Origin of the sequence: Pseudomonas sp. W22_MBD1_FP4 (assembly GCF_052113765.1) — a bacterium.
Lineage (GTDB): Bacteria > Pseudomonadota > Gammaproteobacteria > Pseudomonadales > Pseudomonadaceae > Aquipseudomonas > Aquipseudomonas sivasensis.
This window is the reverse complement of record NZ_JBGQOI010000020.1, coordinates 57672-115342: the sequence shown is the minus strand read 5'-3', so window position 1 is coordinate 115342 and position 57671 is coordinate 57672. Positions and strand designations below refer to the sequence as shown.

Annotated in this window: 42 protein-coding genes, 1 other RNA gene and 2 pseudogenes (2 of these 45 cut by a window edge); 16 read left to right on the top strand and 29 right to left on the bottom strand. The window is 57.4% G+C overall.

Annotation, left to right across the window (positions count from 1 at the left end; all coding sequences use genetic code 11):
- On the bottom strand, positions 1-1449 hold the 5' portion of the coding sequence (locus ACEN2T_RS23060; protein WP_442117594.1) for a sensor domain-containing protein. 2403 nt of this gene lie to the left of the window's left edge; the window shows 1449 of its 3852 coding nt (coding positions 1-1449); its start codon is at positions 1447-1449; its stop codon lies off the left edge, out of view.
- Between the two features lie 285 nt (positions 1450-1734).
- Here ACEN2T_RS23060 and ettA point away from each other — a divergent pair, with 285 nt between their 5' ends.
- Positions 1735-3399: an energy-dependent translational throttle protein EttA gene (gene ettA / locus ACEN2T_RS23055; RefSeq protein WP_442117593.1), complete on the top strand. Its 1665-nt coding sequence runs from the start codon at positions 1735-1737 to the stop codon at positions 3397-3399.
- A gap of 348 nt (positions 3400-3747) precedes the next feature.
- Positions 3748-5085, top strand: a complete 1338-nt coding sequence (gdhA, locus tag ACEN2T_RS23050) for an NADP-specific glutamate dehydrogenase (RefSeq protein ID WP_122681726.1) — start codon at positions 3748-3750, stop codon at positions 5083-5085.
- Here the strand turns inward: gdhA and ACEN2T_RS23045 are convergent.
- The 5 genes from ACEN2T_RS23045 to ACEN2T_RS23025 all read right to left on the bottom strand — a co-directional run bounded on the left by ACEN2T_RS23045 (position 5082) and on the right by ACEN2T_RS23025 (position 9055).
- Complete coding sequence (locus ACEN2T_RS23045) at positions 5082-5579, bottom strand: GreA/GreB family elongation factor (RefSeq protein ID WP_442117592.1); 498 nt, start codon at positions 5577-5579, stop codon at positions 5082-5084. The genes gdhA and ACEN2T_RS23045 overlap by 4 nt on opposite strands.
- Positions 5580-5649: 70 nt before the next feature.
- Positions 5650-6006, bottom strand: a complete 357-nt coding sequence (locus ACEN2T_RS23040) for a hypothetical protein (RefSeq protein ID WP_032884679.1) — start codon at positions 6004-6006, stop codon at positions 5650-5652.
- 159 nt (positions 6007-6165) lie between these two features.
- Positions 6166-6471: a chorismate mutase gene (locus ACEN2T_RS23035; RefSeq protein WP_401383336.1), complete on the bottom strand. Its 306-nt coding sequence runs from the start codon at positions 6469-6471 to the stop codon at positions 6166-6168.
- A 149-nt stretch (positions 6472-6620) separates the two neighbouring features.
- The gene (locus ACEN2T_RS23030) at positions 6621-8474 is read right to left on the bottom strand and encodes an Lnb N-terminal periplasmic domain-containing protein (RefSeq protein ID WP_095186245.1); all 1854 of its coding nucleotides are present in this window, start codon (positions 8472-8474) and stop codon (positions 6621-6623) included.
- Positions 8475-8566: 92 nt separating this feature from the next.
- Positions 8567-9055 carry a DUF3015 domain-containing protein gene (locus ACEN2T_RS23025; RefSeq protein WP_027605327.1) on the bottom strand — a complete coding sequence of 163 codons (489 nt, stop codon included), beginning with the start codon at positions 9053-9055 and terminating at the stop codon, positions 8567-8569.
- Positions 9056-9322: 267 nt separating this feature from the next.
- Here ACEN2T_RS23025 and ACEN2T_RS23020 point away from each other — a divergent pair, with 267 nt between their 5' ends.
- Positions 9323-11761: a Lon protease family protein gene (locus ACEN2T_RS23020; protein ID WP_032884683.1), complete on the top strand. Its 2439-nt coding sequence runs from the start codon at positions 9323-9325 to the stop codon at positions 11759-11761.
- Positions 11762-12059: 298 nt separating this feature from the next.
- On the top strand, positions 12060-12377 hold the full coding sequence (locus ACEN2T_RS23015; protein WP_032884774.1) for a PA4575 family protein: 318 nt from the start codon (positions 12060-12062) through the stop codon (positions 12375-12377).
- Between the two features lie 6 nt (positions 12378-12383).
- Here the strand turns inward: ACEN2T_RS23015 and ACEN2T_RS23010 are convergent, their stop codons facing one another.
- Positions 12384-14207 carry a hypothetical protein gene (locus ACEN2T_RS23010; RefSeq protein WP_442117591.1) on the bottom strand — a complete coding sequence of 608 codons (1824 nt, stop codon included), beginning with the start codon at positions 14205-14207 and terminating at the stop codon, positions 12384-12386.
- Between the two features lie 165 nt (positions 14208-14372).
- Between ACEN2T_RS23010 and ACEN2T_RS23005 the strand changes: the two genes are divergently transcribed.
- Positions 14373-14861 (top strand): TIGR00645 family protein, encoded by a 489-nt coding sequence (locus ACEN2T_RS23005; protein WP_005791582.1) that lies wholly within the window; start codon positions 14373-14375, stop codon positions 14859-14861.
- 19 nt (positions 14862-14880) lie between these two features.
- Here the strand turns inward: ACEN2T_RS23005 and ACEN2T_RS23000 are convergent, their stop codons facing one another.
- From ACEN2T_RS23000 to ACEN2T_RS22945, 12 genes and pseudogenes are all read right to left on the bottom strand, one after another.
- Positions 14881-16314, bottom strand: a complete 1434-nt coding sequence (locus tag ACEN2T_RS23000) for an ArnT family glycosyltransferase (RefSeq protein ID WP_442117590.1) — start codon at positions 16312-16314, stop codon at positions 14881-14883.
- A gap of 149 nt (positions 16315-16463) precedes the next feature.
- The gene (locus ACEN2T_RS22995) at positions 16464-17252 is read right to left on the bottom strand and encodes a methyl-accepting chemotaxis protein (protein ID WP_375803696.1); all 789 of its coding nucleotides are present in this window, start codon (positions 17250-17252) and stop codon (positions 16464-16466) included.
- A 111-nt stretch (positions 17253-17363) separates the two neighbouring features.
- A pseudogene (locus ACEN2T_RS22990) lies at positions 17364-18314 on the bottom strand (PDC sensor domain-containing protein); the annotation flags it as partial.
- A gap of 444 nt (positions 18315-18758) precedes the next feature.
- Positions 18759-19874, bottom strand: coding sequence for an HD-GYP domain-containing protein (locus tag ACEN2T_RS22985; RefSeq protein WP_260367953.1), 1116 nt, complete (start codon positions 19872-19874; stop codon positions 18759-18761).
- 75 nt (positions 19875-19949) lie between these two features.
- Complete coding sequence (locus tag ACEN2T_RS22980) at positions 19950-20882, bottom strand: chemotaxis protein CheV (RefSeq protein ID WP_032884688.1); 933 nt, start codon at positions 20880-20882, stop codon at positions 19950-19952.
- A gap of 1579 nt (positions 20883-22461) precedes the next feature.
- Complete coding sequence (locus ACEN2T_RS22975) at positions 22462-23397, bottom strand: restriction endonuclease (RefSeq protein WP_003400125.1); 936 nt, start codon at positions 23395-23397, stop codon at positions 22462-22464.
- A 26-nt stretch (positions 23398-23423) separates the two neighbouring features.
- Positions 23424-24722, bottom strand: coding sequence for a restriction endonuclease subunit S (locus ACEN2T_RS22970; protein WP_003400127.1), 1299 nt, complete (start codon positions 24720-24722; stop codon positions 23424-23426).
- On the bottom strand, positions 24719-26260 hold the full coding sequence (locus tag ACEN2T_RS22965) for an N-6 DNA methylase (protein WP_442117589.1): 1542 nt from the start codon (positions 26258-26260) through the stop codon (positions 24719-24721). Before ACEN2T_RS22965 ends, ACEN2T_RS22970 begins: the two co-directional genes overlap by 4 nt.
- Before the next feature lie 66 nt (positions 26261-26326).
- Positions 26327-27838: an RNA-binding domain-containing protein gene (locus ACEN2T_RS22960; protein WP_003400129.1), complete on the bottom strand. Its 1512-nt coding sequence runs from the start codon at positions 27836-27838 to the stop codon at positions 26327-26329.
- Positions 27839-27936: 98 nt separating this feature from the next.
- The gene (gene hsdR / locus ACEN2T_RS22955) at positions 27937-31401 is read right to left on the bottom strand and encodes a type I restriction-modification system endonuclease (protein WP_442117599.1); all 3465 of its coding nucleotides are present in this window, start codon (positions 31399-31401) and stop codon (positions 27937-27939) included.
- Between the two features lie 460 nt (positions 31402-31861).
- Entirely contained in the window at positions 31862-33325 is a 1464-nt protein-coding gene (locus tag ACEN2T_RS22950; RefSeq protein WP_003400131.1) for a hypothetical protein, read from the bottom strand.
- Positions 33322-34302: a nucleoid-associated protein gene (locus tag ACEN2T_RS22945; protein ID WP_442117588.1), complete on the bottom strand. Its 981-nt coding sequence runs from the start codon at positions 34300-34302 to the stop codon at positions 33322-33324. The genes ACEN2T_RS22950 and ACEN2T_RS22945 overlap by 4 nt, the downstream gene beginning before the upstream one ends.
- Positions 34303-35133: 831 nt before the next feature.
- Between ACEN2T_RS22945 and ACEN2T_RS22940 the strand changes: the two genes are divergently transcribed.
- Entirely contained in the window at positions 35134-35655 is a 522-nt protein-coding gene (locus ACEN2T_RS22940) for a hypothetical protein (protein WP_003400133.1), read from the top strand.
- Between the two features lie 108 nt (positions 35656-35763).
- On the opposite strand, the gene ACEN2T_RS22935 is transcribed toward ACEN2T_RS22940, so the two are convergent.
- The 7 genes and pseudogenes from ACEN2T_RS22935 to ACEN2T_RS22905 form a co-directional block, all read right to left on the bottom strand.
- Positions 35764-36039, bottom strand: coding sequence for a hypothetical protein (locus ACEN2T_RS22935; protein ID WP_079997921.1), 276 nt, complete (start codon positions 36037-36039; stop codon positions 35764-35766).
- A gap of 6 nt (positions 36040-36045) precedes the next feature.
- Positions 36046-37017 (bottom strand): annotated as a pseudogene (locus ACEN2T_RS22930) (integrase domain-containing protein); the annotation flags it as partial.
- Positions 37018-37964: 947 nt separating this feature from the next.
- Positions 37965-39218 carry an integrase domain-containing protein gene (locus tag ACEN2T_RS22925; protein WP_003400138.1) on the bottom strand — a complete coding sequence of 418 codons (1254 nt, stop codon included), beginning with the start codon at positions 39216-39218 and terminating at the stop codon, positions 37965-37967.
- A 185-nt stretch (positions 39219-39403) separates the two neighbouring features.
- Positions 39404-39800: a transfer-messenger RNA gene (ssrA, locus tag ACEN2T_RS22920) on the bottom strand.
- A 94-nt stretch (positions 39801-39894) separates the two neighbouring features.
- Positions 39895-40176, bottom strand: coding sequence for a hypothetical protein (locus ACEN2T_RS22915; RefSeq protein WP_032884699.1), 282 nt, complete (start codon positions 40174-40176; stop codon positions 39895-39897).
- Between the two features lie 136 nt (positions 40177-40312).
- A complete protein-coding gene (locus ACEN2T_RS22910; RefSeq protein WP_095186250.1) occupies positions 40313-43123 on the bottom strand; it encodes an FAD-binding and (Fe-S)-binding domain-containing protein in 2811 nt (936 codons plus the stop codon).
- 106 nt (positions 43124-43229) lie between these two features.
- A complete protein-coding gene (locus ACEN2T_RS22905; RefSeq protein ID WP_032884701.1) occupies positions 43230-44924 on the bottom strand; it encodes a lactate permease LctP family transporter in 1695 nt (564 codons plus the stop codon).
- A gap of 261 nt (positions 44925-45185) precedes the next feature.
- Between ACEN2T_RS22905 and ACEN2T_RS22900 the strand changes: the two genes are divergently transcribed.
- Positions 45186-45953 (top strand): FCD domain-containing protein, encoded by a 768-nt coding sequence (locus ACEN2T_RS22900; RefSeq protein WP_032884703.1) that lies wholly within the window; start codon positions 45186-45188, stop codon positions 45951-45953.
- Between the two features lie 37 nt (positions 45954-45990).
- Here ACEN2T_RS22900 and smpB read toward each other — a convergent pair whose 3' ends face one another.
- On the bottom strand, positions 45991-46473 hold the full coding sequence (smpB, locus tag ACEN2T_RS22895; RefSeq protein WP_003176160.1) for an SsrA-binding protein SmpB: 483 nt from the start codon (positions 46471-46473) through the stop codon (positions 45991-45993).
- Between the two features lie 168 nt (positions 46474-46641).
- Between smpB and ACEN2T_RS22890 the strand changes: the two genes are divergently transcribed.
- Together ACEN2T_RS22890 and ACEN2T_RS22885 are read left to right on the top strand one after the other, a co-directional pair.
- Positions 46642-47076 (top strand): type II toxin-antitoxin system RatA family toxin, encoded by a 435-nt coding sequence (locus tag ACEN2T_RS22890; protein WP_032884705.1) that lies wholly within the window; start codon positions 46642-46644, stop codon positions 47074-47076.
- Positions 47069-47371, top strand: a complete 303-nt coding sequence (locus tag ACEN2T_RS22885; RefSeq protein ID WP_442117587.1) for an RnfH family protein — start codon at positions 47069-47071, stop codon at positions 47369-47371. Before ACEN2T_RS22890 ends, ACEN2T_RS22885 begins: the two co-directional genes overlap by 8 nt.
- 63 nt (positions 47372-47434) lie before the next feature.
- Here the strand turns inward: ACEN2T_RS22885 and ACEN2T_RS22880 are convergent, their stop codons facing one another.
- Positions 47435-47962: an outer membrane protein assembly factor BamE gene (locus ACEN2T_RS22880; protein WP_017528805.1), complete on the bottom strand. Its 528-nt coding sequence runs from the start codon at positions 47960-47962 to the stop codon at positions 47435-47437.
- 98 nt (positions 47963-48060) lie between these two features.
- On the opposite strand from ACEN2T_RS22880, the gene fur reads away from it, so the two are divergent.
- Complete coding sequence (fur, locus tag ACEN2T_RS22875) at positions 48061-48465, top strand: ferric iron uptake transcriptional regulator (RefSeq protein WP_003194220.1); 405 nt, start codon at positions 48061-48063, stop codon at positions 48463-48465.
- 84 nt (positions 48466-48549) lie between these two features.
- Here fur and recN read toward each other — a convergent pair whose 3' ends face one another.
- Positions 48550-50223, bottom strand: coding sequence for a DNA repair protein RecN (gene recN, locus ACEN2T_RS22870; RefSeq protein ID WP_442117586.1), 1674 nt, complete (start codon positions 50221-50223; stop codon positions 48550-48552).
- Positions 50224-50477: 254 nt separating this feature from the next.
- Here recN and grpE point away from each other — a divergent pair, with 254 nt between their 5' ends.
- From grpE to carB, 6 genes are all read left to right on the top strand, one after another.
- The gene (grpE, locus tag ACEN2T_RS22865; protein ID WP_017139264.1) at positions 50478-51038 is read left to right on the top strand and encodes a nucleotide exchange factor GrpE; all 561 of its coding nucleotides are present in this window, start codon (positions 50478-50480) and stop codon (positions 51036-51038) included.
- A gap of 102 nt (positions 51039-51140) precedes the next feature.
- Positions 51141-53057, top strand: coding sequence for a molecular chaperone DnaK (dnaK, locus tag ACEN2T_RS22860; RefSeq protein WP_032884708.1), 1917 nt, complete (start codon positions 51141-51143; stop codon positions 53055-53057).
- 318 nt (positions 53058-53375) lie between these two features.
- Entirely contained in the window at positions 53376-54500 is a 1125-nt protein-coding gene (gene dnaJ / locus ACEN2T_RS22855; RefSeq protein ID WP_181640508.1) for a molecular chaperone DnaJ, read from the top strand.
- Positions 54501-54510: 10 nt separating this feature from the next.
- Positions 54511-55317, top strand: coding sequence for a 4-hydroxy-tetrahydrodipicolinate reductase (gene dapB, locus ACEN2T_RS22850; RefSeq protein ID WP_032884711.1), 807 nt, complete (start codon positions 54511-54513; stop codon positions 55315-55317).
- A gap of 259 nt (positions 55318-55576) precedes the next feature.
- Positions 55577-56713 carry a glutamine-hydrolyzing carbamoyl-phosphate synthase small subunit gene (carA, locus tag ACEN2T_RS22845; protein ID WP_032884712.1) on the top strand — a complete coding sequence of 379 codons (1137 nt, stop codon included), beginning with the start codon at positions 55577-55579 and terminating at the stop codon, positions 56711-56713.
- 105 nt (positions 56714-56818) lie between these two features.
- Positions 56819-57671, top strand: the beginning of a protein-coding gene (gene carB, locus ACEN2T_RS22840) for a carbamoyl-phosphate synthase large subunit (RefSeq protein ID WP_032884713.1). Its footprint extends 2369 nt past the window's final position; only the first 853 of its 3222 coding nucleotides appear in the window; the start codon lies at positions 56819-56821; the stop codon falls past the right edge of the window.

Below are 57671 nucleotides of genomic sequence, written 5' to 3'. Positions count from 1 at the left end.
ATGGTGGTTGCTGAAAATCATGCGCTGGCTGACCACGTCCTGCACATACAGGTGATCAGGCACGGTGCGCACCACGTCCGACCAGAAACTCTCACGCTCCACCAGCGACAGTTCGATCAGCTTGCGGCTGGTGATGTCGCTGATGCTGAGGATCACCGCCTTGAAATCGTCCTGCTGCTCCGGCAGGCGCATCACCAGCCACAGGTATTGCTCGTTGCCGAGCACATCCTTGAGCTGGATCTCCAGTTCAAGCTGGCTCTGCTGGGTCAGGACCGCTTCGAGTATTTGATGGCCGATGGACGTGCTGTTGTGTGGGCAATCATCGATCAGCCGCTCCCAAGCCTTCTCGCACGAGTCCACGTTGAGCAGGCGCACCGCCACTTGGTTGATCTCGGTGATGCGCAGCTCGGCGAGCAGTTGCCTGCATTCTTCAGGTTTGTTTTGCAGCCAGGCGTGAAGGTGTTCGCGGGTCTGCAAGTGCGTCTTGGCAAAAAACGCATTCAGGCCTGACAGGTCCAGGACGCACAGGGCGACGCCGGTACCTTCGAAAATATCCTGATAACGCCGCCGGCCTTCATGCACCTGGCGCTGGCGGCGACGCATATTCAGCAGCACGATTACGGGGATCAGCGAGAAGGCCAGGCCCAACAGGCATTTGCCGATAAACGCCGGCAGCAGTTGTTCCAGCACGGCTGCGCGGTCAAACATCCCGCGCAACTGCCAGTCGCTTTTGCTCAGGGGGGTGACCAGCACGCTTTTATTCAAGTCATCCGGGGTCAGGGCACTGGACCATTGCGCCGGCATGCCACTGTCACGGCTGACGACGCGGTGGTTCAGGCTGTTCTCGATGGCCCACATGGGGCGCTGGCCCTGACTGTCCTGGCGGGTCAGGTTGACCAAGTAGTTAGGTGCCAGGCGCAGCGCCCAGTACATTCTTGAGCCGCCGCTGGGCTGGTGCAGCAGCAGATAGATGATGGTGCCGTCTTCGTTATTGCTCAGGTAATACGGTTGGCCGTGGCTGCGCTGCACCAGTTCTTCCAGCCAGGCGCTGTCCTGGCTGTCGTTGGCGCTGTCACTGATCATCGCGCCGCTGGGCGCGAGCAGGGCGATACTGCGCAGCTCCGGCAGCGAGCGCTGCAGCGTGCGCGTCAGGGCCTGTTGCTGTTCAATGTCGCGCGGCGGCTCGACCATCGGTAGCAGGTTCAAGGCGATTTTTGCGCTCAGGGCCATGTTCAGGCTGATCTGCTCAGCCAGGTCGGCGCTGTAGTCGATGGTGTATTGCTGCTGGTTTTTCTGGTTTTGCTGCAGTTGGTCCAGCAGTTGCCAGAACAATAAGGCGAGCAGCATGAGGACGAGCGTCGCCAATGCGCCTTTGAGGGTGCCGTGCAGGGGCGCTCCCGGCGCTATATGAGCGGCGCGCAAGGGAGTTGGCGGCGTGACTTTGGACAAGCTGTGATCCTGCGGTTTGGCTGGACTGGCGCGCGACGTGCACTATAAGCCGGACGCCCGGAGGGCGGCTAGCATGCCTTGACTTGTGGCAAAGTGCCAGCCCTGCTTGGCTGGACTGACCAAGCGCATTGAGGTAGCTTTGCCGGTTACGCGGGGGCGTTCCAGCCCCAGATACTCAGGCTTTTTTCGCTCGCTGGCATTGATGATAGTCAACGGCCCGCGCGGCGCATGGCTTGGCACGGGCTTCGCCCGCTTAATTCATCAGTCACTGACGCTAGGTTCACCATGGCTCAATACGTCTTCACCATGCATCGGCTGGGAAAAGTTGTTCCGCCGAAGCGGGAAATCCTGAAAAATATTTCGCTGTCCTTCTTCCCCGGCGCCAAAATCGGCGTGCTCGGCCTCAACGGTTCGGGTAAGTCCACGCTGCTGAAAATCATGGCCGGCGTCGACACCGAGTTCGAGGGCGAAGCCCGCCCGATGCCGGAACTGAACATCGGTTACCTGCCGCAGGAACCAATCCTGGACCCAACCAAGACTGTGCGTGAAGTGGTCGAGGAAGCGGTCAGCGTGATCAAAAACGCCCAGGCGCGCCTGGACGAAGTCTACGCCGCCTACGCCGAGCCGGATGCCGACTTCGACAAGCTGGCCGCCGAACAGGCCAAGCTCGAAGCCATTCTGCAGGCCAGTGACGGTCATAACCTGGAACGCCAACTGGAAGTCGCCGCCGATGCGCTGCGCTTGCCAGCGTGGGATGCCAAGGTCGAATTCCTGTCCGGTGGTGAAAAACGTCGTGTGGCCCTGTGCCGTCTGCTGCTGTCGGCCCCCGACATGCTGCTGCTCGACGAACCAACCAACCACTTGGACGCCGACTCCGTCGCCTGGCTGGAACATTTCCTTCACGATTTCCCGGGCACCGTGGTTGCGATCACGCACGACCGGTACTTCCTGGACAACGTGGCCGGCTGGATTCTTGAGCTCGACCGTGGCGCCGGTATCCCGTACGAGGGCAACTACTCCGGTTGGCTGGAAGCCAAGTCCGATCGTCTGGCCGCCGAATCCAAGCAGCAATCGGCCCATGAAAAAGCCATGAAGGAAGAACTGGAGTGGGTGCGCAAAGGCGCCAAGGCCCGCCAGTCCAAATCCAAGGCACGTCTGCAACGCTTCGAAGAAATGCAGTCCCAGGAATTCCAAAAGCGCAGCGAAACCAACGAGATCTATATCCCGGCCGGTCCGCGCCTGGGTGACAAGGTCATCGAATTCAATAACGTTTCCAAAGGCTATGGCGACCGCGTGTTGATCGACAACCTGTCGTTCTCCATGCCAAAAGGCGCGATCGTCGGCGTTATCGGCGGTAACGGTGCGGGTAAATCCACCCTTTTCCGCATGCTGATGGGCAAGGAAACGCCGGACTCGGGCAGCATCGAGATCGGCGAAACCGTGCAACTGGCTTGTGTGGACCAGAGCCGTGATGACCTTGACGGCAGCAAGACCGTGTTCCAGCAAATCTCCGACGGCTCTGACCAGATTCGCATCGGCAACTATGAAATTCCGTCGCGCACCTATGTTGGCCGCTTCAACTTCAAAGGCGGCGATCAGCAGAAGTTCGTCAAGGACCTGTCCGGTGGTGAGCGCGGCCGCTTGCACCTGGCCCTGACCCTGAAAGAGGGCGGCAACGTGCTGCTGCTCGACGAACCGTCCAACGACCTCGACGTTGAAACCCTGCGTTCCCTGGAAGAAGCCCTGCTGGACTTCCCGGGCGCCGCCATTGTGATCTCTCACGATCGGTGGTTCCTTGACCGCGTCGCGACCCACATCCTGGCTTACGAAGACGACTCACAAGCGGTGTTCTTCGAAGGTAACTACACCGAGTACGAAGCGGACCGTAAAAAGCGTTTGGGCGAAGCTGCTGCCCAGCCGCACCGTGTACGGCACAAAAAACTGGCCTGATCCGGCTGGTTGAAAAAAGCGGGGCCTTCGGGCTCCGCTTTTTTTTGCGCTGGGTTTTGCAGTGTTTTTGATGGCCCTATCGGGAGCAAGCCCCCTCCCACATTTGATTTGTGAACACATCCAAAATGTGGGAGGGGGCTTGCTCCCGATAGCTATTTCCCGACTGGTGCACAACCTGGTTTTGAGATCCCCTTTTAGGTGCGAAAAATCCCTGTTTCCTGTGTTTATTTATATCCAATGCACCATTTAAATTCACAAAAGCGACATTTTGCCCTGTCGCGGTGCGACATGAATTGATAAAGTCCGGCTCAATCTCCCTTAAAAACAATCAATTTGCCGAGACTTTTCATGATCGAATCCGTCGAATCCTTCCTTGCCCGCCTCAAAAAACGCGACCCAGACCAGCCAGAATTCCATCAGGCTGTAGAAGAAGTCCTACGCAGTCTGTGGCCGTTTCTTGAAGCCAATCCCCATTACCTGACCTCGGGTATTTTGGAGCGCATCTGCGAGCCGGAACGAGCGATAACGTTCCGGGTTTCGTGGGTCGATGATCACGGCAAGGTCCAGGTCAATCGCGGTTTCCGTATCCAGATGAACAGCGCCATCGGCCCCTACAAAGGTGGCCTGCGTTTCCACCCGTCGGTGAACCTGGGCGTGCTGAAATTCCTCGCCTTCGAACAGACCTTCAAGAATTCCCTGACTTCGTTGCCAATGGGCGGCGGCAAAGGCGGCTCGGACTTTGATCCAAAAGGTAAGAGCGACGCCGAAGTCATGCGTTTTTGCCAGGCATTCATGAGCGAGTTGTACCGCCATATCGGTGCGGATGTGGATGTGCCGGCTGGCGATATCGGCGTGGGTGCACGTGAGATCGGCTTCCTGTTTGGCCAGTACAAGCGCCTGAGCAACCAGTTCACCTCCGTGTTGACCGGCAAGGGCATGACCTACGGCGGCAGTCTGATCCGTCCGGAAGCGACCGGATTTGGTTGTGTGTACTTCGCCGAAGCGATGCTCAAGCGCGACGGTAAACGGGTCGAGGGCAAGCGTGTGGCGGTCTCCGGCTCAGGCAACGTCGCCCAATACGCGGCGCGCAAGGTTATGGACCTGGGCGGCAAGGTGATTTCCCTGTCTGACTCCGAAGGCACCCTGTACGCCGAAAGTGGTTTGACCGAGGAACAATGGTCGGCGCTGCTGGAGCTTAAAAACGTTCAGCGTGGGCGCATCAGCGAACTGGCCGAGCGTTTCGGCCTGGAGTTCCGCAAGGGGCAAACGCCGTGGGACCTGGCCTGCGATATCGCCCTGCCATGCGCCACCCAGAATGAACTCGGCGCCGACGCCGCCCGCACCTTGCTGCGCAACGGCTGTATCTGTGTGGCCGAAGGCGCCAACATGCCTACAACGCTTGAGGCTGTGGATATCTTTATCGAGGCGGGCATTCTGTTCGCACCGGGCAAGGCATCCAATGCCGGCGGCGTTGCGGTGAGTGGCCTGGAAATGTCGCAGAACGCCATGCGCTTGCTGTGGACTGCTGGTGAAGTGGACAGCAAGCTGCACAACATCATGCAGTCGATCCACCACGCTTGCGTGCACTACGGCGAAGAAAACGGCCGCATCAACTACGTGAAGGGCGCGAACATCGCAGGCTTCGTGAAAGTCGCCGACGCGATGCTGGCCCAAGGCATCGTCTAGGTCTCGGCTTCGATACGCAGCACCTCGATCAGCTGATCGCCAACGGGGCGCTTCCACAGCACCTCATCACCCACCTGGGCGCCCAGCAACGCGCGGCCCAGGGGTGAACCCCAGTTGATCAGGCCTGTGCTGGCGTCGGCCTGGTCTTCACCGACCAACTGGATGCGCTGTTGCTCGTCATGCTCATTGGCGAAGGTCACCCAGCTGCCGATCTGCACCTTGTCGGTGCCGGTGGCCAGCGCCACGACTTGGGCGCTCTGGACGCGTTGGTTGAAGTAGCGTAAATCCCGCTCAAGATCGGCCTGGCGCTGCTTATCGGCCTGCTCACCCTTGGCAGATTCGGCACTGTGCTCAGCCTTCAACTGCGCAACCTTGGCCTGTAACTGCGCCAGCCCTTGCGCGGTCAAGTGATTGGGTTGCTCACTGACCTGACGCTCCACTGGCTGATCAGCCTGGGCGGAGGCGTTATCCTCATTTACAAAAGCTCGGCTCATGACGTTCTCCCTCTATGGAGCTTGGGCCATGTTCGCTGCGCTTTAGTTTCGATGGATGTCTGAAAGCGACCTATTGCGAGCGATAGGCCCGAGCGGCATCGCGATCCTTCTCGTGCTGCCAGGCGCGCTCACGGTCGTCCCAGTGATTGTCCTTGTAGTCGCGCAGTTCTTCGTTTTCACGCATGGCCTTGCACTGGCGAAAGCCGTCCTCCCAGCCTTCGGCGTATGTTCGGTCTTTCAGGTAGCGCGGGACATTTTTGCGAAACTCCCCGGAAATCACTCCGGCGGCCTGGCGACCGCTGCTGCAGCCATCGTCAAATCCATCGGCGAAGGCCGGTGGATAACCTCTGGCCAGCAATTCCTGATGAGTCGATTGACAACCCGCCAGCCACACCATCGCACACAGTATTACTGCATACCGCCACATTGCTTGCTCCCTGGCCGTTTAACGGCTGATAGGGGAAGTCTAGATAGGGATTTGTCGGGGAGGTGTGAAAGGGGTGTGAGAAAGGTGTGGAGCACGATGAGATCGGTCGGTGAGTGCCGAACCGGTGATGAGGAAGCTGGGCTCCCTCACCACAAAAGACTATGTGGCCTGGCTGTTCGCCAAAGCCCTGTGTTCCGCCAATTCCTGCTCAATGAATGCCGCAATCATTGCGCGATAGACCTGCTCGGTTACCTCGGGGTTTGCGCCCACGGTCTCCGATAATTCCCGCACCTTGGCAATCACCTGCTCAACCCGCTGTGGGGCCTTGACGCCATCGGTGTCTTTTTTGAAGCGTGCTGCCTGTGATACGTAGCGGCCTCGTTCGGCCAGCAGGGTGACGATTTGCTGGTCGAGGCGGTCGATGTTGTTTCGAACGTCTTCAAGGGTGGTGCAGGTAACGGCCATGTCGAGTGAACTCCTGATTGTGCGGGCAATGCTAACAAAATATGGGAGGTGGCTTGCTCCCGATAGCAGAGTGTCAGTCAATGCTTAACTGAAAGACCGCCATTGGGGGCAAGCCCGCTCCCACATTTTTGATTTTCACCAGGCTTTGGTCAGTAGTGATACCACTTCACTTCAAGCATCACTTCATTCACTGGCGTCGACAGGTGGCTGTACTCGCGCTGCGCGCTCAGGCGCAGGCCCAGGTTACGGGACAGTTCCCACTGTTGGTTGAGGCTGATGCTGCGCCGCACCTCACCATTGGTGAAGAAATCGCCCTTGGCTTCCAGGCTCAAGTTGCCCAGCGGGTTTTTCCACAGCACGCCGGTGTTGAAGCCGGCTGCGGGGGAGATGGCTTCGTTGAAGTCGTTGTTGTGTTCCACGCGCACGGTACCGAGGGCGAAGCCGAGCATGTCGTCGCGTAGTTGCCAGGTGCCGCCGGCACCGCCGTTGACGTGGGCGACCAGGGTTTCGTCGTCGTGTTTGCCCGGCACGCGTTCCAGGCCGCCCGTGACTTGCCAGGACCAGGGTTGCAGCAGGGCGTTGCGTGGGGTCAGGGAGCGGATGGTAGCCAGGTCCAGTTGCTGCAATTGCCAGTGGTTACCTTCGTACTGGCGCAGTTTCATTTGCAGGATTTCAATCTGGGCGCCGAGGGGGAAGCCTTCGGCGTTGTCGTTGAGGTCGTGGTAGGCCATGCGCAGGCCGTATTCACCGAAGGCTTTGTCGCCCCGGGTGCCGATGCCAGCTTGCCAGGTACGCGACTCATGGCCGTTTTCCGGCAGGCCGGGAGGCGTGATCTTTAGATCGGGCGCGGGGTTCTGGTTGATCGCGCGCAGCAGTTCGAAGCTGCGTTGGGAGCGTGCGGTGTCCCGTTCAAGGCCATTGGCACGGTAGCGGCCCAGGCGATAGGCGGCGTCGATGATCAGGGCCTGACGTTCGCGGGGTAAGGCTTTAAAAGCAGGCTCTTGTAGTTGCTGCTGGTCATCGCTGACCTTGAGCACCCATTGCTGCTCGTCGCTGTCCAGCGGCTTTGCGCGCTCCAGCAACTCTCGCTCGCGGGACGGTCGGTAGTCGATCTTCTCGACCAGGCCCGCGTCCTTCACCGCCTTGACGGTGTCGGTGGGAATGGCGGTCAGCGGGAATTGCTCGGTCAGGCGCAGGCCGGGGCGGGCCACTTGCAGCAGTTCCAGCAGGCGATAGGAGCAGTTTTCGTCGAAGAAGAAATAGTCGAACTGGATCTGCTTGAGCTCCCACACGTGCTCGACCATGCGCTCGGTCTCGACCTGGGTGAGGTTAAGGCGATATTCCCACAGGTCGCGGTTTTCGAGGCTGCGGTACTCGGAGAGTTTTTCTTGGTAAGGCACCAGCGCGAACAGACCGGGGTAGCCGCCCATCAGGCCTTTCCAGGCGTAGAGAATGCTGTTGTCCGAGCCTTCTATATAGGCGCCGAAGTTGATCGCGTAGCTGAGCAGCGCGGTCTTGTTGCTCTGCACGTCGGCCTGGTCGATACGCAGCAGGGTGTGGCCGAACATCGAGGACGGGCTGTTGAGGTAGGCCGCCGGGAAGATCATCACCGCGCTATGGGGCGAGACGTCCTTGAACCATTGCTTGAATTCGGTGCAGTCCACGGCGGGCAGGTCAGTCAGGTGCAACTGATCCTTTAACCAGCGGGTACGTGCGGGGTAGACGCATTGGGCGTGTTTTTCACCCAGGCTGGCCGGAGCATAGAGTGCTTCAACGGTGGCCTTGAGTTCGGCATCCGGGTGATGGGCACCGTCGGGGGCGAGGAAAAATTTCTGCTCGCTGACATAACTGCGCCAGCCACTGATTTTGCCGGCTTCGTAATGGCCCAGCGAAAGCCAGAACGGATCGTTGGCCAATTGCTGCAAACGTTGATCATCAAGGTGCGGTGCCGCGTACAGCGGGGCGCAGGCGAGGAGTGCCATCCAGGCAAAGCGTTTGAGCATAGGGGCAACTTAAGTCGGAAATTAGAGAGACCCAAAGGGGAAGCGGGTCCAAAAATAAAACCCGCGCCTGGGGAGGCGCGGGCAGGTCGAGCTTAAGCCTGGGTAGCGTATTTCGCCAGACGGGCATCGCCTTTCAGTACAGCCAGAGTGTTGTTGTGTACGTCTTCAGCGGTAACATCGGCCTTGCTGAAGATTTGCTGGAAGTGTTCGTGAGCCACTGCAGCGAAGTGTTCGCGATCTTCCGGAGCAACGCCCAGTACCACCGCGTAAGTGGTCAGTGCTTCGCCATTACCCTTGGCCATGTCTTCGGACAGCTCGTTCATCATGCCATTCATGGCAATCCAGGACTTGCCGCCGTAGGTCAGCGCGCTGTTGGTGCTGCAACCGTTGGTGCCCGAGGTCATGCCGAAGGTGGCGTTACCCGAAGTACCGTTGGTGGTGGAAGCCAGGAAGTGAGCCGGAGTGCCGCGCTGGCCTTCGAACAACATGTTGCCCCAACCGCAGTTCGGGCCACCTGGTGCTTCAGCCATTGCATTGAGGGAGACGACGGTGAAGAGAGTACCGAGAAGGATCCGTTTCATAGCTTTGTTCTCTTTGTGTGCAAACCAATGGACAAGGGTTCAGGCACTTCATAGCGCCCTAGGGATCGGTTATTAGTCCAACCCGCGCAGTTTGGAGTTTAGGCACGTTCCAAGGGTTCCGTGTGTTTTTATAAAACAATCAGAGATGTCGCGATTTTTTTGTAGGACTCATTCGGTGTCTACGCTTTCACAAAGGCTCGCCTTGCCAGAGCGCGCAACGGGGAGCCAGAATGCCGTCATCTGCCCCGCCTGATGTAAGGAAGCCCGATGCCTGATCCTGTTGCTGCCAGCCTGCGTCTAGCGCCCGAAGCGCTGACTCGTCCTTTTTCCGCTGAACAGTTCAGCTTCTCGACCACCAATGATTTGGAGCCCTTTCGCGGTGTGCTTGGCCAGGAACGCGCAGTTGAAGCGTTGCAGTTCGGTGTGGCCATGCCACGCCCCGGTTACAACGTGTTTGTCATGGGCGAGCCGGGCACCGGTCGCTTCTCGTTCGTCAAACGCTACCTGAAGGCCGAAGGCAAGCGCCTGCAGACCCCGGCGGACTGGGTCTATGTGAATAATTTCGATGAACCCCGCGAACCACGCGCCCTGGAATTGCCAGGCGGTGCAGCGGCGGCGTTCATTGCCGATATCAACGGCTTGGTCGACAACCTGGTGGCCACCTTCCCGGCGGTCTTTGAGCACCCGACTTATCAACAGCGCAAAAGCGCCATCGACCGCGCGTTCAACCAGCGTTACGACAAGGCCCTCGATGTGATCGAGCGCCTTGCTTTGGAAAAGGACGTGGCGCTGTACCGCGACAGTTCCAACATCGCGTTCACGCCGATGCTCGACGGTAAGGCGCTGGACGAAGCCGAGTTTTCGCAACTGCCGGAAGTAGATCGCGAGCGTTTCCACACAGATATTTCCGAGCTGGAAGAGCGCCTCAACGAGGAGTTGGCCAGCCTGCCGCAGTGGAAGCGTGAGTCCAACAACCAACTGCGCCAGTTCAACGAAGAAACCATCACCTTGGCCCTGCAACCTTTGCTCGCGCCACTGTCGGAAAAATACGCCGAGAACGCAGCTGTCTGCGGTTACTTGCAGGCGATGCAGGTGTACCTGCTGAAAACTGTGGTCGAGCAATTGGTCGACGACGCCAAGACCGACGCCCAGGCCCGCAAGCTGCTCGAAGAGCAATACTGCCCGAGCCTGGTGGTTGGGCACCCGGTCAACGGCGGCGCCCCAGTGGTGTTTGAACCGCACCCGACGTACGACAACCTGTTTGGCCGTATCGAATACAGTACCGACCAGGGCGCGCTCTACACCACCTATCGCCAACTGCGACCGGGTGCCTTGCACCGTGCCAATGGCGGGTTCCTGATCCTCGAAGCCGAAAAAATGCTCAGCGAGCCGTTCGTGTGGGACGCCCTCAAGCGCTCCCTGCAATCGCGCAAGTTGAAGATGGAATCGCCTCTGGGCGAGCTGGGCCGTCTGGCTACCGTGACCCTCAACCCGCAAATGATTCCGTTGCAGGTCAAGGTGATCATTATCGGTTCGCGCCAGCTTTACTACGCGCTGCAGGACGCCGATCCGGACTTCCAGGAGATGTTCCGGGTGCTGGTGGATTTCGACGAAGACATCCCGATGGTCGACGAAAGCCTGGAGCAGTTCGCCCAGTTGCTCAAAACCCGGACCTCGGAAGAGGGCATGGCGCCGTTGACCTCGGACGCGGTGGCGCGGCTGGCGACTTACAGCGCGCGGCTGGCGGAGCATCAGGGCCGTTTGTCGGCGCGTATTGGTGACTTGTTTCAACTGGTGAGCGAGGCGGACTTTATCCGCCACCTGGCCGGCGATGAAATGACCGATGCCGGCCATATCGAGCGCGCCCTCAAAGCCAAGGCCACCCGTACCGGCCGCGTGTCGGCACGGATCCTCGACGACATGCTCGCCGGGGTGATCCTGATCGACACCGCCGGTGCGGCCGTGGGCAAGTGCAACGGGCTGACGGTGCTGGAAGTCGGTGACTCGGCATTCGGCGTACCGGCGCGGATTTCCGCCACGGTGTACCCGGGCGGCAGCGGCATTGTCGACATCGAACGTGAGGTTAACCTCGGTCAGCCGATTCACTCCAAGGGCGTGATGATCCTCACGGGTTACCTGGGCAGCCGTTATGCCCAGGAATTCCCACTGGCGATTTCGGCGAGCATCGCGCTGGAGCAGTCCTACGGTTATGTGGATGGCGACAGTGCGTCCCTGGGCGAGGCGTGCACCTTGATCTCGGCCCTGTCGAAAACCCCGCTCAAGCAATGTTTTGCCATCACCGGTTCGATCAACCAGTTTGGTGAAGTGCAGGCGGTAGGTGGGGTCAACGAGAAGATCGAGGGCTTCTTCCGTCTCTGTGAAGCGCGCGGTTTGACCGGTGAGCAAGGGGCGATCATTCCTCAGGCCAACGTTGCTACGTTGATGCTTGATGAGAAGGTCTTGCAGGCTGTGCGCGCCGGGCAGTTCCATATCTACGCGGTGCGCCAGGCCGATGAGGCGTTGAGCCTGTTGGTGGGTGAAGACGCGGGTGAGCCGGACGCCGAGGGGCAGTTCCCGGAAGGGACCGTCAATGCGCGAGTGGTCGAGCGTTTGCGTGCGATTGCCGAGATGATCAGCGAGGAAGACTTGAAAGAGGCGGAGAAGGAGTTGGCGCAGCAGGCGCTGGCCGAAGCCAAGCCCACCTGAGTTCTGAGGCCAGGCCGGGGCAAACATGTGGGAGGGGGCTTGCTCCCGATTGCTATAGGTCAGTCATGTAAATGTCGACTGACACACTGCATCGGGAGCAAGCCCTCTTCCACATTTGGAACTGGTTGCGTCACTAAATTGACTTTCTTCTGAGGGGCTAATGTCCGTTGGTCCCTACGGCCTTGGTTTGTCGGGTTTTTCTTCTATTCTCTGCTTTAGGGATATTCACAGGAGTCGCTGGATAGAAACAGCCTTGCCCCAGGCCGGGCTGAACACCGATCTGCCGAGGGTCGCCGCCATGCCGCGCAACCTTTGTCTTACCCGCCAGTGCTTTGGCCTGGTCACCCGTATCGAATGCTCCATTCGCCCTCTCGCGGGGGATAACGGGATGTGGACCTTGTTATTTGCCGCCGGAATGTCCGGTGAACAGCCGTCCACCATCAAGTCCCAAGGCCCGTTTCATGGGCCTTTTGCGGCGCAAACCATCCTGGAATCGATTGTGGATAGCTTGACTATGCACGGATATGAAGTGGCGGGCGACCCACAGATCTGGTGCCTGCATATGCAAGCCCATCTGCGGCAGCTCAATGGCAACCATGAGCCGCTTGCGCTGTAGTGGCAGTCACTTGCTGTCGGGCTTGTCCAGCTTGACCTCGAAGCCGTACTGCACGGTGTTCAGGTCGGTGCGCTGGTAGCTTTCCAGTGCGGTCGGTCGGCCGTAAAAATAATGCACGTCAAACATCGCCGTGCCGTATTCCTCGGCGCGGTGGCTCACCCCAAGGATTTCCTTGAGGTACTGGCCACTGGCGTCCTTGGCATAGAAGCGCCAGCTGTCGGCCGGGAATTCTTTCTGATCGACGATCAGCGCATTGTCCTTGAGCGACAAGCCCTTGGGCAGCTTGGCCACGTCTAACTCACCTTTCTCGATAGTCGCCAAAAACAGCGGGATTGAGCCCACCACAAACGCCGGGTTTTCCGGGAACAGGGTGAGGTCGTAGGTGAGAGTGCCACGGGCCGGATTCAGCTCGAACGCTTCGGTCGGCAGCTCGATGGGGTCGCCGCGCTCACCTTTTTCGTCCGCCGTAAAAAAGGTAATCGGCGATTCGCTGCTGTTGCGCTCTGCACCGACCAGGTCGTCATTAAAGGTGAACGGGTGGTCGAACACGATATGCGCGGCACTGGCGTCTTCGACAGACTGGCTGATGCTGACGCTGTTTTTCAGTTGTTCTTCGGTCATTGCCGAGTCTTTGAGCCAGTTGGCAGCGCTGTCGTCGTACACGGTGACCGGCATCGGCAAGGCTTGTACGGTCTTTTCCAGGCTGTTCTTGTCGAAGCGCAACACCGGCAAGTCGAGGTCCTTGCGGGTAACGGACGCAGTGGAAAAGTCCATCACGTTGACCTGCAGGGTATCGATCAGGCCGTTGAAATACACCTTGGCGTAATGACTGCCCTGCTTATGCTCGAAAGCTTTCTGTTCATCCGTCAGTTGTTTTTCGAACCCCTCCGACCAGGCCTTCTGCTTTTGCATCTCGGCCAACTGTTTCTCGTAGAACGCCACTTGCGCGGCACTTTCGTTGATCGAACCTGAGCGTGTGAGGAATTGCCCGGTAGTGTCGCGCGCCTGCACCAGCAGAGGGTTTGGCGACTCGTCGCCGACTTGCGGGGCCAGTGGCTCGCTGTTGGTCAGCTCGATTTCGGCGTAGTTCTTCTCCAGCAGCAGCAAATTGAGGGTGATATTGCCCTCAGTGCGTTTGTGACCCACGTCCTTTTTCGACAGGTCGAACGTCACCACCTTGCCCGGCGCGATGACTTCGACCGCGCCTTTTAGGGTGACAGGCTGGGGTTGGCTCTTGTTTTCCGTCTCGATGCCGTCGATGAAGGGGTAGGTCACCGTCAGGTCATCGGGATTGGTCAGGTTGGAGCTGCTGGGGCTTAACTGAATGCCGGGGTCTGTCTCCGACCATTCCGGCTGGAAGGGGATGACTTTGTTGTTGCTCAGGGTGACCGACTGCCATTCCAGGCCATGGGGGAAGGGGAATTGGTCGGGCATGTTGAAACTGAACGGGAAGACCGGCTGCAAATCCGTCAGGTAGTCGGAGTGTGAAGTCTTGCGCAGTACGAACAGGCCATTGATATAGGTATCCACCAGCGCCTGGGGCGTGGGGTAGTGCTTGAGCAGGGCCAGGTTGTCTTCGCCGTACTCGGCCTCGATGGGCTTGGTGGCCAGCTTGACCCGCGCCCGTTCCAGCAATAGCAGCGAACCGCCGAGGTCGGCGACGGCGTCACGCAGTTTGGGGTCTTGGATGCTGTCGAGGGACTGTTCGAATTTGGCGGTTTTCTCTTCGAGGGTCGTCTGCTTCTGCTCGTCGCTGGGGGAGCAGCCGCTGGCCAGCAGCAATGCCGCGCACAGGCCAATGCTGGCCAAAGGGGATCGCACATCCATCATCTGAGTTTTTCCTGTCCGACGTCATCGAGCCGAGTTGAGATGGGCTCGACACTAGCAGAAAAATTCTCTTACAGATGCCGCCTGGGTCAGTTTTCTCGCGCTTACAGGTGTCTTGTAGCGGCTGGTATACTCGCCGCCATTTTTAGCCAAGCTGTGTGAGACCCCATGGAACGCTTTATCGAAAACACTATGTACGCTTCACGCTGGCTGCTGGCGCCGATCTACCTGGGGTTATCCCTGGGTTTATTGATCCTGGCGCTGAAATTCTTCCAGGAAATCATTCACGTGATTCCCAACATTTTCACCATGCTGGAAGCAGAAGTGATCCTGCTGCTGCTGTCGTTGATCGACATGGCGCTGGTGGGTGGCTTGCTGGTGATGGTGATGATTTCCGGCTACGAGAACTTCGTGTCGCAGCTGGATATCGATGAAAACAAGGAAAAGCTCAACTGGCTGGGCACCATGGACTCTTCGTCGCTGAAGATGAAAGTGGCGGCGTCCATCGTGGCGATTTCCTCGATCCACCTGCTGCGCATCTTCATGGACGCCAAGAACGTCGATCCCCAGCACCTGATGTGGTACGTGATCATCCACATGACCTTCGTGGTCTCGGCCTTTGCCATGGGCTACTTGGACAAGCTCACCAAGCACTGATGCCCTGCGTTCGCTGGCCTTACTGCTCGATGAAGTAGTAAGGCTGGCGACCGATCTTCATCTCCTTGATCACGGTGATCTTCCCGCTCAGTTGGCGTGTGTTGTCCAGCAATGCAACGTTGCCGGGCTTGGCCGTGAGAAAACTGTGTAATTCAGCTTCGGTCTGCAAGATCGGCAAGTAGGCCTGCAGATAGAACACGCTCGCCCCGGCGATGCGCTCATTGGGCTGGAACATCACCACATTCTTACCTTCAGTTTGAAACGCCCTGGCCTGACTGATCACGGGTACGAAAGACTCGCGCTTGTCTGCTTTGGGTGCGAACCAGAACGCAGCCGTCAGGTAGCTGACCATTGCCAGGCTGAACACGCCGATGATCACCCCCCGGTGGTAGCGGTACAGCGCCGGCTTGCGCACCTTGAGCCATTCCAACAGCACACCTGCATATTCTGCTGCGAGCACGGCGGCGGCTGGCGTGAGTGCCATCAGGTAAACGGTGCGCTTGCTGGACGCCAGAGTCAGCAGAGTGAACTGCGCCACCAGCCAGACACTGAAAAACAGGCGGTAGCGATCGCGCACCAGGCTTTTTCGAAAGTGCCACAGGCCCAGGTACACGAGGATATTCCAGGGCAGGAACGCTTGCGGCAGCTTCGCGAAGTAGTAGTAAAACGGCTCGTAATGCCCAGCCTCGACGAACGACCCGCTGAACCGCCCGACGCTGTTGGTCCACAGCACTTCGCCCACGGCCTGCATCCCGCCGCGCTGGAACAGGAAGCCCAGCCAGATCATTAACGGCACCAACGCCAGCACGGTGAACACGCCCGGTTTGAGCCACTCGCCGATACGCAGGCGCTTGTCCATCAGGCTGATGCTGGTCAGGTACACAAAGATCACGATGCCCGGCAACGCGAGGCCCAGCACGCCTTTGCTCAGGGTGGCGATCACCATGCCGGCGGTAAACAGCATCCATGCCCACGCGCTGGAACCCTCACGTCCGGGTCGCACGGCTTGGTAGAACGCCAGCAGCGCGGTGGTTACGCCCAGGCTGAGCAGTGAATCTTCACCCACGCCGCGCACATTGCCCCAGTAACTGGCCATGGTCGCGAGGATCAGCGCTGCGCAAAACGCCAGTGTCTTTGGGCGTCCGAACCTGCGCAGCATTCCATAGAGCAGCATCACGCTGAACAGACCGGCAAATGCCGAAGCCAGCCGTACCGCCCCAGGTGTGCCGCCAAACAGGCGAATCGCTCCGGCGTCCAGCCACAGGCTCAAGGGCGGCTTTTCCAGGAAGGGCTCACGAAACAGTTGCGGTACGACCCAGTCATTGTCCAAGTGCATGGCCATGGCAATGCCCGAGACACGGGCCTCGGTGGAGCCTTGCAGTTCATGGTTACCCAGGGCCAAGAAGAACAGCAGACCAGCAAGCAGGAGCAGCAGAGGAGCGGGACGCGTCATGGAGTCTGGCTACCGAGAGAAGGGGGATCGTTTGAGGGAACGGCTCACAATCGATGAGTATAGGGAGGTGATTCTTAATATTTCATGAATGGGCGTGGGTTATCTCGCTGGGCCAGGAGGTTGACGACCCCCTGGCTTCGCGTGAGGCATTACGAGGCTTTGACTTTGAAGCGACTCAGGCCCTGTTGCATGGAGTTGGCCCGTTCCGACAGGTTCTTGGCTGCCACTGCACATTGCTGGGAGTTTGCCTGGTTCTGCTGAGTGACTTCGTCGATCTGCTCCAGGCCGATGCTCGCCTGTTGCAGGCCGGAAGCCTGTTCGCTGGAGGCTTGGTAGATCAACGACACCAGGCTGGAAACCGTGCTGGTGCCAGTGACGATATTTCTCAACGAGTCGGCGGTGCGGCCGGCGATGATCATGCCGCGTTGCGTTTTGGTCGAGGAGTCGGCAATCAGCGCGGCGGTTTGCTGGGCGGCTTCGGCGCTGCGGGCGGCGAGGCTCCTGACTTCGTCGGCGACCACCGCAAAACCACGCCCCAGTTCGCCGGCACGTGCGGCCTCGATAGCTGCGTTCAACGCCAGCAGGTTGGTTTGAGCGGCGATGTTGTCGATGGTGGTGATAATCGCGGTGATGTCTTTGCCCGAATTGTCGATTTCCGCCATGGCCGCGATCAATTCACTCATCAACTTGTCACTTTCCCCGGCGTCGGCGCGCGAGGCCTGGGATTGCTCGTCCGCCTTCTTCGCATTGGCGGCGTTGTCGGTAGTCTGCGCTGCCATCTGGGTCATAACGGCACTGATTTCGGTGATGGACGATGCAGAATTGGACGCGCCGTCGGACAGCGACTGGCTCAACTCGGTGACCTGCGCGGAACTGCCGGTGATTTGCGTGGCGCTGGCCTGCACTTGGGAAATGAGGGTGTTCAGGTTACCGACCATTTTTTCCAACGATTTGCCGAGGGTGTCGTTGGGCGAGGACAGGCGTACTTCCAAATCCAGGTCCCCTTCGGAAATACGCTCGGCCACACGCACCTGGCGTTGCAGGCTTTCCGACATATCGTTCAAGGCAAAGGACAATTGGCCGACTTCGTCATCAGATTTCTGCACCAGCCGGCGAGAGAAATCACCCAGGCTGATATTCGCGGCCAGAGCGGCAGCTTCACGAATCGGGCCGACGATTTTCGCTGTGGCAAACCACAGCGCCAGCAATGCCAGCAAGGAGACACCTACGCCGACCGAGACCTGCCAGATGCTGCTCTTGACGCCGCGTGACTGCAGTTCCTGCTCCAGGGCCAAGGCCTGGCTCATGACCACCGCCTTGGGCAGGTGGATCAAGATCGCCCACGGCTTGCCGGTGCGCCCCAGGTTGATCGGCATCTGTACTTCGATTTCCTGGGAGTCCTGGTTGAGCCGGCTGTCTCCCTGGCCTTTTTGCACATTCGCCAACACCTTTTCCCAAGTGCCTGGCAACAAGCCTTTCAGTGACTGGCCAATGAATTCCGGGCGTTTACTGTCAGCCACCACGAGCCCTTGATTGCTCAGGATCGACACGGAGCCTTTGCCGCCATACAGGTCTGCGGACATTTGCTCGCTGAGTTTCTGGATAAATGAGATATCGAAGTCAGCCCCGACCACGCCGTAGAACTTGCCATTGGCAGTGATAGGTACCGATAGCGTGGTCAGCCACACATTTTTGCCTTGCACCACGTAGGGAAGTGGGTCCAGCACGCTTTCTTTCTGGGTGTCCCGTGGGCCTGAGTACCAGCCGCCCTTCAACACGCCATTGGGGTGGCGGGCATCGGAGTCGTACTCAACAAGCGGTTGCACGGCGATATGGCCATCTGAACTGCGTGTCCAATAGGGGGTGAAGCGACCCGTCAACGGGTTGTTACCGCCCTCATTGATACGAAAGGCTTGGTCCTGGCCGTCCAGCGCATCCGGTTCCCAGCATGAATACGTGCCGTTGAAGTCGGGGTTGTCCTTGAGCACGCTGAGCAGCATCGTATTGATCTGCTCACGGCTGAGGGTCAGTGGGCTCTGCGCACTTTTACTCGCTCCCAGCGTATTGGCCATTGTGCGTGCTGAATCCAAGGCGTTCTGCAGTTTTGCCTGGATGGCATTGGCACGCGACTCAGCCAGGTTTTGCACTTCGCGGATAGTGGCGCTTTCAATTAGGGTTGAAACTTCAGTGCCGACATACGCTTGATTGGCGCTTGAAGAATAAAGGCCATAAGAGACCAGACTCGCACACGAGATAAACAGGCAGAGTCCGGCGGTGAAGCAAATTCGAGTCTGCAATGAGTTGAATTTCATGATATTTCCTGCCCATGCTAATAGTCGTCAACATCATCGAATGTCGACATTTCGGTACTTCTTTTGCACAAGGCACGGTGTTTTATCATTGGCTGCTTAGGCATGGAAATGCTGTACAGCGCTTTGAGTTACTTAATGCTCTTTGGGCATCTCTTCGTCGAGCCATAAACGTTCGGTGTTTTTAAAGCCGTAACGCTGGGGCGGTACCCGCGCGACAATTCGGTCGGGTTGTTCGGGATCACTCAGGTCTATTATTTTCGGCGTTACATAAATATTTAGAACGGGCAGAAAGAACACTTTGATTTTTGGTGTCAGTAACGACTCGGGATGTTGTTCTATCACTACACCGATACTGCCACTTTTCAATTGAACGATAGAACCGACCGGGTAAATACCCACGGACTTTAAAAACGCGCGGAATACCTCGTCATCAAAATGCCCTTCCCATGTGGACATTTGCTGGATGGCGACGGCGGGGTCCCAGCCTTGGTTGTAGGAGCGGTCCGAGGTGATTGCGTCGTAGACATCGCACACCGCAGCCATCCGAGCCACCAGACTGATCTGGTCCCCTACCAACTGATGGGGGTAGCCGGTGCCGTCGACTTTTTCGTGGTGATGCAGGCATACATCCACGACCATTTCGCACATCTGCGAGGTCGCTTGCAGGGTTTTTTCCCCTTCCAGTGGATGGGTACGCACCAACTGCAATTCGTCAGTGCTCAACCGGCCAGGCTTGTTGAGAATGGCGCCCGGTATGGCCATTTTGCCGATGTCGTGCAACAGCCCGGCCATACCGACGCGACGAATCAGTGCGGTAGAGAGGCCCAATTGATTGCCGAGGGCAATCATCAACGCACACACGGCGACTGAATGCATGTAGGTGTAGTCGTCGATGCTTTTCAGGCGTGCCAAGCTGATAAAGGCATTAGGGTGGCGGGCGATAGAGCTCGAAATGTCGTCCACCAATGCACTGATGTGCTCAAGCTCCAGTGCCCGGCCCATGCGGGCATGGCCGAACATCTCGACAACGGCGGTTTTAGCGCGACTACAGATTTCCTGTGCGGCGACTAATTCGTTTTGCATGGATGTGGGGATGGCTGGGACGGCTGGCGCAGCCGCTTGGGCCGTAGCGGCCGGTTGAGCGCCGCAGCCCAAGGCGCACGGCGCCTGCGACGGCTCACCGCCCCGCCAGAATGGCTTTGCCTCGCCATCAGGCGCCTGAAGATCGAGTTCATTGCACTTCAACATGGTATGCCCTCTGTTGATGGTCTTTTTATACGTTGTTCATCAGCCTCCTTGGCTTGAGCAGTGTCGTTTTGCCTTTCAGGTAGGGCTCACGGCCTTGATACGTGCGACTACACGACCTGCCAGGTCATCCGGGCGAAACTTCGCGAGGAAGTCATCGGCCCCGACTTTCTTGACCATGGCCTGGTTGAAACCGCCCGATAGGGACGTGTGCAGCACGATATGCAACTTGGCCATGCGTGGGTCGCTGCGGATTTCGGCGGTCAGCGTATAACCGTCCATTTCCGGCATTTCGATATCTGAAATCATCATCAGAAACTCCTCATCCGGGTTGCGCCCCTCGTCAAGCATGGCCCGAAGGTAATCCAGCGCCTGGCGACCATCGTTCAAGGCGACGACCTCAACACCCACTGTCTCCAGGCAGCGGGTCACCTGTTTACGCGCAACCATCGAGTCATCCACGGTCAGCACTCGCAGGTGTCGAGCCTGTTGATTGACCGCGTCATCCACCACGCCAATGGAAATTTCCTCGGACGAGGGCGAGATTTCCGTCAGCACCTTTTCTACATCGATGATTTCAACCAGACGATCATCGGTACGGGTAACCGCCGTCAGGTAATTGTTGTCACCGCTGCCCTTGGGAGGCGGATGAATGTCTTCCCAGTTCAAGTTAACGATGTGTTCAACTGCATACACCAAGAAACCTTGAACTCGGTTGTTGTACTCCGTAAGTATGATAAAAGCGCTTTCTTTATCTGTGATGCCGGGCAGCCCGGTAGCCATTGCAAGGTCTAGAATGGGGATGCAAGCACCACGGATATTCGCAACGCCACAAATGTTGTTATTAGACTTTGGTAGTAGAGATAGCTTGGGGCAGCGAATAACTTCTCTGACTTTAAAGACGTTAATGCCATACAGCTGTTGGTCGTTAAAGCGGAATAGCAACAATTCCAGTCTGTTCTGACCGACCAGTTGTGTACGGCTGTTAACGGATGCCATTACACCTGCCATACACACCCCTTTGATTCTGGTTGGAACAGCGTTGATGTCGTAATGACATTATCATATGTAGGGGAATGTAAAATATATGTGAAAGCGAAATACTTTTTAGGTTAATCGTTAAAGCGATAGCCAAGCGGATGATGAGCTATTCAAGTGGATGTTTGAATTAGTTAGTTGGCTAACTTGCTAGTTTAAGTGTTGAGAATGATTAAGATTAGAAGCCAGGATTCAGCAAAGTTACAGCGCCTTATGTGTTCCACGTCCAGCTTCCGGCTGGCGGCGTGTGGTGGTGAGTACCGTCGAGTTCGAAGGGCTGGCTGGTGGTCATGGTGTTTAGTGAGGGGAGGGGGGAATGGGGATTAAGGGGATAGGGGAGATTTTTTCATGGCGCAACCTCCTTGATTGATGGAGTCGCCATGCATCGCTCCTAAACGAAAGAAGTGGCGACCGTACGCGGGTTGCCAGACCAATAATCAACGAGTCCGGCGAATCCGAAAATGCCCCATGCACAGCGGCCACAAGGCGTATTTTCCAACACCTCCATTGCGTGGAAAGGTCTACCGGCCAGCCCTTTCTTCCCTTAGACAGTCACCCGGTGGTGACTCGGCCCCAGTGCATAGGCAGCGCGTAAATATTGTCAGGGGGCATCACTTGTTGGCTCGGGTTGACGGAAGTGACATCACGGATGGTTCGTCCGCCTATGTCCAAAACGGCTGCGATGCAGTAAGTCGGAGCGGGAGGTAACTGACGGGTGAGATTTAGACCGGGATCCATTAAGAAGGCCGCGCAGCCCTCACTCTCATACCAACTGCAAGGCGTTTGTCCGGTTAGGTATGGATGATGAGCGAACCGGTCGCTTTCTATTTGGTTGGGGGGCTAAACGACGGCATGTTGTCTGACGTTCTTATCTGTCAGGTCGCCGGGGATGTCTTCCGAGGCGTCGAACTACAACGCCGGAACCACGTCACCGTTGGCGCTTCATACGAAATCCTATTCACGGGGCCAATTGAAGGTGATTTGGGGCGCTGGCACCATTGTGTATGGGCCAAAGAGCCAGTTCAGAGAGAACGTTGCTTTGGGACGGGTATGGCACCGTCTGATAGGCGTAAAAGATCTACGGGTTTGTGGAATTGTTGTGGAGGGTTAACGGGGGAAAGGCGTAGCTGTGTTCACCGGTACCCGTATGGATCGAATGATCTGTGGGAAATTGAACGCTGCAGCTTGCGGAGTGGGTATTGGGCGGGTGTCGCAAGTGCTGTAATGCTTGAACTCAGTGGATTTCAGGCACAAAAAAAAGACGTCCGTGGACGTCTGTTAGTTGATCAAATGGTGGGCCGGGGTAATCTGAAATGGGCCTGTAGAAAGCTGATTTTATTGACTAATAGTTGATGAGTCCAATTGCTTGGAATACCACTTGGAATGCTGCGTAATCTGGCTTCCCATGGATGATGCTCGTTGAGCTCAGCCTCTATGAGAATTCTAGGCCGAAGTATAGCTAACGGCGTTTGATAACTACGTTCATCCCTGAATTTAAGGCACTTAGGAGCGACACCCAGTTGCGCTTAGGTATTTGGGCTGCGACTTCGGCTCAGCCGAGTGATTCGTCAAAGTAATCGCTGTCGAGCCTGGGGACCTTGTAAATTTGCGAGCTGACGCCCACCTCGTGGTCGAGCATCAGATTGACCAGGCGTCTGCCGTCGACCAGCACCAGCCCCTCGACCGAGCGCGCGAAGTCAACGGCCTGGGCGGTGAAGCCGGAAGTGGTGAGGAATACACCGCGTTTGGCTTTCTGCCCGGCCAGGGCGCCATAAAACGCTTGCAGGTCGGGGCGGCCGACGGTGCTCTGCCAGCGTTTGGCCTGCACGTAGACTTTTTCCAGCCCCAGCGCGTCCAGCGAGATCACGCCGTCAATGCCGCCGTCGCCACTGCCGCCGACTTGTTGCAGCGCCTGACGATTCGCGCCGTAGCCCAGGCTGTGCAGCACATCGAGTACGATGTGCTCGAAGCGCGTCGGGCTCGCTTGCAGCAGGCTGTCCAGCAGGTCGCCCGCGACGCTGGTACGCAACTCGAGGATGGCTTGGTTCAAGCGCTCCTGCGGGCTGCTAGTGGCGAGGTCGGTCTGGGCAATCGGCGTTGACGTGTCGTTGCTTTCATCAAGCGAGGCGGCGTCCGGCGCTGTTTTCAGCTTCACGCTCATGAAGTTCACAGCTAGATGCTCGACCTGTTCTGCGCTCAACGGGGCAGGGTTGGCCTGAGCGAATGCGCGGCCGGTTTCGGTCAACTGCCAGTAGCCACGCTTTGCGCTGCTGGAATAGCCGGCGCGCTTCAGCCGATCATGCGCCCAGCCTGAGCGGTTTTTATAGGTGGCCTGGCCGCTGGCGATGGTCTCCTGCCGCTGCGCTTCGCTTAGGCCAAGCGTCAGGGCGGATGCTTCGTGAGCCTCGCCCGCAGTAGCACCCTCCGGATGAATGGCGAGAAATCGCAGGACGGGCTCGATGAACTGATCGTAGGTCGGGACGGACATGGTTCGTTTTTACCCTAATCTAAGGCTTAGTCCGTCGTGGCGGATTGACGACTACGCTTGGCTTTGGGGGCGGCGGTGCGTTGGGCTTTGATGCGCTCTAGCAGCACGTCCGCAGGTTCGTCGTTCGGGTCTTGCGGCACAAGATCACCTTTGAACGCTTTGGCGAGGATGCTTTGGGCCAGATGATCAATTCGTTTTTTGGCCTCACTGACCTTGGTTTCCAGCTGTTCGGCATAGGCGAACAGTTGCTCGACACGGTGGACGATTTCGTTTTGTTCATCGATGGAAGGTGCCGGTAGACCAATTTCCTTTAAAACTGAAGCTTTGATCCCTTTCACTGTTGTTCCGGTTGAGCGGCGAGCCAATTCCTCTTGTAAGAGTGACGATTGCAAAGTTATAGCTGCAAAGCTAGACGAGTAGCCTTCGTGAAATTGAAGACAGATTGCTCGCTGTGCTAGCGCAAATTTTTCCGTTATATCGATAACTGCCACGTTACCGAGAGGTGCCTCGGTTGTAATCAGTACATCACCAACTTTTGGGATTCCACGCGTCATCCAGCTTTCATATGCTTCTGGGCGGATAAACTCCCGAGGAACTCTCGAAATATACCCTGACTTGATATTTTTAGCGGTGATCAGTGGAATTCCAGAATCGACCTTTTCTGGCGTCTTCCCTCTATAGTCGATGAAACGTGCAATTACGCCGAGCCGTCTGACTGGGTACGAGAAACCCTGGCCGTCAGAGTTTTCACGTACAGCACCACGCCACTCATCCGTCAACCGCCCGGAAACGGCGGCGGCGAGAACGGATTGCCGGAAGCGCTTGAGCAGCGAGGGGATGCCGTCGATGCATGCTTTCAGTGTATCGACCTGTGCTAGCAGTTCGTCGAGCTTGGCGGCGATGCGGGTTTGTTCCGCGAGCGGTGGAACCAGATACGCTGCATCTTTCACGATTTTGAAATGTCTTGCGTACCCTCTACTTTCAATCGGAAGGTTGCGAAGAAAGTAATACAAGAAGCGTGTATCCATTTCAGGGTGCGGCTTTAGAATCTGCACGCCATCTGCGCCCGGAATAAATGGAAAATCTATCCATTTAATTTCGCGAGTGTGATCGCCAAAAATTATCAGTGGCTTATTTTCAGATACTACAAGATTGGCATCATCCAAGTAGCCGGAAATGAAACTCCGTCCTTGATCTACGACGGGGAACCTTCCTTCAGTCAGAACGTCAGCTGACTTTACCTTTTTTCCGGAAGTCGAGACCTGGCTAAATATTTCGTTGAAATCAAGGATCAACCAGCTTGCGGGGATATCATTACTAGTCATGCCTCTTCCTCGCTAGAAAGACCCATGACATCTGCTAATAGCTGCTTCTGCGCCACCACTTCATCCCCCGCCCCCAGCGCCTTCATAAGCTCTTCCAATTCATGCAGCGCCTCGGTCAGTTCAGCCATGGCCTCACCCGCCAGCACTTCCGGAGCGGGCAGGTCAGCGGCATCTAAGCTGCTGTCGTCCTTTAGCCAGCTGATATCCAGCGAATCACCACGTTCATTGCGGATGTAATCGCGGGTAAAGCAGCGGAAGCGGCTGGATTCACCAATACCTTCGACGTTCTCCGCGCGCGGGCTTCCGCCGTTGAGATCATTGCCATAGGCATCCTCAAACGGCTTCAGATGGGTAGGGCCGAAGGGAGTGCGCTTGCCAAAGCTGGGCATGTTGCTGCGTAAGTCATAAATCCACACGCGCTTGGTGCAGCCGTCCTCCTGGCGCGGGTTTTCCAGGGTGCCCTTCTGAAAAAACAGCACATTAGTTTTCACGCCCTGCGCATAGAAAATGCCGGTTGGCAGACGCAGAATGGTGTGCAGGTTGCACTTGTCCATCAGGTCGCGGCGTACATCGGTGCCGACGCCGGCCTCGAACAGCACGTTGTCCGGCAACACTACGGCGGCGCGGCCACCGGGCTTGAGGCCACGGTAAATGTGCTGGAGAAAGGCTAGCTGTTTATTGCTGGTGCGGTAGGTCAGGTCGTCTCGGGTCGGGCCACCGCCACCCTTGGAAGTGCCGAACGGCGGATTTGAGAGAATCACGTCCACTTTAGGCAGGCCGGCGCCGACTTGGCCGAGAGCGTTGCCAAGATGCACCACGCCTTCCTCGTCGCCTTCCATGCCATGCAGCAAGGTATTCATTAGCGCGAGCCGGCGAGTGCCGGCCACTAGTTCTACGCCAACAAAGGCGCGATTACGCTGGAACGCCTGGGCTTTGGTGTCGAGATCGTAGTAATCGTCGGTTTGGCTTTTGATGTAGGCATCGGCAGCGATCAAAAAGCCGGCGGTACCGGCAGCCGGGTCTTGGATGGTCTCGCCCGGCTGCGGCTTGATACAGCGGATAATGCTGTCGATCAGCGGCCGAGGGGTGAAGTACTGGCCGGCCCCGGATTTGGTCTCGCTGGCGTTTTTTTCCAACAGGCCTTCATAAAGATCACCGAGGCCGTCTTGGCGGGCGCTGAACCAGTCGATACCGTCGAGGCTCTTGATCAGTTGCTCGAGATGGCGCGGTTCCTTGAGGCGAGTCTGAGCATCGGCGTAGATGGCGGCGATCAGCGGGTCAGGGTTTTTGCCAAGGTCCAGCAGCATCTGCCGGTAGTGATCGAGTAGGTTAACACCGGACTTGCCCGCCAGGTCTGGCCAGCGCGCGCCTTCGGGCAGCTTGTGGCCGAAGCTTTCGTTGTTCTGCACCTGTTCGTATTCCATCTTGATGAACAGCAGAAGCACGAGCTCGGTGACGTAGTCGCTGTAGTTGATGCCATCGTCGCGCAGGACGTCGCAGAGGTTCCAGAGTTTCTGGACGATATCGGAGTTGGTCATGGGGTACCTGTGGCGAAGTGTGTAAAGCGCCAGATTGCGCTGGCGCGAAGAAGTGGTTGTCTGGGCTCAGTCGTCTGAGGAGCGTTGTTCGGCCTTTAGCGCTCGGCCGGCCGCAGTCAGGCGATAGCGTTGCTTGCTGCTGTTGGGCTTGTTTGGAATGGTCATCTCGACCATGCCAATCGTCAGTAGTGGGGTCAAAACCTGCTCGCGGAACTTGCTGCGGTTTCTGCGCCCAACGAAGGTCATTAGCTCTGGCGCAGTGTGATCGCCTGTCATTTTGCACAGCATCGTTATCTGCTCTTGCTGCAGAGACAGGCGAGTTTCGGCTTGTTCTTCTTCGACAGCGGACTCAGTCCCTACTTGGTCCTTACTTGGTCCCGACTTAGTCCCTACTTGGTCCCCACTTGGGCCCGAAAGAGGCCCTTTTTCAACGGCGCGCTGAATCACCACCTTGAACTGATTACTCTGCCGGTCGTCCTCCAGCCGGATCATTGGCCAAGCATCGATAGCGCGCGGGATGCCGGTGCCCAAACCGCGATAGGGAAGAATGTGCACAGCATGGGAGGTGAGCGTCGGGTTGCGACGGTTGGACAGGCCGAATCGAATTTTCTCGGTATCGAGCACGTCAGGCAGGTGCCCGGGGCTGATCAGTTCGATGCGATCGGCGAAGATCATGATCCGGATGGAGGCGCTGACAAAGTAGTCGCGGTGGATCAGGGCATTGACCAGCAGTTCTTCAAACACCTCCTCCGGCACTTCCAGCTGGCCGAGGGTATTGAAGCCCTGCTGGCGCTGCACGTGGTGTAGGTTGCGTTTTATGAAGGCAAGGCTGCGTCGGTACTGTTCCTGCAGATTGCCGTCGATATCTTCGCTGTCTAGATAGTGGCGGTCATGCAGAACCGTGCCCGGAAACGCAACGGCCTTGATATCGAACGCCGGGCACAGGCGTTGTGGCGCTTGGCCGAAGAGCAGCAAACCGGCCAAATTGGGTGTGTCGCCACTGGCGAGGCCAAGATTTTCCAGGATGCGGGTGGTTTCCAAACCTGTCTGTTCGGGGCTTTGCCGAAAGCGTCTTTGAAAGTACTCGCCGAGCGCCTTGGCATCGATATCCGCTACGCTGCTGCCCGCGACCGGTACTGCATCGGCACACACCAGCCCGGCCTGCTGGAACAAACGCTGCAGTTCTTCACGGGCCGTGACCCGACGTTTGTCGGCGCCGTTCTTTACCCAGATGCGACCCTGGTTGTCGACATAGGGTTTATTCAGCCCTTGTTCGACTGTCACCACCATGACCAGCCCGTGTTCGGTCTGAAGGTTGCTGGACAATGGATTGATCGCCGGGCGGACATTCTGTGAGGCCGCGTTGGAGAGCAGTTGATTGAGTCGCGAAATGTCGGCGCTACTCAACCCGCTCACCGTGCCGGAGTCGTCTACGCCAATCAGCAAGTAGCCACCGGACGTATTGGCGAACGCTACCAACTCGGCCGCCAAGGCATCGATATTGCTGAAATCGCGCTTGAACTGATGGCGGCTGTCCTCACCACGGTCAAGGATTTGATGAAGCTCGGCAAGGGTCATTAAGCGTCTCTAGGTGTTGCAGTCGATAACTCGTGCAATAGGAGGGCATTATCCCTCATGAACGAGTACGGTGGCCAACCCAGCGTTCAGGATCGGCCTCATCCCGTCTGTGCCCACAGGTTGTCATTCAGGGCGTCCAGTACCACGCCCAAATTGCCGCCGAGCATCTTGTCCAGCCGCGTGCTGCCGCCATCGCTCTTAAACGCCTCACCAATCTGCTTCTTGTCAATAACGACCTCGTGCACCAGTTGCTTGGCCAGGCGATCAAGCCACTTACGCTGAATTTGAGTCCAAGGCTGCAGGGTATAAATCGTCTCCATCGCCTTGGTTACGCGCTGCTCAAATGGCAGCAAAGCCTCTCCGAGGGCGGCGCGGCGGATGAAGCCGACGATACTGGCAGCGATTTCCTGGTTGGTTTGGTTGCGCCAGGCGCTTTGCAGGTTCACCTCACTGTAGCCATGCCCGTCGAGCAGCAGGCGCACTTCGCGCAATTGTTCACGGGTCAAGTCTTGCGGGCGGTTGACCACTACGCCGAGGGCCACTGACTGGTTCAACTGATTCTTAATGAAGTCGTTGAAGCTTTCCAGATAGTCGGCGGGCTTTTGGTAATTGCCGTAGTTCTGCTCACGGACCATCAGTTCGTCTGTGTGAGTGGAGATCACCGGGTAGTTCAGCGATCCCAGCAGGGCATTAACTGTGGCGAGCTGATTGAGCAGTTGGGCGTGCTGTTGGATGAACTGGGCAGCTTGCCGTGGGCCAAGCTGGTGCAGGTGCTGATGCAGTTTGTCCGGGGCTACGCCCCAGGTGTTCTCGAGTTCGGCGAGCTTGGCCTTTAGGGTTGGCTTTTGCTCGGCCTTATGGCTGGCCTTGCGCAGAATACGCATGACCCGCTGGCTGAACTGGTCCAAGACGTCGTGGGCATGGCTAGTGTCTGGCTGGCTACCAGGAGCATCGAGGCTGGCTGGGTTGGTTAGCTCGCTGACCAGTTGTTCGAGGCTGATGTTTGGGTCTTTCACTAGCGGCTTCATTGTATCTACTGGCTCAAGGGCAGCGTACAGATCAACCGGATCGTAGATTCTGAATACCGTCTTGCCGATTTCATCGCAGCGGCGAGTCGCGCGGCCCTTCATCTGTTCGTAGAGAATGCGCGAACGCACCCGGCGCATGAACACCAAGTGGCAAATGCGTGGTACGTCGATACCGGTGGTCAACAGGTCGACCGTGATGGCAATGCTCGGGTAGCGCTCGTTCTTGTACTGGCGGATCAGTTGCTTGACCTTGTCACTTTGCCCGGTGATGATCTGTACAGCTGCCTGGTTGTAATCCTCGCCGTGAACGTCCCTGAAGGCTTCGTCGAGAAGGTTTTTGACTCGCTCGGCATGGGCTTGGTTAACGCAAAAAATCATCGTTTTTTCGTCTCCCGACGGGTCGAGCTCTTGTGCCAGTTGCTCGCAGATGACCTTGTCGAAACCGGGCGTAATCACGCGACGATTGAAGGACTCGATTTCGAAGTCGAGTTCGTCCTCGAGCTCGGCGACATCCACCTCGCCGGTGCTCGTATCGATGACGCTGACGCTCTCGCCCTTGGCAAAGTGGATGCCATTCTGGCTCAGCAGGGTTTGGTAGCGGATTGGAGGTTCGTGATCAATCAGCCAGTCGTCAGCCACGGCCTCACGGTAGCTGTAAGTGTATATCGGAGCCCCGAAGACCTCGCTGGTGTGCTTGGCTGGGGTAGCGGTGAGCCCGACGCGGCAGGCGTCGAAATAGTCGAGCACGCGACGATACTGCGATAGATACTGGTTGAAGTCGCGCGCTGCCAGCTCGCCTTCAGTCATTTCCTGATCGAGGGTGTAACCGCGGTGGGCTTCGTCGACGATGATGCAGTCGAAGGCATCGATGGGCGGCGGAGTGTCCGACTGGAAGATGCGCTTGACCATGGCCTGCACAGTGGCGACCTGAACCCGTGTTTCAGCTTCGGCAGCCATGTCGCCTAGTTCTTTGACGTCGTAGATCTGCGCCAGCGTGTGGTTCTGTTCCAGCGTCGCCTCATTGAAGGCTTCGATGGCCTGTTCCCCCAAGGCGCTGCGATCGACCAGGAAAAGAATACGGCGAAAGCGCTCGGCCTTCAGCAGGCGGTACATCAAGCCAATGATAGTGCGCGTTTTGCCGGTTCCGGTCGCCATGGCCAGCAGACAGTTGCGGCGATTGGCGGCTAGGGCCTGCTCGACGGCGCGGATGGCGTTTTCCTGATAGTTACGCAGCTTGAGATAGGCGAAGCCTTCCTGATGTAGCTTCGCCTCGGCGTCTTCACGGCTGCGTTTGAGCAGGTCGAGTAGGCCACCCGGTGTGTGGAAGTCCTGGAGCGGCCGGCGCAGGTTTGCCGGGCTGCGCAAGTCACGAAACCAGATGCCAGACAGCTCGCCGAGCTGCTTGATGAAGGGCCGGCCATTGCAGGCAAATGCAAACGGAACTTTGAAGTGGCCGCCCTGGCCATCAGCCCAGCCCGTGTTCTGCCCGGCCGGTTGCAGATTGTCGGTAACAATCAGTTGGCGTGAATAGCGCTCGGCTTGGGGAATGCGGTCCGCTATGTTGACGCGCTTGCGCTTGGCTTCGACGATGGCGACTGGGATTAGGCCGGCGAACAGCACGTAATCAGCGTTTTCTTTTGGCTTGCTGGTTGGCCATTCGGCGATGGCCTTGTTCTTGCCCTTCTCGGGCCGAGCGCCCTTGCTGTAGGTAAGATCGAGCGAATCGGCTTCCCAGCCGGCATCGTTTAACTGTTGATCGATGAGAATACGGGTGAGGTCTTCATTGAGGTCGAACTGGCTGCTTGCCTGCTGAGTTTTACGTGTGACCTGCTGGGCAGCTTGCGGCTGATCTTCAAGCTGTTGTTGCAGCACTTTCAGCCGCGCCTCGAAATCGACTCGGGCCTTCGATAGTTCTTCCTCGCGTTCAAGGGCAATCTGCTCGTAGACGCGGGCTTCTTCGTTCATCTGCCCAACAAGACTGGCTTGTTCATGCTTTTCTTGCGCCAGTAGCTCGGCTAATTGGTGGTTGTTCTCCAATTGCTGGCGACTGTCGCCCAGCTCTGCGCGAAGTTTTTCGATCTGCCCCTGCAGCTCACGTAGAGGCTCACTCGGATCGGCCGGAACCATGAAAGGCCCAGGTTTGAAGGTGTTTCCGCCCGTGCCAAATGACTGGTGATACCAGATCGCCAAGGCGCGGGCGACCCTCAGCCCGTCCAGTGCCTCACGATGCTGGGTGCGGAATTCATGGGTAGCCTTATTGCCTTCGACGCGCAGCGTATGGAATAGGTTACGGATGTTACCGTCGAGCTGAATTTCACGACTCAGGCGGAACAGCAGATCAGCTTGGGAAGTGGTGGCGTCGAACTCAATGCCCGCTCTTACCGCCAGATCCTGGGCGAGCGCTTCGCCCAACTGGCGCAGTTTGATCAGCGTCGTGTTGGGGTCACTGGAAAATACTCGCTCGGCCGCATTGGCAAGTTGGAAAAAAACCGGATCGTGTTCTTTGAAAAAGGCGAAGTTGCTGTTCTCTGCCATGTTCCATCCCTTGAGTTCGTCGCCGGCCATCTCGAGAGTGGCGGCGCTATAACAGCATAATGCCAGACGAAGGGTGGCCCGGGTATAACCTAATGCCGTTGGTGCGCAGTGACCAGCTACCTGCCGAAGTCTAGGTATTACGCTTGGATGTGGTGAGACAGTGGTAGGTCGAGTTCGCCTGTGAGGAAATCGATCGGGTTCGCACAGAACACCGCAACAGGCGCTGCAGGTTGCAATACTGGCATTGCCAGTGCTGCGCTTACGCGGCATGGTCAAGGTCGCGTTCGAAGCGATGGCCGTGTCATCATTGAGTGACGCAGCGTGGCCCGTGAGTTGCTCGTAACGTTCGCAAGCGTAGGCTGCGCGCAGTTCAAGAAAGCCCTTGAGCCTGCACCGATGCAGAGTATCGCGGGCGGGGAGCACCATTCGCTGCAAGAATATGGCGTAGCTTTCGCGATTTTCACATAATCCAGATGGCGGATTGGGATAGCGCGTTGAACCAGAAAGACCCAAGGTGCGCCAAGATTTCCTTGATTGTTGGGTACACATCCGGGATTGCAGCATTAATCAAATAGATCGAAATCAACACGTAAAGCAGCAAGCAAATCAACCACGTTCGCCAGAAAACCCTGCGTCCTGCGCGAATCTGGTGCTCCACCAACTTCTTCCAGTCACTGTCTGAGAGAAAGCTATACAGCTTGTTGCGCCAATCCTTTCGGCTCAAATCTGCCAGGTGATTGAAACGGCACGCCGACCAGCCACTCATCAAAACACTAAGCAACAGCAGTAGAGCGGTGGCCAGATAGATGGGGCGAATAACACTGGTCTCCAACCCCACAACTCCTGGTGTTTTCAGCACTAACAGTACGCCCGCAATCGCGAAGTCTCGCCACACAGCTGAGATGAGATCCCGTGACGACGTCTGCGTTTTCGCCACCTCTTCCTGCAAGCCTTTACGCAGGTCACCCAGGCCTTTCACCGCTTCCTTGCTCTGATCCAACAGATGGAATGCGAAGGCCTCCTTGGCGCCGATCAGGCTGTTTTTGAGCACCTTGCGCGCGCCCTCTGGCCAGGTCTGCCCGATTTCCCAGTTCACCGCGATGTGGTTATTCAACAGAAGGAATTTGGTTTCAGCCTCGCGCGACGTTCCATACACCCAGCTGCACGCTTCGGAAAATAGTGAGTAGTCAGCTAGCGTATAGGTGATGTCTTCAATCTTTAACGGTATTGTCCTTCCACCCTTGAATAGGGCCTCGAGCTCTCCGTCGCCCGCACGCACCTCTGCCGGCAAGCAAAATGCCAATTGCCTGGCCGCATGTATCTGCCACACATCGTAGACTTCACACGGGCCTGAGGGTGGCTCTTCCAAGAGCAGCCACGGCGCCAAGGAAATCGGCGTTTTCTTGTGGGTCAGATCACGCACCAGCTTCCACGGCTTTTCGAGGGGCACGGCAACGTCGGGCAATGCCTTGTCGGCGCCAAAGGGCTTGACCGCAAACAGGTAGGTTGAGAACGCTTCCACCGGCTGTGCTATCCAGACGCATTGTCGTGGGGGAACTCGATCCTTGTCGCCCCCGAGCTTCCCCAGCCACCCCTCAAACCCAGCTGCAGAAAGAAAATAGCGCCACTCTGGCGTCGAGTTTTTCTTTACGATCACCCGGATGGGCTCATCCTCAATGTCCGCATGCTCAACGGTGGCGAGATTGAATGGGCTGGACTGAAACTGGCCGTGAACCTCGAGGGTGCCCAGTGCGTGCGCTGCAAGGTAATGTTCGAGCGCCCGCACCTGGGTCAGAAAATCGGGTGCTAAACAATTGGCACCGTCCAAGCGAATCTGCTCTGGCGTTTCGGAAAAATTACCTTTAGCTGAAGCCCACTGCTGGGAGAAGAAATCCCGCAGATGGCTCCCATCGTCGATGCTCATAGGTAGTCGAGGTGCTCAGTGCGGATGATGATTTCGGTACCTTCTGGATTGATTTCATACCACTGCTCGGCGCCGGCCGCGATGTGCACAGTGATCCCCTCACGCGTGCGCAACCGGGTCAGCGCGCCAACCGGCAGGGCTTCCGGGACATAGGTAAACACCTCGCCCGCCAACCCGTTCTTTTCCAGCTGCGCCCTAAAGGTTTCGCGGACCTGCTCATCCCCCGCCGCGCCAAAAAACTGGTCGAAAAACACCGCCTCATTGAAATCATTCTGCTTTTCAGCAATGGCACGGACCGTGTCCGCTGCCTTATACCCCAGGGCACTGGGAAGCGTTTCCGTATGCAGGCTGACGGTCTGCTTGACCGCTTTGAGCAGCGTTTTAGTTAGCTCTGCTTCTTCCCGGGAGCGTTCGACACCGAGAAATTTCTTGAAGATATCACTGATGCCGGCACGCTTTTGCACGTCGATGATAGCGATGTTATGGCTTTTCTCGGAGAGGCTGATCAGCGCGGATTTCTGCAGTGCCTTGGGCGAGTCCGTAAAATTTTGATTGATCTCCTGCAGCACCGCTTTCGCCCCTTTCCGCGCAAAGGCCACGACGCGACTGGAGTCATACTTGACCAATGAATAGAAGGTTTGCGCGCCGGACGTCAGCAGCATCACGATGAGCACACCTGGCGTGTTGCGCTTGTCGCCCAGACCGTGAAAATGCCGGGCTAGGTCTTTCGACATATCGACAAACGACAGTTTTTTGGCCTCCCACTTGTTAAGCGTGGCCCGCACTTGTGACACGGCAGTGAAATCAAATTTATTCCCCCTGAGCGTCTCCTTGATACGCTCGATGAAGAAGTCTTCGAATCCATCGAGCGAGACCTCGTCAAACAGACCGGGAGCCTGCTCGCCGTGGTGGACGACGTGAAAAATGAAGTGCTTGATTTCCAAGTTGGCGATTTGTTCTGCGGTAAGTGTGGTCAAGGGGTCGTCTCATTTCGCACGCGCAGTAGTAGCGCAATGATATTGGTGACGTATCTAATCACCTTTGGATCGCTTTTCAAAGACTGAGTATCGGAGACGGTACTGTATAAAAAACCAGTTATCAAATCATTCTGCGCCATGTTGGCGGAATGGGTGCCGACGTGCGACGGGGACGTGTTCGGTGGTCCTGAGACGTACGCACACCGCCCCAAATCTTCCGATTGCGCCAATGCGATGACCACATGCCTGCGCTGGGCGCCAGCGAGGCCAATCGAGTCCTCCTAAATGGTTTGACCTGGATGTACTCATTGACGACGGCCCTAGATGCATCTCTGACAGCGGCGGTGTCGTCGGCGGTTTCGCAGCCCACTCGCACGTAGCGGCTGTCGCGCAGTAAAGGTAACGGCTATGTGATCCTGGTGCTTGAATCCTTGTCGACCCGCTGGCCCATCTTCGCTTGATGGGCGTGGAGCACTCATCATGAGATCGTTGTATCTGTGAAAATGTGATGCAAGGCGGCGCTGCATCACGGGTTAGGGCGTACGGGCATCGATAGATGGCGTAAGCCACCACCAGCATTTGCCCGACTACTCCATTGGATCAACATTTGGTTGCCCTGCCTTGATCAATGGCCGGCCCTGGGTATTCGAGCTGAAGCTGGACAGGTTTCTGCCGACTTGCTTCGTTCTGGTGCTTTAGCTGGCCCTAGGCGCTGAATGAATACAGAAGTAGTAATCGTGTGGTGACACCATATGTATGCAGATCTCCGTGTCGGTTGTCTGACGTCAGGCTGTAGTAGTATGGAAGCAGTATTCTAGATGGGGCGCGCCGATGGACAAGCAGTTGGGGTATTCAAACCCTTGGGAAGCGGGCCTGTTGACTGTCGCGCGGCGTCAGCTGCAGTACCTGCGCGAGCTAAATGCTGATCAGAGTGGGGAAGTGGGAGCTTTCGACATCAGCAGCGCACTCAGCGGATTGTGTGCATTCACCGATCTGCCGCACGAGGCGGATTTCGACTTCTCTGAACCAGCCCGTGCCGCCCTGATGGACATCAACGAAGCGGCAATGGCGTTGATGCGTGATCACGCATTGCGACCGCTGGATGAAGACAGGGATCTGGGTAACCCCGACCAAGAGGCCGCGGTGGCCTTGTACAATGCGATCCTGTCAAACCTGCCTAAGCTAGCAATGGGCGACAGTTCTGGCCATGCGTTGGTCTTGTCAAAGGAGATGTATCAGAACCTTGTGGAACGGTGTGGTGACCGGCCTGGTTTTGATGTTGCTAGCAGCATGATTCGAGTCCAGGATTACCGGGCCATCCAGCTTGCGGCACGGCCGACGATAAAGCTCTGAGCCGTTGAGCTCCCAACTCCGGCTCAGAGGACACCTTCCCTATTCCTCTGCCCGGGCTAGAAACAGGTTGCTGTCGATCACGATCAGTCGCGGCGGGAGGTATTTCGCTCAAAGACCGAAAACCCATGACATCTCCAAGCGTCCAGTGATTAGTCGAACGGTGAGCAGATAGTAATACCTTGTGGAATTACTGCGCCGTGTCAGGCAATGCTGTAGAAACCAATCTAGATGCTTTCGCTTCCAACTCCAGGGCGTATCCTTTTGCCATCGCTTAGCGATTGCTGCCTGAATAATCCTCGCCTGCCGCAAATGCCGTTGCCGCGTCGCATGCGACCCAGTCAGCACACCGCTTAGAAACGCCTCCATATCAAACGCGTGGGTCATACCCGCCCCCCCGATGTAGGCAGCGGCTACATCGATCCGACCATGCCCTAGCTCATAGCTGATCTGTATTCGAGCTTCACAGTCGAGGCGCGGGTTAATGGCATAGCAACGACCGCCGTTAACAGGCGCAGGATGCTGAGTAATCTGCTCATAGCGCTCGCAGGCATACGCCGCGCGCAACTCATGAAACCCTTTCAGCGCGTTTTTATGCAGGACGTCCCGCGATGCGCCGGCTACCCGTTGCAATACGTTCGCATAGCTTTCGCTTAGTGCGATCATGTTGCGGCTACCCGCCGGCGACACCTTTGCCGCGAACCTCAGAGCATCACGGACGTGCTCGTCCACCCCAATCCACCGTGGCGCCGAAGCACCACCACGGCCACCCTTTGTGCCGTCCTGAATGTTGATCTTGCCGAGCTTGTCAGCCTCACGGATCAATCGAGGCAGATCAGCTAATATGGTCTCCCGCAAGCGCATCCCTGTCGCACGTGCCATCCGAATCATCGCCGCCGCACGTAGCTGTTCTCGATCACAAAGCACATCGACAATCTGCTGCACCTGCGCGCGATCTTGTCCTTGTGGCACCGACTGGCGAACCCTAACGCGCTGCATTTCCAGCGCTTCGCTCGGGCTCGGCACTCTCACATGCCGATCGCCCCGAAGCGCTTCCATGCCGATGTTCACGCTGGACAGGCGGTTCACTGCCGTACTCACGGCAATCTCACCCTGCTCGACCAGTTTGCTTAAATGCGCTGCGTAGTCGTAGAGGATAGGGTTGTGAATCTCCCGCGCATCCTTGATTCCCGGACCAATGCCCGACGCGCACCAACGCGCAAAAATTCTGCACCGATCACTGTGTGCTTTGACGGTCGCAAAGTGGCCACCACCATACTTGCGTTGTAACGCGCATTTATACGCATATTCCAGTTTCCTGCCGTTTCCGAAATTCCAGCTGTAGTGCCTGCCCCCTCGTCTCATACCTGCACCCTCCGTCGCCGTTTCTCGAATCGTTGCCCCCACGTCATCCCGCCAGGAATGTTGAGTGTTAACAGGGATCAAGGCCCCTGCGGCCTGTGGGGATGTCCACTAACGCGGGACTGACGGCTCCTTACGACCGAGAGCTTGGGCATCTCATGATCCGGCCCCCTGAGCACCGTTGCCGGTGGGCGGGTGGAGGCTGCGTTGGCTGACGAAACCAACGCCGCGAGATCCTGAGTCAGGTGAAGGCAACGATGTGATGACCGGAGCATGCCTGGCTGTCAGCCAGGTGCAGCCTGATACGGGCTGCTGCACCATCATCTACATCGCTGTTGCAGGTGGCTGCGGCATTTGTCACGCCGATTGTCACGAGGAGGGATGCGGCAAAGCTACGTCGTACGCGGCCTGCAGCAGTGTGATATGCGCCCGTCTCTTTTCTGGCGAAAGAGACGGGCGAAGGGTTGGCGCATCTGAAATGGCCACGCGAATAGCTTACCGCAGCCAGCAAAAGTTTAGGGGGGGTTGCCGCAAGGGCACCGAGGTGAAGTAGGCATCCATCACATGGGTAGTGACCGTACGAGCTACCGGACGCGAATCGTACTTGGGTCGAGCCACCGCGTTAGCGGCATGGCCTTGAAGGCTCTGGCCATCTGAGTGCTGCCAACGGCAGCGCTTGGAAGCTTCGTTTTAAGGGTCGTTTGGGGTTCAGGTCAATGACCGTTAGGCGTTGGGAATTGCGCCAGTTGCCGGCCTTGGCGTCGAGTGGAAATCGGTGGTACTTAGTAGCGGTGTAGCCGCTTGTCGCTTTTATAGTGTTAGCCCTTGGATATGGGGATGCGAAGCCTCCCCATATCCAAGGGCTGAGCCGGAGAGGCGTAGAGCAAGACGAGTAGGCCACTGCCGCCAGTGAATCTGACGGCGTGCCCTCTAGCACTACTGCCGCAGCACTACCGGATAGGCACCACGCGATCCCGCGCCGCATTGATTGCGCTGGCCGAGAGACTGCCGGTCGCCGCCTTTTGAATGTACTCACTCCACCAGGCCATCATTGGTCGTCGGCGCTCGATGTAATCCGCCCGGTTGTACGCGCTGCGCACCTCATCCTTATCCACATGCGCCAGTGCGACCTCGATCAGTTCCGGGTCCCAACCGTGTTCGTTGAGGATGGTGCTCGCTATCGAGCGCAGCCCGTGGCTGACGAGTCGATCCTGGAAGCCCATTCTCTTTAGCGCCATGTTCGCCGTCTGGCTGTTGGCGTGGGTACGCGGATTCCGATCAGAGGGAAACACATATTCACGGTTGCCGCTTAGTGGCCGGACTGTGGTCAGCAACGCAAGCGCCTGGTCTGTGAGCGGGATCGCATGCGGGCGCCGTTTTTTCATGCGCTCTGCGGGGATCACCCATAGTGCTTTATCAATGTCGATATCGGCCCACCGTGTAGTAGCCGCCTCGGCAGGGCGGGTCATGGTGTGCAATTGCCATTCGAGCAAGCAGCGCGTGATGCGCTTGATGCTCGCATTGGCGATTTCCATCATCAGCTCGGGAAGCTCCTCGGGTGGAAGCGCGGCCATGTTTTCCTTTCTCGGTTTTTTGAAAACCGAGCGGATACCGGTCAGCGGGTTGGCAAAGATCAGCCCGGAGTTCACGCCGTAGGTCATGATCTCGTTGAGCCGCTGACTGACGCGCTTCACCGTCTCCAGGCTGCCTTTCGCCTCAAGCGGTCGAAGTAGCTTTATCACCATCGGAGCGGTCACGTCCTTGAGGGGCGTGGTTTTCATGCTGGGTAAAACATGCAGCACCAGCGAGCGCCAAATGTCTTCCGCGTAAGCAGGTGTGACCGAGTCCTTCTTGAGCTCGAACCAGGCGGTAGCGACCTTCTCGAAGGTGTGCTCGTTCTCGGCCAACCTTGCCTGTCGAGCCTCATCGCGTTGGGCTTTTGGGTCTATGCCCAGCGCGAGCATTTCCCGCGCCTCTGTCGCTTTCTTTCGAGCGTTGGCCAGTGAAAGGTCGGGGTAGGGGCCGAGCGCCATGTTGAGGCGGTTTCGGGTTAAAGGCTCGCGGTAGTTGAAGTTCCAGATCATCGAGCCGCTTGCGCGTACCCGAAGCTGCAGACCATCGCCGTCGGTGAGGACGAAGTCTTTACCAGTGGCCTTTACCGCCTTGAGCTGGCGGTCGGAGAAGCGGCTTGCGTTAGTAGGCATTGGGATACCTCCAGCAGCGTTTTGGTATCCTGAAAATAGCACTGGGTAGCCTGGGATACCACCCGGGATACCAAAAGCGCTGGAACTCAAAAAACCGCTGAAGACCGCAAAGGCGCTGAAAGCCCCGTATTTACTGGCCTGCAGGCACAAAAAAAGACGTCCTTGGACGTCTTTAGTTGATCAAATGGTGGAGCCGGGGGGATTTGAACCCCCGTCCGCCAGTACTCCGCTGTCGGTACTACATGCTTAGCCGTGTCTATTAAGTTAACCCTCAGCGACCCGACTGGCAGGGTGCTTTGGGCGAGTTGTGTAAGTTTTAGCCGCTTCGTCCACAACGTACTGCACGGCGATTCTGTTCTATATGACAATCACTTTGGGTTTACAGACATCCCCTGGTGATTGCTGGACCCGAAGGTACCAGAAGCTCAGGTCTAAGGCTGCTTACGCAGCGATAGCGAATTCCTGGCCGTAGTTTTCGTCATTGGCAACTATAAGTAGTTGCAACAGTGGATTTACGAGTTCTGTTACCAACTCGGCATGCACCTAAAGTTTCGCGACCGGCGTCGAATCCTAAACGGCCCCGTGCTTGTAACTCGTTGTTTCATAGTGAGTGACAAGCCTGTGCAGTGTACGCCATACGGTCACCGAAGGCCAACCCGAAGGTTGGCCTTACTGCTTACTTGCCGCCTTTGTTGCTGTTTTGCAGGTCTTGCAGGGTTTTGTTGGTGACTTCGATGCACTGCTTATCATCGCCAGACGCGTGAAATGCCTTGGCTTGGGAGACAACCGTATCTATTTCCCCACTCTTGCCGGTGGTGTCGGTGGCGAGTGTCGCTTTGGCGTTGTTAATTTTGTCTATATTGATCTGGCACAGGTCTTTTTCACTGTCGGCCGCGAAGACCGGGGACGCCAGCATCGCAGCGGTAACGAACAAGCCAGCAAGAGCGGAACGCTTCATAGGGTATCTCCTTGCGCAAAGGGCTCGACGCTGCTGGCCTTCAAGCGCTGCCAGCGACATCACTGATTGGCCTCGTTCGTCGAGGCCTATTCAAGTGACTACGCTGGCGTGCAGGGGTTCTGTTTTTTTTGCAGGATTATTGGGCGCGGGCCTGGGTGACGCGGTCCACGAGGTACACCAGCCCGTGATAATCAATGCCGCCATGCTGGCTCAAGCCGATTTCGCAGGTGCGGCTGGTGGAGATGCCTTCGCTGCAATATTGCACGGCATCCTTGAGGGTGCGCAGTGAGTGGGCATTGAGTTCTGGCGTGGTGAAGCCTTTGTCGCCGGCAAACCCGCAGCAGTGGATGCCTTCTGGAATCACGACGGTTTTGGCGCAGCGACGGGCTAGGTCGATCAGCGCCTGGCTTTCTCCCAGGTGTTGGGTACTGCAGGTGACGTGTACGGCGATCGGTGCTTCCTGCGGCATGAAATCAAGGCGGTCCATCAGGTGCGTGCGGATAAAGCGTACTGGGTCGTAGAGGTCCAGGCGGGTTTCGCCCAGGTCTTGCACCAAACGAAGTGTGCACGGGCTGGTGTCGCAATAGATCGGATCGAGGCCGCCGCGGCTGGCGTGGAGCAGGGCGCCGATCAACTCCTGGCGCTTGTGCTCTGCCTGTTCGGCATAGCCTTTGGACGCGAACGGCTGGCCGCAGCACAGGCTGTCTTGGTTGTCGGGAAAGACGACCTGGTAGCCAGCCTTTTCCAGCAGGCCCCGGGTTTTGTCGTACAGCGACATCTGCTCTTTATCGCCGGACGCCGGGCCCATGGCGCGTGAGACGCACGCCGCCAGGTAGACCACTCGAGGCCGCTCATCCGTCACAGCCGGGCTGAAACGAATAGCCTTTTCCGGCTGTGGCATAGCGCTGCTCCACTGCGGAATTTGTCCCTTGGACAGCTTGGTCACGGTGGCAGACAGCTTCGCCAGGCGAGGAGCGCCGAGCAGCATGCGAGCACCATTGGCGACATGCAGGGTAAAGCGCGCACCTTGCAGTGCGGTGGCGAAATGGGTGGCGAGCCATTCGGCTGTTTTCGTACGGTCGGCGTCACGACTGCGCAGCTTTTTCACCAAGTCGCCGGTATTGATTCCCACAGGGCAGCGCTGGGCGCATAGCCCGGTGGCTGCGCAGGTGTCGATGCCTTGGTAGTGGTAGGCGGCTTCCAGTTCGGTGGTGTCGACGCCGGCGCGTTTCTTCGCCTGAATGTCGCGCCAGATCACGATGCGCTGGCGTGGGCTCAACGTCAGGCCTTTTGAGGGGCACACAGGCTCGCAGAAGCCGCACTCGATGCACTTATCCACAAGCTCGTCGGCTGCAGGCAGTGGTTTGAGGTGCTTGAGGTGAATCTGCGGGTCGTTGCTGAGCACTACGTCGGGGTTGAGAATGCCGTTGGGGTCGAGGAGGCGCTTGAGCTGCCACATCAGTTGGTAGGCATCGCTGCCCCATTCCAACTCGACGAATGGCGCCATATTGCGTCCGGTACCGTGCTCGGCTTTCAGTGAGCCGCCGAACTCGACGGCCACCAGTTGCGCTACGTCATCCATGAACGCTTGGTAGCGTGTGACTTCTTCGGCGCTGTTGAAGCCTTGGGTGAACACAAAGTGCAGATTGCCTTCCAGGGCGTGTCCGAAAAGGATGGCTTCGTCGTAGTGATGTTTGTCGAACAGTTCGATCAGACGGTTTACGCCGATGGCGAGTTGCTCGACGGGAAAGGTTACGTCTTCGATGATCACCGTGGTGCCGGTTTTGCGCACAGCGCCGACGGCAGGAAAGGTGTCCTTGCGAATCGCCCAGAGTCGGGCGTTTTCTACAGGGTCTTCGGTGAAATCGACCTGTTTCTCGACGGGGAAAACGGCCAGGGACGCCATGATCAGCGCCATTTGCTCATGCAGCAAAGAAGGTGATGCCGCGCGGGATTCGATGAGCAGCGCGCAGGCATTTTCCGACAGGTGTTGTACGAAGGCGGGCATGCCGGGTTTGTTCTGGACCGAACGCATGCTACGTCGATCCAGCAGCTCTACGGCTGAGACCGGCTGGGTTTTCAACACGGTTACTGCGTTGCAGCACGTCTCCACATTGGGGAACACAATCAATGCCGAGGCTTTGTTGGGATGATCGATCACGGTGTCGTAGGTCACTGCGCTTATAAAGCCCAGCGTCCCCTCGGAGCCGACCAGCAGATGGCTAAGAATATCCAGTGGTTCATCGAAATCCACCAGGGCATTGAGTGACAGTCCTGTGGTGTTTTTCAGACGATATTTGTGGCGGATTTTCGCGGCGAGTTCGGCGTTTGCCCGCGTCTCGCGACCCAGTGTCGCCAGGCGTTCAAGCAGCGCGCCGTGCCGCTCACGAAAGGCGCTGACGCTGGCCGCATCTTCGGTGTCCAGGCAACTGCCGTCGGCCAGCACCAGACGAATGCCAGCCAAGGTGTGATAGGTATTTTGCGCGGTGCCGCAGCACATGCCGCTGGCATTGTTGGCGACGATTCCGCCGATCTTGCAGGCATTGATCGATGCGGGATCCGGGCCGATCTTGCGCCCGAACGGCGCCAGCCAGGCGTTGGCCTGGGCACCGATTACGCCGGGTTGCAGGCGGATCTGAGTCCCGTGCCCGCGAATCTCGCGGCCGTTCCAATTGTCTCCCAGCACGATCAGTACGGAGTCGCTGATCGCTTGACCGGACAAACTGGTGCCGGCCGCGCGGAAGGTCACCGGCACGCGCTCACGCTGGGCCAGTTGCAGCAGAGCTACCACTTCACCTTCCGACTCCACGCGGATCACTAGTTGTGGGACCAATCTGTAAAAACTGGCGTCGGTGCCGAATGCGAGGGTGGAAAGTGGATCGTCGAAACGCCGATCTTTTGGGATCAGCTGTGCGACGTCAGCTAAGAAAGCGGCAGGCAGACTCATGGGGCCTCCAGGATCAGCACCCCCAGGGCGCCGTATTGACACGAATGCGCAATGCCGACGCCGAGGTTACCGCCCGGCGTCGGCTATTACCCTATTGCTTGTGGCTTTAGTGCACCAGCATGCCGGTAAACCAGTAGGCCTGAGCCAGCGTGATCAGCCCGACGATTGTGGCGAAGAACAGGCTGTGCTTGAGGGTGAAGCGGAACAGATCGGATTCCTTGCCCACCAGGCCGGTTGCGGCGCAGGCCACTGCGATCGATTGCGGCGAGATCATTTTGCCGGTGACGCCGCCGCTGGTGTTCGCTGCTACCAAGAGGGTGTCGTTGACGCCGATCTGGTGCGCTGTAGTGGCTTGCAGCGAACTGAACAGGGCGTTGGACGAAGTGTCGGAGCCCGTCAGGAAAACGCCCAGCCAGCCAAGGAACGGTGAGAAGAACGGGAAGGCTGCACCGGTACCAGCCAATACCAGCGCCATGGTCGACGACATACCGGAGTAGTTGGTGACGAAGGCAAATGCCAACACCATGCCGATCGACAAGATTGGCCAGCGCAGTTCGTAGAATGTCTCTTTTAAAGTGGTAAGACCAATCTTGATGTTGATCTTCAGTACGAGCATCGAAATCAGTGCGGAGAAGAAAATCGCGGTACCAGTGGCTGAAATTGGGTCCAGCTTGAATACCGCTGGAATGGCAGTCGGGTTGGTCACGATGGGTGCGACCTTGACCACCAGTTGGTCCAGGTGTGGGATCGCGAAGTTGAATACCCAGCTGTACATAGAGCCGCCGGCGGCGAACATCGCCTTGAACGGTTTGAGCGTCCAGATAGTGACCAGCACGGTGAGGATCAGGAATGGCGACCAAGCCTTGAAGATCTGCCCCAGGCTATAAGGCGAGGCGACGGTGCTGCGTGGCAAGCCGAAGCCGCCAACACTGGCGGTAATGGCTACGCCGGAGGTTGCGCCCGCAATCTGCGCGCCTGCGGTGCGCTTGGGTTGCCAGACTTTCAGGAACAGGGTCAGGGAAATCAGGCTGGCCAAAGCCGAGGTGATGTCCGGCAGTTCCGGGCCGATGAAGTTGGACGTGAAGTATTGAGTGATGGCAAAGCTCAAGCCAGCGACCAGCGCAGCCGGCCAGGTTTCGCGCACACCGCGCAGGCCATCCATCATAAATACCAGCCAGAACGGCACGAACAGCGACAACAGGGGCAGCTGGCGTCCGGTCATGGCGCCGATCTTGAAGGCATCGATACCGGTCACTTGCCCGGCAACGATGATCGGAATCCCCAGGGCGCCAAAGGCAACGGGCGCGGTGTTGGCAATCAGGCACAAGCCGGCTGCGTACAGCGGGTTGAACCCCAGGCCTACCAGCAATGCGGCGGTAATTGCCACGGGGGCACCGAAACCGGCAGCGCCTTCCAGGAACGCGCCAAAGCAGAAGCCGATCAGCAGCACCTGTAAGCGTTGGTCATCGGTGATCGACAGCACCGAGCTGCGGATGATCTCGAACTGGCCACTCTTGACCGTTAGTTTGTAGAGAAACACCGCCGCGACAATGATCCAGGCAATAGGCCAAAGACCGTAGGCGAAGCCGTAGCCAGCAGCGGCCAGCGCCATATCTACTGGCATCTGAAAGGCAAAGATTGCCACCAGTATCGACAGCGCCAACGTGATGCTGCCGGCCACGTGGCCTTTGAGGCGAAACACGGCCAGGGCCAGGAAGAAAAATACGATCGGAATAACGGCGGCCAATGCGGACAGGCCGAGGCTGCCGAGCGGGCTGTAAAGCTGTTGCCAGGTTTGCATATGGGGTGGCCCCTAATTGTTGTTGGTCAGGCACTTTTTAGTCGATCTGGATAATTGGTATTACCAATTTACAATCGCTGGAGGGTAGGTTAAAAGCCTTCAGGGGATGTGTCAATTTGCCGCTCGCGAAACTTTGGTCGTAGGTCATTGGGTAAGACCATCTGATCGGTTGAATCGAAGCTGTTCTGATAGGTGCTGGAAGGGCGGCGATAGGCCAGAATAGAGGGCCCGGCGAGTGGTCGGGATGGTGGAGGGTGAGTTATGGGGTTTGATCAGGTGCGTCAGCGCCGTTTGTCTGACGATATTGTCGAGCAGCTTGAGGGGATGATCCTTGAGGGCACGCTGAAGTCGGGTGAGCGCTTGCCGGCTGAGCGCGCTTTGGCTGAGCGGTTTGGCGTGTCGCGTCCGTCGCTGCGGGAGGCCATTCAGAAACTGGCGGCCAAGGGGTTGTTGGTGAGTCGGCAGGGCGGAGGCAATTATGTTGCCGAGTCACTGGGCTCGACGTTCAGTGATCCGTTGCTACACCTGTTGGAAAACAACCCCGAGGCGCAGCGTGACCTGCTGGAGTTCCGCCAGACCCTCGAAGCGTCCTGTGCTTATTACGCTGCGTTGCGTGCCACCGAGGTCGATCGCGAGCGGCTGACCGCTGCATTCGAGGCGCTGCAGGATTGCTATGGCCGCGTTGATGAAGTGAGTCGGGTCGAGGAGGGTGCTGCGGATGCAAGATTTCATCTGGCCATTGCGGAGGCCAGTCATAACGCCGTGTTGCTGCACACCATTCGCGGCCTGTTCGACCTGCTCAAGCGTAACGTGGTGACCAATATTGGCGGCATGTATCAGCAGCGTACGGAAACTCGCGACATGCTGATCAGTCAGCATCGGGAGTTGTACCTGGCAATTATTGAGGGGCGGGCAGAGCAGGCGCGAGAAGTCTCAACGCGTCATTTGGAATACGTGCAGGAAGTGTTGGCGGAAGTGCGTCAGGAGGTTCAGCGCGTGGCGCGAGCGGAGCGTCGTAAAGGGATGTAGCCGGGGGATTTATTCCGAGGCTACATCGTCACAAGGGTTACTCTTCCTTGCCCTTGTTGCGCACAGCGCGATGCAGTTCCCGGTTGGAATCGCGTTCGCGCTCGGTATCACGCTTGTCGTATTCCTTCTTGCCCTTGCCCAGTGCGATCTCGCACTTGACCAGATGCTTGCTCCAGTACCAGGACAGGCAGATGCAGGCGTAGCCTTTCTGCTGCACGGCAGCGGCGAGCTTTTCCAGTTCGCGTGCGTTGAGCAATAGTTTGCGCGTGCGCACCGGGTCGGCAATTACGTGGGTGCTCGCAGTGGTCAACGGGGTGATATGACTGCCCAGCAGCCATGCCTCGCCATCCTTGAGCAATACGTAGCTGTCGACCAGTTGCAGCTTGCTGGCACGCAGACTTTTTACTTCCCAGCCGGCCAGGACCAGACCAGCCTCGAACCGATGTTCGATGAAGTAATCGTGTCGCGCCTTTTTATTTTGCGCGATGGTCCCTGTGGGGTGTTTCTTTTGTTTAGCCATAGGGGCGGCATTATAGGGAGTTGCGAGCGTGTCGGCTACGGTCAACCTACGTGCTTGAGCGTGTTGGTCGAATCCCGGACAATGCTGGCAGTTCTTTGCTTTTTTTCTCTCGCGGAACGAGCTGTTCTTTCGCGATGTTTGCCGCTCAGCTGTGGAAATAACGCGCACATGACGACGCATATTCAACGTTCGGCCCTGCTGCCCTATCCGGCGCAGGCGCTCTATGACCTGGTCAACGACGTGGCGCGTTACCCGGAATTCCTGCCTTGGTGTTCAACGGCTGAGGTGCTTGAAAGCACTGATGAGCACATGGTCGCCAGTGTCGGTGTGGCGAAAGGTGGGCTGGGCCAGCACTTTGTCACGCGCAATGTGTTGGTGCCGGGCAAGTCCATTGAAATGAATCTGCAGGAAGGCCCTTTTACCCAGTTACACGGTATCTGGGTATTCAAGGCGCTGACCGACAAGGCCTGCAAGATCAGCTTGGACCTGTCGTTTGATTACGCTGGCCCGCTTGTGCGGGCGACATTGGGGCCATTGTTCAATCAGGCGGCCAATACGCTGGTAGATGCGTTCTGTCAGCGGGCCAAGCAACTGCATGGTTGAGATTGAGTTGGTATACGCTGCCCTAGATCAGCAGGTCTTGCTGGCGGTAACGGTGGCTTCGGGTACCAGTCTGCGAGGGGCGGTACAGGCGTCAGGAATTGCAGTGCGGTTTCCCGAGTTGGATCTGGCTGATTGTCCTTTGGGGATATTCGGTAAGGTTGTCGCGGACGCTGAAGCGCGCGTTGTGCAATCGGGTGATCGCATTGAGATCTATCGCCCTTTGCTCGTCGACCCTAAAGAGGTGCGAAGGCTGCGTGCCGCCAAGGCGGCGTTGATCAAGCAGCAGAACTCATAAGATTGCTAATCATCAGGCAACAAAAAGCCCGGCATGCCGGGCTTTTTTGTAGGTGCCGCAATGTTACTGCGGGCTGGTGTCCAGTGGCTGAGGCGTCGGTACCGGAACGGTTTCCACTCCGTCGACGTCCTTCTGGATCTTGTCGAGCAACGAGCCTGGCTTCGCTGGTACTTCGGATTTCGGCTTCTCGCTTTCCTGCGCAGGTGCAGTCACGTTGGTGCCGTTGTCTTTACCTAGCAGGGCTTCATCTCGGCTTACGCCAGGCATGAAGTCACCCGACAGGCTGACAAGCTGGTCATTGCCATTGAAAATGACGCTGACACGTTCCTGTTGGCGTTCACCGCCACCAGGCTGCAGGCTGTAGAGATAATCCCAGCGATCGGCGTGGAAAGTGTCGGTCAGCAGGGGGTTGCCCATAATAAACCGTACTTGCCGTCGGGTCATTCCCGGGCGTAACTGGTCTATCATGTCCTGCGTGACGACATTGCCCTGCTGGATGTCGATTTTGTAAACCCCGGGGAATGAACAACCGGCGAGTGCGAGCAGTCCCACAAAGGTGAAACTGGTTAGCAAGAGCTTGGTGTTTTGCATCGGTGGGCGACTTCCACTATCTTGGCTGGGACAACGTAAACGCCGATCATACCCGTATTAAGAGAAGCTGCGAAGCAGCATCCGCGAGAAAGCTAACCATGGTTGAAAATAGCGAACTACGCAAAGCCGGTCTTAAAGTGACTCTGCCACGAGTCAAGATTCTACAAATGCTCGATTCTGCTGAGCAGCGCCACATGAGTGCCGAGGATGTTTACAAGGCGCTGATGGAGTCTAACGAGGACGTCGGCCTGGCCACGGTTTACCGTGTACTGACCCAGTTTGAAGCCGCAGGGCTGGTGGTTCGTCATAATTTCGACGGCGGTCATGCAGTGTTCGAATTGGCCGACGGTGGTCATCATGACCATATGGTTGACCTGGATACCAATGAGGTTATCGAGTTCACTAGCCCAGAGATCGAAGCGCTGCAGCATAAGATTGCTGAGGAGCATGGATTCGATTTGGTTGACCACAATCTCGTGTTGTACATCCGTAAGAAAAAGTAAAAATCGATGCAGATTCGCTCTGCAAAACGATTGAAGGCGACCCTAGGGTCGCCTTCGTGCTTTCTATATAAGGAAAAGTTTGGGTCAGGCCTTGGTGGTTACGACCATCTTCTTAGCGTGTGCTAAAGACTCTTTAGTCAGGTCGATACCCCCGAGCATTCGGGCCACTTCTTCAACGCGTTCCGACTTGCTCAGCTTAGATACTGCCGTGTGTGTCGCATCGCTTCCTCTTACCTTGTGCACAAATAAGTGTTGATGCCCCTGGGCTGCTACTTGTGGCAAGTGAGTGACCGTCAGTACCTGCCCTCGATCTCCCAGGCGACGCAGCAACTGGCCAACAATCTCCGCGGTAGGGCCGCCGATGCCTACGTCAACCTCATCGAACACGAGCGTAGGTACCCGGGATGTTTGCGCAGTAATCACCTGGATCGCCAGGCTGATACGCGACAGCTCGCCACCGGACGCCACTTTTGCAAGCGCCTTGAGCGGCTGCCCTGGGTTGGCGCTGACCAATAGCTCAACCTGCTCCAGGCCGTGTGGCTGCAACTCAGTAGTGGTGTTGGCGCGCAATTCAATGGTGAAGCGCCCGCCCGGCATCCCCAGGCGCTGGATTTCCTGCTCAACGGCATCTGCCAGACTGCTGGCGGCCTGTTGGCGCAGCTCGCTCAGTTCGCGGGCCTTTTCCTGGTAATGGCGGGCAAAAGAGCCGAGCTCTTCGCCTAGTCGCTCGATGGATTCGTCATTCGCGTTCAGCGTCTCGATTTCATCCAGCAGCTTTTGCTGCATGGTTGCTACTTCAGTGGGTTGGATTCGATGTTTGCGCGCCAGGGTGTAGATGGTGTCAAGACGCTCTTCTATTTCCTGCAGGCGCGCCGGGTCGGCGTCGAAATGATCCAGGAAGCGGTTGAGCTCGCCTACTGCTTCTTCTACTTGGATTTGCGCACTGGTCAGTAGGGTTGTGGCTTCACTCAATGAGCCCGAAGCGCTGTTAACGCTGGACAATCTGTTTAGGCTCGCCGTGAGCGCATTGAGCACGTTGCCGGAGTCGCTCTCGCTGCACTGCTCAACCACTTGGCGGCAGATACCCAGCAGGGTTTCGGCGTTGGTGAGGTTCTTGTGTTCCTGCTCCAGTTGTTCCAGCTCAGTTTCTCCAAGACCCAGGCTTTCCAGTTCTTCAAGTTGATAGCTGAGCAGTTGGTGGCGAGCGCGCTGCTCGTCGCCGGAGTTGGACAGTCGCTCCAGCTCCTGGCGAGTCTGGCGCCAGCGCTGGGCAGCCAGTTGTACTTGCCGGGCAAGGTCGGTTGCGCCGGCGTATTCGTCGAGCAGGCGGCGGTGGGTATCGGTTTTGAGCAGGGACTGGTGCTCATGCTGGCTATGAATGTCTATCAGCAGTTCACCCAGGGCTTTCAGGTCGCCGAGGGGGCAGGGCGTTCCATTGATATAGCCGCGCGAGCGTCCTTCGGCAGTGATGACGCGGCGCAGGATACATGGGCCGTCATTATTGAGGTCGCGCTCGGCTAGCCAGCCTTCGGCTTCGGGGATATCGGCGAGGTCGAAGGTGGCCAGGATGTCGGCCTTGTCAGCCCCTGGGCGCACTACGCCACTATCGGCTCGGTCGCCCAGGGTCAGGCCCAATGCGTCGAGCATGATCGACTTGCCGGCGCCGGTTTCGCCTGTGATTACGCTCATCCCGCGATCCAGTTCGAGATCCAGATGTTCAACGATGGCGTAGTTATGTACGGACAGGTGCACGAGCATGAAGGCCGCTCCCAGGCTTTAGGTCTGGTTATTTATACAGTGTTTTGTTTGGGGCTGACAATCCTGATGCTTAGCTCGATTTGCTCGGTCCGGCAGGTTTTTTAGCGCAAAGAAGAATGTTGGCGCGGGAATTGATCTATGGCAAGCGAAAGACTTTTGGTAACGCCTGCGCCCTTGAACCTTGAAATTGTGGCCCCATATACCGGAGCAGAAGCGCGAGTTGAGTTCGCGCATGATTTTGAAAGGAGAAATCTATGGCTGACGAACAGACGCAGGATACGCAAACTCCAGATGCCAATTCGGCTGCCGGTGATGAACTGGCAACTCGTGTGCAAGTGCTCGAAGAGCAGTTGGCCGCTGCGCAGGATCAGTCGTTGCGTGTTGCCGCCGATCTGCAGAACGTCCGCCGCCGTGCCGAGCAGGATGTAGAAAAGGCTCACAAGTTCGCGCTGGAAAAATTCGCCAATGACTTGCTGCCGATCATCGACAGCCTGGAGCGTGGTCTTGAATTGTCTAATCCGGATGACGAAAACATCCGCCCGATGCGCGAAGGTATTGAGCTGACCTTGAAAATGTTTCAGGACACTCTGAAGCGTTATCAGCTTGAAGCCATCGATCCGCAAGGCGGCGAACCGTTCAATGCTGAGCATCACCAGGCTATGGCCATGCAGGAAAGCCATGATCTGGAACCTAATAGTGTGTTGAAAGTGTTCCAGAAGGGTTATCAGCTCAACGGCCGTCTGCTGCGTCCGGCAATGGTAGTGGTGAGCAAGGCTCCTGCACCGGTTGCACCTTCTATTGATGAGCAGGCTTGAAATCCGCCGCAAGGCCCCCATCTATAAGTCAAGCGTTTAAGTGCTACCGCAGTTAGCCACCACTGCTGCGGCAACCAAATTCAAGTTTCGGGAGAGTAAATCATGGGCAAAATTATCGGTATTGACCTGGGGACCACCAACTCCTGCGTCTCCGTGCTGGAAAACGGCGTAGCAAAAGTAATCGAAAACGCCGAAGGCGCGCGTACCACGCCGTCGATCATTGCTTACGCCAACGACGGTGAAATCCTGGTTGGTCAGTCGGCCAAGCGCCAGGCAGTGACTAACCCGCATAACACGCTGTACGCGGTAAAACGTCTGATTGGTCGTAAATTCGACGAAGAAGTCGTACAGAAAGACATCAAGATGGTTCCGTACAAAATCGCCAAGGCTGACAACGGTGACGCCTGGGTTGAAGTAAACGGCCAGAAAATGTCGCCGCCACAGATCTCGGCTGAAATCTTGAAAAAGATGAAGAAGACTGCCGAAGACTACCTGGGTGAGACAGTGACTGAAGCGGTGATCACCGTTCCGGCCTACTTCAACGACAGCCAGCGCCAGGCGACCAAAGACGCCGGCCGCATCGCGGGTCTGGACGTAAAACGTATCATCAACGAACCAACCGCAGCTGCTCTGGCTTACGGTATGGACAAGGCCAAAGGCGACCACACTGTGATCGTTTATGACCTGGGTGGCGGTACCTTTGACGTCTCCGTGATCGAAATTGCTGAAGTGGACGGCGAACACCAGTTCGAAGTGTTGGCTACTAACGGCGACACTTTCCTGGGTGGTGAGGACTTTGACATTCGTCTGATCGACTACCTCGTTGACGAATTCAAGAAAGAAAGCGGCATGAACCTCAAAGGTGACCCGCTGGCGATGCAGCGCCTTAAAGAAGCCGCTGAAAAAGCCAAAATTGAGCTGTCTTCCGCTCAGTCGACCGACGTTAACCTTCCGTACATCACGGCAGACGCTACCGGTCCTAAGCACTTGAACGTGAAGATCTCTCGCGCCAAGTTGGAAGCGCTGGTTGAAGACCTGGTTCAGCGCACTATCGAGCCTTGCCGCATCGCGCTGAAGGACTCCGGTATCGACGTTGGTGCTATCAACGACGTAATCCTGGTGGGCGGTCAGACCCGTATGCCACTGGTTCAGAAGTTGGTTACCGAGTTCTTCGGCAAAGAAGCACGTAAAGACGTAAACCCGGACGAAGCGGTTGCCATGGGTGCTGCCATCCAGGGCGCGGTATTGGCCGGTGACGTGAAAGACGTGTTGCTGCTGGACGTAAGTCCGCTGACCCTCGGTATCGAAACCATGGGTGGCGTGATGACTGCGCTGATCGAGAAAAACACTACGATTCCTACCAAGAAATCCCAAGTGTTCTCGACTGCCGATGACAACCAGGGTGCTGTGACCATTCACGTGCTGCAGGGTGAGCGTAAACAGGCTGCTCAGAACAAGTCCTTGGGCAAGTTCGATCTGGCTGAGATTCCACCAGCACCACGTGGCGTGCCACAAATTGAAGTGACCTTCGACATCGACGCCAACGGCATCCTGCACGTCGGCGCGAAAGACAAGGCTACCGGCAAAGAGCAGAAGATCACCATCAAGGCCAACTCCGGTCTGTCTGATGAAGAAATTCAACAGATGATTCGTGATGCTGAAGCCAATGCTGATGCGGATGCCAAGTTCGCAGAACTGGCTGGTGCTCGTAACCAGGGTGACGCACTGGTTCACTCGACGCGCAAAATGATCGCTGATGCTGGCGAGAAAGTGACCGCTGAAGAGAAGGCCGCAATTGAAGCCGCTGTAGTTGCGCTGGAAGCCGCTGTAAAAGGTGACGACAAGGCGGCTATCGATGCCAAGGTTGAGGAACTGTCGAAAGTCTCCGCGCCAGTTGCTCAGAAGATGTACGCCGAACAAGGTCAGCCCGCTGACGCTGCTGCGCAACAGGCAGAGCCTGAAGCCAAGCACGACGACGTTGTCGATGCTGAGTTCGAAGAAGTTAAAGAGACCAAGTAAGTTGGTCGCCCGGTTGACCGCTATCAAGCGGTGACTGGTAGGATGTCGCCGCGCGGGAGCTTGCTCCCGCGTTGGCGTGTCTGGGGTATGTGAATTTTTACAGCATGCGACAACGCTCGGATGCTGGCGGTGTGATCGGGAATGCTCCTGCTTTCCGATCAATAAATACCGCGTTTTTGGCCGGGTCCCTGGCTAAAAAGTAGTAATGACCAGGATCGTTGAATTGACGTGAGTTGGGTCCGGGCCTGTATTGGGGCTCAACGAGTTTAGTCGGGCTCAGGAGGGTCTGGCTGAACGTCCTTAAGAGTGCAAAGACTTATGGCAAAGCGTGACTATTACGAAGTATTGGGTGTGGAGCGCGGCTCCAGCGAGGCGGACCTGAAAAAGGCTTACCGTCGCTTGGCGATGAAGCACCACCCGGACCGTAATCCGGATAGCAAAGAATCCGAAGAAATGTTCAAAGAGGCCAACGAGGCCTACGAATGTCTGTCTGATCCCAACAAGCGTGCAGCCTACGACCAGTATGGTCATGCGGGTGTCGACCCAAGTATGGGGGGTGGCGGTGCTGGTTTTGGTGGTCAGAACTTCTCCGATATTTTCGGTGACGTATTCAGTGACTTCTTTGGCGGTGGCCGGGGTGGTCAGCGTGGTGGCGCCCAGCGTGGTAGCGACTTGCGTTACACCCTGGAACTGAACCTGGAAGAGGCCGTGCGCGGTACCAGCGTCAATATTCGCGTACCGACGTTGGTTAACTGCAAGCCGTGCGATGGTTCGGGGGCTAAGAAAGGCTCTTCGCCGATTACCTGCCCAACCTGCGGCGGTATCGGCCAGGTTCGTATGCAGCAGGGCTTCTTCTCGGTGCAGCAGACCTGCCCGCGCTGCCATGGCCAAGGCAAGATCATTTCCGATCCGTGTGATTCGTGCCACGGTGAGGGCCGCGTCGAAGAGTACAAGACCCTCTCGGTGAAGGTGCCGGCTGGTGTTGATACTGGTGATCGTATTCGCCTTTCTGGCGAGGGCGAGGCCGGGGCGCAGGGTGGACCAACGGGTGACTTGTACGTGGTGATCAATGTGCGCGAGCACTCGATCTTCCAGCGCGATGGTAAGCACCTGTTCTGCGAAGTGCCGATCAGCTTTGTCGATGCGGCCTTGGGTGGCGAGTTGGAGATTCCGACCCTTGATGGTCGAGTCAAGCTCAAGATTCCTGAGGGGACGCAGACCGGTAAACAGTTCCGCATCCGTGGCAAGGGCGTAGCGCCGGTGCGCGGTGGCGGTGCTGGCGACCTGATGTGTCGTGTGGCGGTGGAAACTCCCGTCAATCTGGGGCGCCGTCAGCGTGAACTGCTTGAAGAGTTCCGCAGTTCGTTGGAGGGCGATGACACCCATTCGCCGAAAACCACTGGCTTCTTCGAAGGCGTGAAGCGCTTCTTCGGCGACCTGTAAGGAAGTGAGTATGCGACGTATAGCCGTAATGGGCGCTGCCGGGCGCATGGGCAAGACGCTGGTCGAAGCAGTGCAGCAGCGTTCGCCGGCCTCTGGGCTGACGGCGGCGATTGTTCGCCCTGGCAGCACGTTGATTGGTGCGGATGCGGGTGAGTTGGCTTCGCTGGGGCGTATCGGTGTGTCGTTGTCCGGCAACCTGGAACAGGTGGCTGACGAATTCGACGTGCTGATCGATTTCACGCTGCCGGAAGTGATGCTGAAAAATCTCGCATTCTGCCGTAAGGCGGGCAAGGCGATGGTGATCGGTACCACGGGTTTGACTGCCGAGCAGAAGCAGTTGTTGGTGGAGGCGGGCAAGGATATTCCTGTCGTCTTCGCTGCCAACTTCAGTGTTGGCGTGAACCTGTCGCTCAAGTTGCTGGATATGGCGGCGCGCGTGTTGGGTGATGAGGCGGATATCGAGATTATCGAAACGCATCACCGTCACAAGATCGATGCGCCGTCGGGCACAGCGCTACGCATGGGCGAAGCTATTGCTGATGCGCTGGGGCGTGACCTGTCTAAAGTGGCCGTTTACGGTCGTGAAGGCCATACCGGTGCGCGAGCGCGTGACACCATTGGCTTTGCGACCGTTCGCGGTGGTGATGTTGTGGGTGACCACACCGTGCTGTTCGCTACCGAGGGCGAGCGCCTGGAAATCACACACAAGGCTTCCAGTCGCATGACATTCGCCAAGGGGGCGGTGCGTGCTGCGCTTTGGTTGGAAGGTCGTGAAGCAGGCCTGTACGACATGCGCGATGTACTGGATCTTCACTAATCAGTAGCTAAAACGGGGTCTCAGGATTATCCTAAGGCCCCGTTTTTACCCGCTAAGCGACGTCCTGTCGCATTCTCCTGCCTTTAAGGCTCATTAGCGGTGGACCAAAAAAGCCTTTTTCTGTAAGCTACAGCTTTAGTGTGTCCACTAAAAGCGCGCAGAATAATTCAGTGAAGAAGCGGGGTGACGTGTCCATACGTCACTCCGCTTTTTTACAACCTGCGATCGCCCTTTCAGGCTTTATTTACGGGAGGTCTTCTTGACTAAGCCAGCCATACTCGCCCTTGCTGATGGCAGCATTTTTCGCGGCGAAGCCATTGGAGCCGACGGTCAAACCGTTGGAGAGGTGGTGTTTAACACCGCCATGACCGGCTATCAGGAAATCCTTACCGATCCTTCCTACGCCCAGCAAATCGTTACCCTGACCTATCCGCACATCGGCAATACCGGTACCACACCGGAAGACGTCGAGTCTGATCGTGTATGGTCGGCCGGCCTGGTCATTCGTGACCTGCCACTGGTTGCGAGCAACTGGCGTAACACGATGTCGCTGTCGGATTACCTGAAAGCCAATAACGTCGTGGCGATCGCCGGTATCGATACGCGTCGCCTCACACGCATCCTGCGTGAAAAAGGCTCGCAGAATGGCTGCATCATGGTCGGTGACAATATTTCCGAAGAAGCGGCGATTGCCGCGGCGCAAGGCTTCCCAGGCCTGAAAGGCATGGACCTGGCGAAAGTCGTCAGCACCAAGGAGCAGTACGAGTGGCGCTCTACGGTCTGGGACTTGAAGACCGATAGCCACGAGACCATCGACGCGGCTGACCTGCCTTATCACGTGGTCGCTTACGACTACGGCGTTAAATACAACATCCTGCGCATGCTGGTTGAGCGCGGTTGCCGCGTGACCGTTGTTCCTGCGCAAACCCCGGCCAGCGATGTTCTGGCCCTGCAACCGGACGGTGTGTTCCTGTCCAACGGCCCGGGTGACCCGGAGCCTTGCGACTATGCCATCCAGGCCATCAAGGAAGTGCTGGAAACCGAGATTCCGGTATTCGGTATCTGCCTGGGCCACCAGCTGTTGGCGTTGGCCTCCGGTGCCAAGACTCTGAAAATGGGTCATGGCCATCACGGTGCCAACCACCCTGTGCAGGACTTGGATACAGGCGTTGTGATGATCACCAGTCAGAACCACGGGTTTGCGGTGGATGAAGCGACCTTGCCGGGCAACGTCCGGGCAATTCACAAGTCGCTGTTCGACGGTTCCCTTCAAGGCATCGAACGCACCGACAAAAGCGCGTTCAGCTTCCAGGGCCATCCTGAAGCCAGCCCGGGCCCGAACGACGTAGCGCCGCTGTTCGACCGTTTCATTAATGAGATGGCCAAGCGACGCTGACTGAGCGGCCTGCGGGCGGCCCCGAAACCCGGTGGCCCCCGAAGGTTCTTCAAAGATTGTTCAAGACGGCTTGCCGATTGACCTGCGGATTTGAGTGACAAACCCATGCCAAAACGTACAGACATAAAAAGCATCCTGATTCTCGGCGCTGGCCCGATCGTAATCGGCCAGGCTTGCGAATTCGACTACTCCGGCGCCCAGGCTTGCAAGGCCCTGCGCGAAGAGGGCTACCGCGTCATCCTGGTGAACTCCAACCCGGCCACGATCATGACCGACCCGGACATGGCTGACGCCACCTACATCGAGCCGATCAAATGGCAAACCGTTGCCAAGATCATCGAGAAGGAGCGTCCGGACGCCCTGTTGCCAACCATGGGTGGCCAGACCGCTCTGAACTGTGCCCTGGACCTGGAGCGCGAAGGCGTCCTGGAAAAATTCGGCGTAGAGATGATCGGCGCCAATGCCGACACCATCGACAAGGCTGAAGACCGTTCGCGTTTCGACAAGGCCATGAAATCCATCGGCCTGGCGTGCCCGCGTTCCGGCATCGCCCACAGTATGGAAGAGGCCTATGCGGTCCTGGAAACCCTCGGTTTCCCGTGCATCATTCGTCCGTCCTTTACCATGGGAGGCACCGGTGGCGGCATCGCCTACAACCGTGAAGAGTTCGAAGAAATCTGCGCCCGTGGTCTGGACCTGTCTCCGACCAAAGAGCTGCTGATCGACGAGTCTCTGATCGGCTGGAAAGAATATGAGATGGAGGTTGTCCGCGATAAGAAGGACAACTGCATCATCGTCTGCTCCATCGAAAACTTCGATCCGATGGGCGTGCACACCGGTGACTCGATCACTGTTGCTCCTGCACAAACCCTGACGGACAAGGAATATCAGATCCTGCGTAATGCCTCCCTGGCGGTATTGCGTGAGATCGGTGTGGAAACCGGCGGTTCCAACGTCC

What these genes read in the sequence shown, in the direction of transcription:
- ettA (WP_442117593.1), top strand. Translation starts at nt 1,735, where the DNA reads ATGGCTCAATACGTCTTCACCATGCATCGGCTGGGAAAAGTTGTTCCG.
- gdhA (WP_122681726.1), top strand. Translation starts at nt 3,748, where the DNA reads ATGATCGAATCCGTCGAATCCTTCCTTGCCCGCCTCAAAAAACGCGAC.
- ACEN2T_RS23045 (WP_442117592.1), bottom strand. Translation starts at nt 5,579, where the DNA reads ATGAGCCGAGCTTTTGTAAATGAGGATAACGCCTCCGCCCAGGCTGAT.
- ACEN2T_RS23040 (WP_032884679.1), bottom strand. Translation starts at nt 6,006, where the DNA reads ATGTGGCGGTATGCAGTAATACTGTGTGCGATGGTGTGGCTGGCGGGT.
- ACEN2T_RS23035 (WP_401383336.1), bottom strand. Translation starts at nt 6,471, where the DNA reads ATGGCCGTTACCTGCACCACCCTTGAAGACGTTCGAAACAACATCGAC.
- ACEN2T_RS23030 (WP_095186245.1), bottom strand. Translation starts at nt 8,474, where the DNA reads ATGCTCAAACGCTTTGCCTGGATGGCACTCCTCGCCTGCGCCCCGCTG.
- ACEN2T_RS23025 (WP_027605327.1), bottom strand. Translation starts at nt 9,055, where the DNA reads ATGAAACGGATCCTTCTCGGTACTCTCTTCACCGTCGTCTCCCTCAAT.
- ACEN2T_RS23020 (WP_032884683.1), top strand. Translation starts at nt 9,323, where the DNA reads ATGCCTGATCCTGTTGCTGCCAGCCTGCGTCTAGCGCCCGAAGCGCTG.
- ACEN2T_RS23015 (WP_032884774.1), top strand. Translation starts at nt 12,060, where the DNA reads ATGCCGCGCAACCTTTGTCTTACCCGCCAGTGCTTTGGCCTGGTCACC.
- ACEN2T_RS23010 (WP_442117591.1), bottom strand. Translation starts at nt 14,207, where the DNA reads ATGATGGATGTGCGATCCCCTTTGGCCAGCATTGGCCTGTGCGCGGCA.
- ACEN2T_RS23005 (WP_005791582.1), top strand. Translation starts at nt 14,373, where the DNA reads ATGGAACGCTTTATCGAAAACACTATGTACGCTTCACGCTGGCTGCTG.
- ACEN2T_RS23000 (WP_442117590.1), bottom strand. Translation starts at nt 16,314, where the DNA reads ATGACGCGTCCCGCTCCTCTGCTGCTCCTGCTTGCTGGTCTGCTGTTC.
- ACEN2T_RS22995 (WP_375803696.1), bottom strand. Translation starts at nt 17,252, where the DNA reads ATGGTCGGTAACCTGAACACCCTCATTTCCCAAGTGCAGGCCAGCGCC.
- ACEN2T_RS22985 (WP_260367953.1), bottom strand. Translation starts at nt 19,874, where the DNA reads ATGTTGAAGTGCAATGAACTCGATCTTCAGGCGCCTGATGGCGAGGCA.
- ACEN2T_RS22980 (WP_032884688.1), bottom strand. Translation starts at nt 20,882, where the DNA reads ATGGCAGGTGTAATGGCATCCGTTAACAGCCGTACACAACTGGTCGGT.
- ACEN2T_RS22975 (WP_003400125.1), bottom strand. Translation starts at nt 23,397, where the DNA reads ATGTCCGTCCCGACCTACGATCAGTTCATCGAGCCCGTCCTGCGATTT.
- ACEN2T_RS22970 (WP_003400127.1), bottom strand. Translation starts at nt 24,722, where the DNA reads ATGACTAGTAATGATATCCCCGCAAGCTGGTTGATCCTTGATTTCAAC.
- ACEN2T_RS22965 (WP_442117589.1), bottom strand. Translation starts at nt 26,260, where the DNA reads ATGACCAACTCCGATATCGTCCAGAAACTCTGGAACCTCTGCGACGTC.
- ACEN2T_RS22960 (WP_003400129.1), bottom strand. Translation starts at nt 27,838, where the DNA reads ATGACCCTTGCCGAGCTTCATCAAATCCTTGACCGTGGTGAGGACAGC.
- hsdR (WP_442117599.1), bottom strand. Translation starts at nt 31,401, where the DNA reads ATGGCAGAGAACAGCAACTTCGCCTTTTTCAAAGAACACGATCCGGTT.
- ACEN2T_RS22950 (WP_003400131.1), bottom strand. Translation starts at nt 33,325, where the DNA reads ATGAGCATCGACGATGGGAGCCATCTGCGGGATTTCTTCTCCCAGCAG.
- ACEN2T_RS22940 (WP_003400133.1), top strand. Translation starts at nt 35,134, where the DNA reads ATGGACAAGCAGTTGGGGTATTCAAACCCTTGGGAAGCGGGCCTGTTG.
- ACEN2T_RS22935 (WP_079997921.1), bottom strand. Translation starts at nt 36,039, where the DNA reads ATGACCCACGCGTTTGATATGGAGGCGTTTCTAAGCGGTGTGCTGACT.
- ACEN2T_RS22925 (WP_003400138.1), bottom strand. Translation starts at nt 39,218, where the DNA reads ATGCCTACTAACGCAAGCCGCTTCTCCGACCGCCAGCTCAAGGCGGTA.
- ACEN2T_RS22915 (WP_032884699.1), bottom strand. Translation starts at nt 40,176, where the DNA reads ATGAAGCGTTCCGCTCTTGCTGGCTTGTTCGTTACCGCTGCGATGCTG.
- ACEN2T_RS22910 (WP_095186250.1), bottom strand. Translation starts at nt 43,123, where the DNA reads ATGAGTCTGCCTGCCGCTTTCTTAGCTGACGTCGCACAGCTGATCCCA.
- ACEN2T_RS22905 (WP_032884701.1), bottom strand. Translation starts at nt 44,924, where the DNA reads ATGCAAACCTGGCAACAGCTTTACAGCCCGCTCGGCAGCCTCGGCCTG.
- ACEN2T_RS22900 (WP_032884703.1), top strand. Translation starts at nt 45,186, where the DNA reads ATGGGGTTTGATCAGGTGCGTCAGCGCCGTTTGTCTGACGATATTGTC.
- smpB (WP_003176160.1), bottom strand. Translation starts at nt 46,473, where the DNA reads ATGGCTAAACAAAAGAAACACCCCACAGGGACCATCGCGCAAAATAAA.
- ACEN2T_RS22890 (WP_032884705.1), top strand. Translation starts at nt 46,642, where the DNA reads ATGACGACGCATATTCAACGTTCGGCCCTGCTGCCCTATCCGGCGCAG.
- ACEN2T_RS22885 (WP_442117587.1), top strand. Translation starts at nt 47,069, where the DNA reads ATGGTTGAGATTGAGTTGGTATACGCTGCCCTAGATCAGCAGGTCTTG.
- ACEN2T_RS22880 (WP_017528805.1), bottom strand. Translation starts at nt 47,962, where the DNA reads ATGCAAAACACCAAGCTCTTGCTAACCAGTTTCACCTTTGTGGGACTG.
- fur (WP_003194220.1), top strand. Translation starts at nt 48,061, where the DNA reads ATGGTTGAAAATAGCGAACTACGCAAAGCCGGTCTTAAAGTGACTCTG.
- recN (WP_442117586.1), bottom strand. Translation starts at nt 50,223, where the DNA reads ATGCTCGTGCACCTGTCCGTACATAACTACGCCATCGTTGAACATCTG.
- grpE (WP_017139264.1), top strand. Translation starts at nt 50,478, where the DNA reads ATGGCTGACGAACAGACGCAGGATACGCAAACTCCAGATGCCAATTCG.
- dnaK (WP_032884708.1), top strand. Translation starts at nt 51,141, where the DNA reads ATGGGCAAAATTATCGGTATTGACCTGGGGACCACCAACTCCTGCGTC.
- dnaJ (WP_181640508.1), top strand. Translation starts at nt 53,376, where the DNA reads ATGGCAAAGCGTGACTATTACGAAGTATTGGGTGTGGAGCGCGGCTCC.
- dapB (WP_032884711.1), top strand. Translation starts at nt 54,511, where the DNA reads ATGCGACGTATAGCCGTAATGGGCGCTGCCGGGCGCATGGGCAAGACG.